Source organism: Phenylobacterium sp. (assembly GCF_024508875.1).
In the GTDB taxonomy this organism is placed as follows: Bacteria; Pseudomonadota; Alphaproteobacteria; order Caulobacterales; family Caulobacteraceae; genus Phenylobacterium.
The window spans coordinates 1-48,333 of sequence record NZ_JANINU010000064.1 but is presented as its reverse complement, the minus strand read 5'-3'; the positions used below and the strand labels follow the sequence as shown (position 1 = coordinate 48,333).

The following is a 48,333-nucleotide window of genomic DNA, read 5'->3' as shown; positions in this document are numbered from 1 at the left end:
CATCACCTCGACGCCGACCTTCTTCATCAACGGCAAGAAGCTGAAGGAAGGTGAGATCACCCTTCAGGAACTGGAGGCCGCGGTCGCCAGCGCGGGCAAGTAGCGTGACCCTGCTGACCCGCCGGCTCGCCATCGTGAGCGCCGCCGCCGCGGCCGCCGCCTGCTCGGCCGAGCCGGCGGTCGGCGCGGCCCCGGCCGCCCCGGCCGCGCCCGGGGACATGGGCGTCGGCAATCCCAAGGCGCCGGTCCACGTCGTGGAATACCTGTCGCTGAGCTGCCCCCACTGCGCGCACTTCCACGCCGAGGTCTGGCCGGCGTTCAAGGCCAAGTACGTCGACACCGGCCGGGTCTATTTCACGATCCGCGAACTGCTGACCGCCCCGGCCCAAGTGGCGGCGGCAGGCTTCCTGATGGCCCGCTGCAAGGGCGACGCCGCCAGCTATTTCAAAATCGTCGACGAGGTCTTCGACAGCCAGTCCCGCTGGCAGCAGGGCAACATCAAGCCGATCTTCCTGGAGATCGCCAAGAAGAATGGCCTGACCGAAGCCCAGTTCGAGGCCTGCATCACGGACGAGAAGGCCCAGGATGCGCTGGGCAGGCGCCTGGAATACGCGACCGGGACCGACAAGGTGACGGGCACGCCCACGTTCTTCGTCAACGGCGTCCAGTTGCCGAACCAGGAGGTGCCGACGCTGGCAGACCTGGACGCAGCCGTCGCCAAGGCGGCCAAAGGCGGGAGGCGCTAGCAGAGGTGCACTTTCAGCGGCTCAGGCTCGCGGGCTTCAAGTCCTTCGTCGATCCGACCGAATTTCGGATCGAACCTGGACTCACGGGCATCGTCGGGCCGAACGGCTGCGGGAAGTCGAACCTGCTGGAAGCCCTGCGCTGGGTTATGGGCGCCAATTCCGCCAAGGCCATGCGCGCCGGCGGGATGGACGACGTGATCTTCGCGGGCGCCGCCAACCGGCCGGGACGCAACCACGCCGAGGTCTCGCTCACCATCGACAATTCCGAGCGCCGCGCGCCGCCGGCCTTCAACGACCATCCGGTGATCGAGGTGGTGCGCCGGATCGATCGCGGCGCGGGCTCGACCTACAAGATCAACGGCCGGGAGGTGCGGGCGCGTGACGTCCAGCTTCTCTTCGCGGATGCCTCCACCGGCGCGAGCTCGCCGGCTCTGGTGCGCCAGGGCCAGATCTCGGAGCTGATCGCCGCCAAGCCGCAGAACCGCCGCCTGATCCTGGAAGAGGCTGCCGGCGTCTCGGGTCTCCACTCCCGGCGGCACGAGGCCGAGCTGCGGCTGAAGGCGGCCGAGACGAACCTCACCCGCCTGGACGACGTCGCCCAGGAGCTGGAGGCGAACCTCAATCGGCTGAAGCGCGAGGCGCGCCAGGCCGAGCGCTACAAGAAGCTGTCGGCCGAGATCCGGGCCCTGCAGGGCGCTGTGCTCTACGCCAAATGGGCGCAAGCCAAGGAGGCCGCCGGCCGGCTGGTGGCCGAGGCCCAGGCCGCGATCCGCGCCGTCGAGGAGACCGCTCGCGCCGCGGCGGCGGCGACGAGCCGGGCTGCGGAAGCCGAGGCGGCGCTGAAGCCGCTACGCGAGGCCGAGACCATCGCCGCCGCCATTCTGCACAAGCTGGCCATCGACAAGGACCGGCTGGAGCGGGAGGAGGAGGCGCACGCCGCCGAGCTGGCGCGCCTGACCGGCGACCTGGAGCGAATCGACGCCGACCGGGCGCGCGAGGCGCACATCACTGAGGACGCCGAGGTCGCGCTGCGGCGGCTGGCCGAGGACCTGCAGGCGCTGCAGGACCAGATCGCCGCCGCGCCCGAGCGCGGGCCTGAGCTGGAGGAGGCTGCTCGCGCCGCCGAGGCCGCCCGCGCGGCCGCGGACGCCGAGGTCGAGCGGCTGGCGGGCGAACTGGCGGCGCAGGAAGCCCAGCGCCGCGCCGCGCGGGCGCGCGTCGAGGAAGCCCAGGGCCGCCTCGCCCGTACGCGCCGCGCGCTGGACCAGGCGAAGCAGGAACGCCAGGCGCTGGGGCCGATCCTCAACCCGCAGGCCGCAGAGGCGAGGGGCGCCCTCGACGCCGCGGAAGCCGCACTGGCCGCCGCGCGTGCCGCCCTGGACGCCGCCGAGGACGAACGCGCCAAGGCCAACGAGGCGGAGGGCGTCGCACGGGACGCGGCGCGCAAGCTGGAGGAACAGCTTGGCCGCTACACCGCCGAAGCGCGCGCCCTGGCCGCGCTGGTGGCCCAGGCCAAGCGCGGCGGGTTCGTCCCGGCGCTGGATTCCGTCGCGCCCGACCCAGGCTACGAGAAGGCGCTGGCGGCGGCGTTCGGCGACGACCTGGACGCTTCGCTCGACAAGGCCGCGCCCGCGCACTGGAGTGGGGGTGAAGCCTCTGCGCCGGCCTGGCCCGAAGGCGCGAGTCCCCTCGCCCCCCTGGTGAAGGTTCCCGCGGCGCTGGCGGCGCGCCTGGCCTACGTCGCGGTGGTGGATCGTGCCGACGGCGACCGCCTGCAGAAGCTGCTCCCGGTCGGAGCCCGGCTGGTGTCGCGTGAGGGCGACCTCTGGCGCTGGGACGGGTTCACCGCGCGGGCCGAGGCGCCGAAGCCAGCGGCTGTGCGCCTGGAGCAGAAGACCCGGCTGGCCGAGGTCGAAGCCGAGATCGAGAAGATCGAGCCGCGCGCCAAGGCCGCGCGCGAGGCCGCGACCGCGGCGATGAACCGGGTGCGCGCGGCCGACGAGGCCCTGCGCCTGGCGCGGCGCGGGCCGTCGGCTCTGGAGCAGCGCGCGGCGCAGGCCCGGACGGCGTTGGAGCGCTTCGAGCGCGAGGCCGCGCTGAAGGAAGCCAAGGCCGGCTCGCTGGACGACCTGATCGGACGCTTCGAGGCCGAGCACGCCGAACACGAGGCGCAACTCGCCGCTGTGACGGCCGAGGCCGGCGGCGACGGAGAGGCCGGCGACGTGGCCGATCGGCTGGCGGCGGCCCGCGCGGCGGCGGGGCCGGCCCGTGAGGCGGCGGCTCAGGCGCGATCCGCCTATGATCTGGAGGTCCGCGAGCGCGATGGGCGTGCGCGGCGGCTGGAAAACCTGAGCCGTGAACACGACGACTGGATCCGGCGCTCGGGCGCGGCGGCGAAGCGGGTGGCGCAACTGGAGGAGGCCCGGGCCAAGGCCCACGCCGCGCTGGTCGCCGCCCAGGACGCGCCCTCGACGCTGGAGAGCCGCAAGACCGCGCTGCTGGACGAACTGGCGGCCGCAGAGGCCCGCCGGGCGAAGACCTCGGACGCCCTGGCCGCCGCCGAGCACGAGCGGGCCGAGGCCGACCGCGGTCTGCGGGCCAGCGAGGCGGCGGCGTCGGAGGCCCGCGAGGTGCGCGCCAGCCTGTCGGCCCACTCCGAAGCGGCTGTCGAGCGCCTCAAGGAAGTGGCCGACAACATCCGCGAGGCGTCGCGGATGGAGCCCGAGGACCTGGGACGGAAGCTGGCCGATGAGGCCGTGGCGATCCCGCAGGACGCCGACGGCATGGAGGCCCACCTCTTCAACCTGGAACGTCAGCGCGAGGGTATCGGCGCGGTGAACCTGCGGGCCGAGGAGGAGGCGCAGGAGCTGGCCGCGCGCCTGGAGACCATGAACGTCGAGCGCGCCGACCTGACCGGCGCGATCGCGCGGTTGCGGCAGGGCATCGACGAACTGAACCACGAGGGTCGCGAACGTCTGACCGCCGCGTTCGGGATCATCAACGACCACTTCAAGACGCTGTTCTCGGCGCTGTTCAACGGCGGCCAGGCCGAACTGCGACTGGTCGAATCGGACGACCCGTTGGAGGCGGGGCTGGAAATCTACGCCTGTCCGCCGGGCAAGCGGCTGGCCAGCATGAGCCTGATGAGCGGGGGCGAGCAGGCCCTGACCGCCTCCGCGCTGATCTTCGCCGTGTTCCTGGCCCAGCCCGCGCCGATCTGCGTGCTGGACGAAGTGGACGCGCCCCTCGACGACGCCAACGTCGACCGCTTCTGCAACATGGTCGACGAGATGTGCCGCCGCACCGAGACGCGCTTCATCGTCATCACCCACAACCCGGTGACCATGGCGCGGACGGACCGGCTGTTCGGTGTGACCATGGCCGAGCGGGGCGTGTCGCAACTGGTGTCGGTTGACCTTAGGCAAGCCGAGGCCATGGCCGCCCAATAAACGCCGATGTTGTGGCGGTGCGACCGTGACGGTTTGCCCTTATGTTGGAATTATCAACAAAAACAATTGGATACACATGGCTGCCCAGCCTTGACGCATGAGCGTCGCGTCTATAGGTTCCGCCGCGATCAAGCGGGGGGGCAGTCGCTTTCCCGAACAACGCATTGCACTTTCATGGCTCCTGGTGACGACGCACGCGAAGAGGCGATCCGCCGCCTCGGCGAACGAGCGGTCGCCCTGGGAGCTCGGACCGAGCGTCCGGGGACGTCGCATGCCGGTGAGCAGGCCGTAAGCCAGGCCTATCGCATCATCGCCGAGCTCATCGGCGGGGTGCTGGTGGGATTGGCCGCGGGGTTCATCGTTGATCGCGTTTTCAACACCACGCCGTGGGGGTTGATTGGGGGAGTCCTGCTCGGATTTGCCCTGTCGATCTGGATGGCGCGGCGCACGGCCAACCGCCTGATGGCGCTGGCGAAAAGGGATGCGGAACCGCCGCCGGCGGTTCCGTTCGACGACGACGAGGAGCCTTAGGGCCGATGGCCGCGAACGACCCGATCCATCAGTTCCAGATCGAAAAGCTCGTCGACTTCGGCGTCGTGAACCTGCCGGTGTTCGGACGCACCGAACTGGCGTTCACCAATTCGCATCTGGCCATGACCCTCGCCTTCGTGGCGGTGGTGGGCTTCCTGACGCTGGCCACCTCGAAGATGCAGGTCGTGCCGGGCCGACTTCAGGCCGTGGGCGAGACCCTCTTCGGGATGATCGACAACCTGGCCGAGTCCATCATCGGGCACGAAGGCCGCAAGTTCTTCCCGTTCGTCTTCACGCTCTTCATGTTCATCTTGGCGATGAACGTCCTCGGCCTGATGCTGACCTTCACGGTGACCTCGCAGCTCGCGATCACCGCGACGCTCGGCCTGATGACCATCCTGCTCGTGATCGTCGTGGGCTTCATCCGCAACGGCCCGGGCTTCTTCAAGCTGTTCGTGCCCTCGGGCGTGCCGATCGTGCTGCTGCCGGTGATCGTGCTAATCGAGTTCGTCTCGTTCCTGCTGCGCCCGATCACCCTGGCCCTTCGTCTCTTCGGCAACATGCTTGGCGGCCACGTGGCGCTGAAGGTGTTCGCCGGCTTCGTCGTCGCCCTGGGCGCCATGGCCGCCAGCGGCGGCCTGGGCCTCTTCGGCATCCCGGGCGCGGCCCTCTCGCTCAGCATGGTCGTCGCGCTGACGGCCCTGGAATGCCTAGTCGCGTTCCTGCAGGCCTTCGTGTTCGCGGTGCTGACCTGCATCTACATCAACGACGTGGTCAACCTGGGCCACGGTCACTGATCCGCCTTACAGACTCACCACTAGGACGAGAACAGACTCATGGAAATCGAAGCGGCTAAGCAAATCGGCGCCGGCCTCGCGACCCTCGGCATGATCGGCGCCGGCATCGGCGTCGGCAACATCTTCGGCAACTTCCTGTCGGGCGCCCTGCGCAACCCGTCGGCCGCCGCCAGCCAGATCGGCAACCTGTTCGTCGGCGCGGCGCTGGCCGAAGCCCTCGGCATTCTGGCCTTCGTGCTGGGCATCCTGCTGAAGTACGGCTGATCCGCCAAGGACGCCGGCGCGGGTCCGCCCGCGCACTCTTCTGACTTCGGAGCCCTTTAATGGCCGTAGAGACCGAGTCCGCGACCAGCCCTTCGGTCGTCCCCACCGCCGACACCGCGTCGGCGGGCGCCGAGGCGCACGGGGCGACCACCGGCGCTGAGCACAGCGCGGGCCTGCCGCAGTTCCAGTTCCAGCATTGGGGCGGCCAGATCGGCTACATGCTGATCCTGTTCGTTGCCCTGTATGTGCTGATGGCGAAGGTGTTCGTCCCGCGCATGCGCCGCGTCCTGGACGAGCGCGCGGCGACGATCGCGGACGCGATCAGCAGCGCCAAGGCCGTGCAGGCCGAGGCCGACAGCCGCGCCGAGGCCGCCAAGCGCGCCCTGGCCGACGCCCGTGCGGTTGCCCAGCGCACCGCCGCCGAGGCGAGCGCCAAGGCCGCCGCCGAGATGGCCGAGCGCAAGGCCGCGTTGGAGACCGAACTGTCGGCCCGCCAGGCGGAAGCGGAAGGCCGCATCCGCGCCGCCCGCGACGCCGCCATGGGCCAGCTTGCCGCCGTGGCGACCGATACCGCGGAGGCCATGCTGGAAAAGCTGACGGGAGCCAAGGCTCCTCGGGCGGCCGTCGCCACCGCCGTGAAGAGCCAGGGATAAGCGATGCCCGCCTTTTTCGAAGCCGAGTTCTGGAGCCTCGCCAACCCCGAACTGTGGGTCGGCGTCGGCCTGATCGTCTTCCTCGGCATCCTCTGGATGGCCGGGGCGTTCAAGACCGCCGCGGGGGCGCTCGACGCCAAGGCTGACAAGATCCGCGCCGACCTCGATGAGGCCGCGCGCATCCGCGCCGAGGCCGAGGCCCTGCTGGCAGACATCCAGCGCCAGAGCGCGGCGGCCGAGGCCCAGGCCAAGGCTGTCCTCGAGAGCGCCCAGGAACATGCCAAGCGCCTCGCCGAGGACACCAAGGTCAAGCTGGAAGAAGAGCTCGCTCTGCGCGCCCGTCTGGCTGAACGCCGGATCGAGGCGGCGGAAGCCGAGGCGGCCGCCCAGGTGCGGGCCGCGGCCATCGACCTGGCCGCCCGCGCGACCGAAGAGGTCCTGGGGCAGCGCCTCGCCGGCGCCAAGTCCGACCCGCTGATCGACAAGGCGATCGGCCAGATGGCGAGCAAGCTGCAGTAGGTCCAGAGATCGGGCCGCGCTCACGCGTGCGGCCCGTCCGGATGCGCGGCGTTGGGGAACGCCACGCGTCTGCGAGCCGCCCACGAATCCCACAATCACACGAACAGCTCCGCGACGCTCCGCCTGGGGAGATGCGTCGCAACCCGAGACGTCCGTCGGCATTGTGGGGTTCGTGGGCGCACCTCCTTCCCGGGGGCCCCGTCCGGCCGGGCAGGCTAGCCGGCTTCCCATACAGCGGCGAGCGAAGGCCGGACCACTCGCCGAAGGCGAGAGCGGGCTGCGAGATTCCGGGTAAACGGAGCCTAGTTCGGGCTGAAGATCAGGCGCTGACGGCCGCGCGGCGGAACCGGCGGCGAAGCGGCTTCACGAAGCGGACGCGGCGCGGCAGCAGGATCCGCTCGACCCGCAGCGTCTGGTGATAGAACAGCGCCACAAACTCCGGATCGCGCCGCAGCAGGCGGCGGATCGGGTACAGCATCTTCGGATGCGCCCGGTGCAGGCGGACGAATTGGCGGCGCGCCTTGAACGAGTTCTTCAGCACCACCATCAGGCCGACCACGATCACGGGGATCCCACCGGGCCCCGGCAGGGGCGCGATCGCGATGCCCGCGATGATGATGGCGAAGCCAACCAGCACCAGCCCGAACCGCTTGATGCGGCCGGCAATCTCGCGCGCGAGATCGTCCGTGGCGCGGTAGACGCGCAAAGAGGGCATGGCGAAAGTCACTTGGGTAGTCCTGGGGGGCGCGCGGCGAAGCGGGGAGGTTCCGCCGTCACAATCCTCATATGCGTACGTACCGGAGAATCGTAAAGACGCCGTGCCGTTAAATTTTGCTAACGGGCCCCTATTGTTCCGGCTATGGCGCTGGCGCCACACTCGGATGCAGGACTGTCACAGATCGGCACAGGATCTCGTGCAAATCCCATGGCTTAGCTTGCCGACGAATCGGCCCGCCACGTCAGCCTTGGCTTCCGCGCGGCGAGGGTCTCGTCCAGACGGCGCAGCGGGGCGAGGTGCGGGGCGCCCTTGAACCGGTCCTTGTCGTTCCCCTTGGCGGCCGCGGCCAAAGCGCGCAGGGCGTCGCAGAAGCGATCCAGTTCGCGTTTGGATTCGGTCTCGGTTGGCTCGATCAGCATCGCGCCATGGACCACCAGCGGGAAATACATGGTCATTGGATGGAAGCCCTCGTCGATCATCGCCTTGGCGAAGTCGAGGGTGGTCACGCCCGTGCCGTCCAGCCACGCGTCGTCGAACAGGGCCTCGTGCATGCAGGGGCCGTCCGGAAAGGCCGGGGTCATGACGTCGGACAGGCGCGCCTTGATGTAGTTGGCGTTCAGCACCGCGTCCTCGGCCACCTGGCGCAGGCCGTCCGAGCCGTGGCTGCGCATGTAGGCGTAGGCGCGTACGAACATGCCCATCTGGCCGTGGAAGGCGCTCATGCGGCCGAAGGCCTGGGCGGCGTCGCCCGCGGCTTCCTCGACGAGTTGCAAGCCGTTCGCCCCACCGACCACCCAGGGGGCCGGCGCGAACGGGGCGAGGGCCGCGGACAGCACGACTGGACCCGCGCCCGGACCACCGCCGCCGTGGGGCGTGGAGAAGGTCTTGTGCAGGTTGATGTGCATCGCGTCGACGCCAAGATCCCCGGGGCGGACGCGGCCGACGATGGCGTTGAAGTTGGCGCCGTCACAGTAGAAATAAGCACCGGCGGCGTGCGTAAGCTTGGATATTTCGATGATGTCGCGTTCGAATAGTCCGCAGGTGTTGGGGTTGGTGACCATGATAGCGGCGACGTCGGGGCCGAGCTTGGCCTCGAGGTCGGCGAGGTCGACGCGGCCGTCTTCGGTCTGGGCGATTTCCTGGACCGAGTAGCCGACAAAGGCGGCGGTGGCCGGGTTGGTGCCGTGGGCCGAGGTGGGGACCAGGACGGTGCGGCGATGGCCCTGGCCGGCGGCCTCGTGGGCGGCCTTGATGCAGAGCAGGCCGCAGAGCTCGCCGTGGGCGCCGGCCTTGGGCGAGAGCGCGACGGCGGGCATGCCGGTCAGGGTCTTCAGCCAGTGGGCCAGACGATCCATCAGGGCCAGGGCGCCCTGGGTGGTCGAGACGGGGGCCAGGGGGTGCAGGTCGGCGAAGCCGGCCAGGCGGGCGGCCTTCTCGTTCAGGCGCGGGTTGTGCTTCATGGTGCACGAGCCCAGCGGATAGAGCGCCAGGTCGATGGCGTGGTTCTTCTGGCTGAGGCGCACGTAGTGGCGCATGGCCTCGGGCTCGGAGAGGCCGGGCAGGTCGACGCCGGCGCGGGTCAGGCCGGCGAGGTCCGAGGCGTCCTCGGCGACCTCGGGTAGGTCGACGCCGGTCTTGGTCCAGCCGCCTAGTTCGAAGATCAGCGGCTCGTCCTGGAGGAGGCCGCGGCCCCCGGTCAGCGACTGGAAGCCGGCGGCCTCGGTGGAGCCCTCGGGGCGGGTGGGGCGGCCAATGGTCTGCATGGTCATGGTCAGGCGGCCTTCAGGGCGGCGGCGAGCGCGGCGATGTCTTCGGAGGTGGTGGTCTCGGTGGCGCAGAGCAGCAGGACGTCGTCCAGGCCGGCGTGCGGGTCGAGGCGTGAGTAGGGGACGCCGGCGAGGATGCCCTGGGCGGCCAGGGCCTCCACCAGGGCGGCGGCCGAACCCTTCACGCGCACGGCGATCTCATTGAAGAACCGGGGCGTCAGCACCTCCAGCCCCGCGCCGTCCACGGCGGCCTTCAGCTCGCGCGCCTTGGCGTGGTTGATCTTGGCGAGCTCAGCCAGGCCCGTCCCGCCCAGCAGGGTCATGTGGATGGTGAAGGCCAGGGCGCAGAGGCCCGAGTTGGTGCAGATGTTGGACGTCGCCTTCTCGCGGCGGATGTGCTGCTCGCGGGTCGACAGGGTCAGCACGTAGCCGCGGCGGCCGTCGGCGTCGACGGTCTCGCCGCAGAGGCGGCCCGGCATCTGGCGCATCAGCTTCTCGCGGCAGGCGAAGAGGCCGACGTAGGGGCCGCCGTAGTTCAGGGCGTTGCCGATCGACTGGCCCTCGGCGACGGCGATGTCGGCGCCCATCTCGCCGGGCGACTTCAAGAGGCCGAACGACACGGCCTCGGTCGTCACCACGATCAGCAGGGCGCCCTTGGCATGGGCCGCCTCGGCGATCTTCGTCACGTCGGTGACGACGCCGAAGACGTTGGGCGTCTGGACCACGACGCAGGCGGTGTGCTCGTCGATGGCGTCGATGACCGCGGCCTCGGCGTCGATCGCCGCGGTCTGGCGCACGATCTCCATGCCCTCGGCGTGGGCGATGGTCTGGGTGGTGGCCGCGTAGTGCGGGTGCAGCCCGCCGGAGAGGATGGCCTTCTCGCGGCGCGTCACCCGCTGGGCCATCATCACGGCTTCGGCGCACGCCGTAGAGCCGTCGTACATCGAGGCGTTGGCCACCTCGAGGCCGGTCAGGGCGGCGACCTGGGTCTGGAACTCGAACAGCACCTGCAGCGTGCCCTGGGCGATCTCGGGCTGGTAGGGCGTGTAGCTGGTGAGGAACTCGGACCGCTGGATGATGTGGTCCACCGTCGCCGGCACGTGGTGGCGATAGGCGCCCGCGCCGCAGAAGAACGGCCCGGCGCCGGCGGCGCGGTTCATGGCCGAGAGGGCGGTCAGCTCACGCTCCACCTCCAGTTCGCCGGCATGGGCCGGCAGGTCCACCGGGCCGGGCAGGCGCGCGGCCCTGGGCACGTCGGCGAACAGCGCGTCCACGTCGGGCGCGCCGATCACGCCCAGCATCTGCGCGCGGTCGTCGGAGGTGAGGGGGAGGTATCGCATGGGCTATCCGGTCACTCGGTGCGCGCCGCAGGCGCTATTTTGTTTGTCCACGAACCACACGAACGACACGAACGGGCCTTGCGAGCGGCGAGGCCGAAGACGGGTGGGAAACGCGTTCGTGTGGTTCGTGTGGTTCGTGGACGAATTCACTGGCGCTGCGCGCCTTACTGCGTCGCCAGGAAGGCTTCGTAGGCGTCGCGGTCCATGAGGGCTTCGTACTGGGCGGGGTCGGCGACCTTGATCTTGGCGAACCAGCCGCCGTTCTCGGGGTCGGCGTTCACGGTCTCGGGCGCGTCGCCCAGGATCGAGTTGCCCTCGACCACCTCGCCCGAGATCGGGGCGTAGACGTCGGAGGCGGCCTTGACGCTCTCGACCACGGCGAAGGCGTCGCCGGCCTTCACCTGCTTGCCGGCCTCGGGCGTCTCGACGAACACCACGTCGCCGAGCTGTTCGGCCGCGTGGGCGGTGATGCCGATGGTGGCCACGTCGCCGTTCAGGACGACCCACTCGTGATCCTTGGTGAAGCGCATTGGAGGTCTCCGCTAGAGTCGATGCGCGCTGCAGGCGCTGTTTAGATCGTCCACGAACCACACGAACCACACGAACGGGTCACGCGACCGGCCGCGGCGCGGCCGCAGGCTTCCTTGTTCGTGTGGTTCGTGTGGTTCGTGGACAAATGGAATCGGCGCTGACGCGCCATGAGCGCCAGCCATGGTCACGCCTTGCGCACGTAGCGGTGGGGGACGAAGGGGGAGGCGACGACTTCGGCGGACTGGGGCTTGCCGCGGACGATGACCTTCAGCTTCGTGCCGACCGCCTTGAAGGCCGGGGGCACGAAGGCCAGGGCGATGCCGGCCTTGAGGCAGGGGGAGTGGCCGCCCGAAGTGACGACGCCGATCACGTTGCCGGCCTCGTCGGCCACCTCGGCGCCCTCGCGGGCCGGGGCGCCTTCCAGCACCCGCAGGCAGACCTTGGCGCGGGGGGCGCCTTCGCCGAGTTCCTTGACGATCCGCGCCGCGCCCGGGAAGTCGCGCTGTTCGCGCCGGTTCTTGTTGATGGCGAAGGTGAGCCCCGCCTCGACCGGCGAGACCGTCTCGTCCAGGTCGTGGCCGTAGAGCGGCAGGCCGGCCTCCAGGCGCAGGGAATCGCGGGCGCCCAGGCCGATGGGGCGGACGCGCTCGTCTTCCAGCAGCAGGTTCCAGACGCGCACCGCCTCGGACGCCGGGACCGAGATCTCGTAGCCGTCCTCGCCGGTGTAGCCCGAGCGGGAGATGATGAGGTCGGTCCCGAAGCCGGGCATGGACCGGATGTCCATGAACACCATGTCGGCGGCGGCGGGGACGTGCGTCTGGACGACGGCCGCGGCCTCCGGCCCCTGGATCGCCATCAGCGCCCGGTCCTCCAGGCGCTCGATGGTGACCTGGCCGGCCAGCTCGTCGTCGATGACCTTGAAGTCGTTGTCCTTGCAGGCCCCGTTGACCACCACGAACAGGCCGTCGTCATCAGGACGGCCGGCCATCAGGTCGTCGATGATGCCGCCCTTGTGGTTCAGCAGGACGGAATACTTCTGCTTGCCGGGCTTCAGGCCGATGAAGTCGCCGGGGACCACCTCCTCGAAGGCCGACAGGGGCGACACGCCGCGCAGGCGGGCCTGGCCCATGTGGGAGACGTCGAACAGGCCGGCGTGCTCGCGGGTCCAGAGGTGCTCCTGCATCACGCCCATCGGGTACTGGACGGGCATGGTGTAGCCGGCGAACGGGACCATGCGGGCGCCCAGCGCGATGTGCGCCTCGGTGAGCGGGGTGGTCTTGAGGGTGTCGGTGGCCTGGTCGGCCATGGGGAGACTCCGGGTGACGATCCGGCGCGCGGCAGGGGTTCGCCCTGACGTCACGCGCCCCCGCTGTCCCTTGAGCCTGAGAGATTTCGGGTGCGCCGGTGGTCGGCGGCCCTCTGCTCCTTCGGCGTCCTGTCGTCGCTCCGTGAGCTAGGACGGGAACTTTCCAGCGTTCATCAGCCCGTCGCGGTCCTTTTGCCTGAGCGTTTCCGGGGCGGTTGCGCCTTCGGCTCCCCTCCGGCGCCGGGTGGCGGTGGAGGAGTCTCTCCCGCGAGAGTTGGGGCGGTTGTGGCGGCGGGGGGGGGGGGGGGGGGGGTGGGGGGGGGGGGGCTGAATCTGAGATGACGTTGGAAGCGCCTGCTCGGGGCCGCCATGTATACGTCGGAAGCGATCTAGATTTCAGCAAATGGTTGAACCAAGCTATTGCTAAAGCGTGGGTCGAGGGTGGGGCTTGCTGAAGCGCGGTTCTGAGTGGCGACGTTGGGACTTGCACGTCCATACGCCCGGCACAGCGATGGCAGATCGCTTCAAAGGCGATTGGGATGGCTACCTGGGCGCGATTGAGGGGCAGACAGACGTCACCGTCATCGGCGTGACCGACTACATGTCGATCTCTAACTATTCGCGAATGCGGCGGGAAAAGGCGAGTGGACGGCTCGCTAACGTTGAGCTCTTGATCCCGAATATCGAGTTCCGCGCGACACCGGAGACCGTCAAGGGCCGCGCCATCAACCTGCACGTCCTAGTGGATCCCACCCAGCCGGATCACGAACGCCAGATCCTCGAAGCACTCCGGCGCCTGACCTTCACCTACAATCGCAAGCCATATGGCTGTGTGCCCGAAGATTTGAGGGAGCTCGGCCGAGCGCATGATCAGTCGATCACAGACGCTGGAGCGGCCGAACGCCATGGCATCGGCCAATTCAAGGTTTCCTTCGAGACACTCCACAAGTGGTACCGCGAGGAACATTGGTTGGCAGGTCACAGCCTCCTCGCAGTCTCTAACAGCGGAACCGATGGCGTCAGTGGACTGCCGCTCGATGATGGATTTGGCGCGCTTCGCGAAGAGATCATCCGCGCCTCGCAGCTGATCTTCTCGGGAAACCCGAAGGACCGAGATTTCTACCTCGGTCTAGACAAGAACTCCGAAGCTGAATTGAAAAGAGTCGGAGGAGTCAAGCCCTGCGTTCATGGGTCGGATGCGCATGAACTGGCTCGGCTATTTAAGCCTGATCAGGATAGATTTTGCTGGATCAAGGCGGACACGACATTTGAGGGGCTCCGGCAAGTCCTCTTCGAGCCAGCTGACCGCGTCTATATCGGCGTCGCGCCGCCCGACATGCATGACCTCAGCAGGGTGATCGACAGTGTCACCATCCGTGATCCGAGCGGATGGTTCGAGTCGATGGTCTTGCCGCTCAATCCCGGTATAGTCGCGGTCATAGGCCAGAAGGGCTCCGGGAAATCAGCCCTCGCCGAACTTATCAGCGCCGCTGCCGGCAGCGCGGCTCCGGCCAAAGATGCCTCCTTCCTCAGTAAGGTTGAGCGCCACCTCGACAATCTCAGCGTCACGCTGACCTGGGCAGACGGACAACAGAAGGCACATCGGATCGGTGATGGGCCTTATAGAGGGGACGCAGTTCGGTATCTCTCGCAACGGTTCGTCGAGCGCTTGTGCGCGGAAGATCATGTCGGCGCTGATCTCGTGAAGGAGGTCGAAGCAGTCGTTTTCGCGGCGCTCGACCCGACCGAAACCCTGAATGCCACTGACTTCAATGAACTTCGCTCGATTAAGACCAGAGCATTGCGTGCGGAGAGGGAACGAATCGTCACTCGTGTGCAGCAGTTGATCCGGGAGGGCGACCGGCTTCGAGCGCGCTTTGGAAAGCTTGGCGAGTTGAAGGCCCGTGTCGCGACCCTTCAAGCCGAGGCCGGAAGCCTCAAGCTGCAAATGCCTGCCGCAATCAATGCGGAGGACGCCAAAATCCAAGAGGCTATGGCGGCGGCGCGGGCCAAGCTCTCCACTCTGCAGGCCGTCGCGGGTGGCAGCAAGCAACGCCTAGTCAAGATCGGTGATGTTCGGGCCGCAGTCGCTGGATTCTCCCGCGACATGCGGCAGTTCTACACCTCGATCACCCCTAAGCTGCAGGAGCTTGGCCTGAACGAAGAAGCCCAACAGCTCTTCGAGCCCAAGTTCACGGGCGACGCAGAGCGGCCCCTGGCTGCTCTCGAACGTAGCATCAATGAAGACATCCGCGCTCGCCAGGGTGATCCTGACGCTCCCGCGCCGGAGACAATCGCCGCCGTCGAAGCCGAGATCAATAGATTGAACGGTCAGCTCACTGCAGATCGTGCGATGAGGGAACGGATCGACGCCATCCAGAAGCGGCTGGCCGCCATAGACGTTGAAGCAGTACGCCTCGTCGAGGAAATCGCTCGCATTGAGGGACCTGAACTGACCCGGCGTCGCGCCCTACCAGATGAGCGCATGGACGCCTACAAGACCTATTTCGAAAGCCTGCGCCAAGAACAGGCGATTTTAGAGGCCTTGTATGGCCCCATCCGACAGCGGCTCCAGACAAGCCGCAAACAGGAACAGAGCCTCGAATTCTACATCCGTTGGGATGTCAATACAGCGGCATGGATCGCCACCGGCGATGCCTTGTTCGACCAGCGCCGCGGCACACCGGCTGGCGATCTGAAGGCCGCTATTGGCGACGAACTTGCTCCTGCTTGGCGCTCCGGCGATCCTGAGAAAATCGCTGACGCGCTAGGCAAGTTCATCGAGCCCTTCAACGCTGCGTTTCTGGACGGTAAGGCGGCGCTCCGCACAGGCGCCACGGTTGTCGATGTCTTAGATTGGCTGTTTTCGACTGGGCACATCGAGTTGACGTATGGTCTTCGCTACAATGCGACGGAACTGGAAAAACTATCGCCGGGGACCAAGGGGATTGTTCTATTAATCTTGTATCTTGGCATGGATACAGACGACAGCCGACCACTTATCATCGATCAACCCGAGGAGAACTTGGATAGCGAGTCGATCTACGATCTCCTCGTGCACTACTTCCGCACCGCGAAGCGGCGGCGGCAGATCATTCTCATTACCCATAACCCGAATCTAGTGGTTAACACTGACGCGGAGCAGGTAATCGTCGCCACATGTGGGCGCCAAGCGAACGGCCTCCCGGCGATCACCTACGATGCGGGTCCTCTTGAGGACGACCGACCGGGTAACGGTATTCGAGCAAAGGTGTGCCGCATCCTCGAAGGCGGAGAATCGGCTTTCCACGATCGCGAACGTCGCTACGCGCTCACGTCCTAGCCGCGCCGCGCGGATGGTCAGCTTCTGGACCCGAACCCAGCGTGCCCTCCTAGCGCCAGCACCGACCATCACCTGCGGCCCCACCGCAGCATGCCAGCCTCTTCCGCTTCCTCAAGGACGGCCCTGGCGGGCCGCCGCTGGGGCGGTTGGGGCGCGGGTCGCGCCCAATCCTTGACCAAGCTCCAGAGGCCGGCAGGGGCTGACCGTGGCCTTCAGGGTGGGGTGCGTCCGGGCGGACGTGCGCCATGGCGCGGTGGCGCATGGCGGGTGCGGTGTTAGCCAGAAAATGGAAGCTGCTGTTAGCGCATCAGGCCGAGGATGCGACCTGTCGGTGGACGCGGAGCCCTGCGTTGCGAGTTATGATGGACATTCCGATCATGGTGGGGGCCGCCGCCTGGGGCTCCGGCAATGGCGCCGTGGAGATAGACGCGCTTCCGACGCCGTGGACGCACCTCTCGCTGCCCTTTTGGGACGCCGAGTTTTCGGAGGTCGGGTTTGAACCGAGCATGTTGGCGTGGGGTCCGGTGGCCTATGAGGACGGCGGCCACGGCGTCCTGATGGACGGCATCGTCGTCGAAACCGAGGACGACGCGCGTCGCGTCGCAAGGCTTCTGGAGGAACGGCTCGGCTTCTTCATTCTGGAGTACTGGGGGAGTTTCAGATGACGCTCAGTGCGAGGACCATTCTCCACGCGCCGATCTCGGACGAGACTGCGCTGGGGGATTTCGTGGAGCGGTGTCTCCGTCACGGGGTTTCGCTCGTTGCGATCGTCGGGCCGGACAGTGAGCGCCTCGAAGAACTCGTCAACGATCTCGTGGTGGGCGATGGGTCCGATCCCGAGGGCTTTCTCTGCACGACATCGCACCCGAATGAACCGTTGGACGAGGTCGTGAACTTTGCGCGGGCCTGGGAGGCTGAACGCGCCGGCGGTGTTGAAGAGGTGCGCCTTTAGCCGGCAGGACGAGGCTGGTCGCTGAGAGCGCCGACCGCAGCATGCCAGCCTCTTCCGCCTAGCCGGCGGCCAGCAGCGGTCGCAGCAGCAGCCATTTGGACAGTTTGGCTTCGAACGGGATCGCGCAGTAGGCCGCGCTGCTCGACGGAAGCGGAACGAGCGTGATGTGGGGGTGGCCTTGGAGCTGGCGACGGCCGATGGCGAGGGCCTTGCCGCCGTTGAAGGCGAGGGCGCGCACGGACGGGAAGCGGTCGAGCGCCGCCGCGAGAGGGTTGGCGCTGTACCCCCGGATATCCGAGTCCAGGCTGCCGGTTCGCGTCGCCGAGCCGACGACGTCCCACAGGCCCACGCCGGCGTTCAGCAGCGCGGCCAGGCGCGTCTCGTAGTCCAAGGCGGCGAGGTCGGCCGCGACGACGGGCGCCATGAGCCGCCAGAACTGGTTGGTCGGGTGGGCGTAGTACTGTCGGCGTTGGAGCGAAATTTCGCCCGGCAGGGAGCCCAGGACGAGCACGCGTGTCCGGTCGTCGGCGAGCGGCGCGAAGCTTGTCTTGCGGGATGCGTGGTCGGGCATGGTCGCGGACGGCTCCTTGTGTGGCGGGCGGGGATGGCGAAGGCCCTACCGCAGCATGCCAGCCTCTTCCGCTTCCTCAAGGACGGCCTTCCGATGCGCTGGCGCGCATCGGCCCCCCTCGCTTCGCTCGCCACCCCCAGCGGGGATGGAATGGGCCGCCGCTGGGGCGGTGGGCGCCCATCCTTGGCTAAGCTCCAACCCTCCCGGCAGGGGCTGACCGTGGCCTTCAGGGTGGGGTGCGTCCTGGCGGACGCGGGACCACCTCTCTCTTTGCTCGTCATGGCCGGGCTTGTCCCGGCCATCCAGATGCGCCGGGCGGGGGTTCGCGCGCGGCGGTGCGGCGGCGGCTGGCTGAGACTTTTCGGCGCTTCTGGATCCCCGGGACGAGCCCGGGGATGACGAGTTGGAAGTGGGAAGGGCCGGCTGGCCGGCGCCCTGGAATGGATGGCCGGCCCGAGCCCGGCCATGATGTTCTTCGTTTGTTCTTGATTTTGCGCGCGGATTGGGCTAGGGTTCGGGCAGCGTCGATGACTGCGCCTGGGGCGCGGCGGCGTGGCTTTCTGGACAGTCGAGAGATGGTGCGATGGCGGAGGACATGGATCCTGCGGCGACGGCGGCTGTGTGCGCGCCTGCGGCCGGCGGGGACGCTGCGCAGAGCGGCAGCGCCCACGGGCGGGGCGGGGGCAAGAGCGGCGGCAAGCGGAAGAAGCCGCGCACCTATGTGCGCTATTCGCCGGAGGTGGCGGTGAAGCTGTGCGCGCGGCTGGCGCGGGGGGAGCTGCTGTATCACATCGCCCGGACGCGGGGGATGCCGACGGCCGAGGCGGTGGCGAAGTGGGCGAAGGCCAAGCCGGACTTCGCGGCGGCGCTGCTGGAGGCGCGGCGGGCCGGGGGGCGGCCGGCGGGGACGTGCGGGCCGGCGTTCACGATCAGCGAGGAGGTGGCGGACGAGGTGTTCGAGCGGCTGTGCGAGGGGCAGAGCCTGACGGCCATCGGGCGCGACCCGACCATGCCCAGCCTGTCGACGCTGTTCTACTGGCGGCGGCGGTTCCCGGAGTTCGAGGAGCGGGTGCAACTGGGCATGCGGATCCGCGCCGAGGTGCTGAGCGACGAGGGCTGGGACATGGCGTTGGCGGCGACGCCGGAGACGGCCTACCTGACCGGCGTGCGGCTGGGGCACCTGCGCTGGCTGGCCGGGGTGATGGCGCCGCGGGTGTTCCGCCTGAAGACCGTGGAGCCCGAGCGGGGGCCGGAGGTGGTGAAGACGCTGTTCCGGCACTTCGGCGTCGAGGTGGACCCACAGACCGGCGAGCGGAAGGTGGTGGCCTGGTGCCCAAACCCCGAGACCGGGCACGTGGAGCGCGAGGACACGCCGGGCTGGCGCCCGCCGGCGGGGTACGGGCGGCTGCCGGGGGGCGGGTGAGGCGGTGGGATGAGTGGGGCGCCGGTCGGGTTCCGGCCTTCCGCGCCACCGGGCGACGGGAAGGCCGGGCGACGGGAGGCCTGGCGGCAGGAAGGCCTGGCGTCCGGGATCAGGCGAGCGCGGCGCGGCGACGGCGGAGCGCCGAGCCGGTGGCCGCGAAGCCGGCGATGAGCAAGGCCCAGGTGGCGGGCTCGGGCACGCCCTGGACCGGGTCGCGGCGGGTGATGGTGACGCTGTAGGTCCCGTCGTCGAACGAGATCGGCCAGACCTGGGCGAAGACGCGGGGGTTTTCCCAGCGGGTCTCGCGGTAGAGCTCGGTCCCCTCCGGCACGCCGTAGATCGTGTAGTAGCTGTCGGACAGGAAGTACTCGCGGGTCATCTCCGGGATGACGAAGGAGTAGGTGAAGGCGCTTCCGACAGCGGCGTTGTAGATGGTGACGTCGCCGTTGCTGCCGTCGATGAACTCGCTGTGCGGCCGGGGCGCCGGCGCGCGGAAGATGTCCCAGTGATAGTCGTAGCCGACGCTGAAAACGTAGTCGGCGTCGCTCGAGCTGGTGAACGCGATGTCGTAGGTCCCGGCGCCGGGCAGGGCGACGAACTGGGCGAACGCGTCGGCCTGGATGGTTCCGGCCTTGCTGAAGACGACGGTGTCGGCCTGGGCGGGCGCCGCAAACGCGGCGATGGCGATGGCCGCGGCGGCGGCAAAGCTGACTGTACGCATGTGAACGAACCCCAATGAACAGGAGAGGGATCATTAACCCTTTCGCCACCGGGGCAAGATCGCTCGCGCATCGCGTGTCTAAAACTGCAACCGGAGCGCGTCCGGGCGCTCGGCGTGAACCTGGGCGCAGCCTGGGTGTTCAGCATCGATGAAGATGCTCGACCTGGTTCCGTCCGCCCTGATCGGCGCTGTTGCGAGCGCGCGGTCGATGACGCCGATGGCGGCGCTGTCGACGGCGCGGCTGGCGGGCGGGCGGCTGCCCGGGCGGCTGGTTCTGCTGGACCATCCGCTGTTCCGCTTCGGGGCGCTGGCGATGGGGGCGGGCGAGCTGCTGGGCGACAAGATGAAGTCGGCCCCGGACCGGACCGTGTTCCTGGGCCTGCTGGCGCGGGTGGCCAGCGCGGGGATCGCCGGGGCGGCGCTGGCGCCGCGCGGCCGCGAGAAGGCGGGCGCGGCGGTGGCGGTGGGGACGGCCGTGCCGCTGGCCTACCTGACCCTGGCGGCGCGCAAGCGGGCGATCGCGGCGGTGGGCCAGACGCGCAGCGGCCTGGTGGAAGACGCCCTGGTGGTGGCCGCCGGCGCGGCGATCGTCGCCCTCTGCGCCCGGCGGCGGTAGGCGGCCGGCGCTCTATCCCGGGGCGTGTACCGGTACGCCGGCGCCGCGAACTGTCCGCGCCATGGCCAAGGTTTCGCCGCAAGCGCCGCCGATCCGTGTTCGACCGGATCGGGGAGAGATCATGCGCAGAGCGATGGCGGGCGGCCTTGTGGCGGCCCTTTGGATGGCGACGGCGAGTGTCGCGGCGGCGCAGCCGCGGACGGCGATCGAGGATCCCGAGGCGAACATCGTCTCGGAGCTGGTGGTGCAGGCGCGCGAGCCGGGGCCGGCGTGGTGGAAGGTCTCGGACGCGGACACCACGGTGTACATCCTGGCCCTGTCGGACGAGCGGCTGCCCAAGGGGCTGGCCTGGGACCAGCGGTGGCTGCAGCGGCGGCTGAAGGGGGCCAACAGCCTGATCGTCGGCACGCGGGTGAGCCTGCGGGCCGGGCTGGGCGACGTGCCGGCGCTGCTGCGGGCGCGGGCGAAGCTGCGGTCGAAGACGCCGCTGGAGGAGAGCCTGCGCGAGCCGCTGCGCAGCCGGTTCGTGGCGGCGCGGGAGCGGGCCGGGCTGCCGGCCAAGCGCTATGCCGGCTGGACCCCGCTGATGGCCGGCGCGCAGCTCACCGAGGACGTGCAGAAGGCGCAGACGGCGCCGTCGACCATGGACCAGATCATCAAGCTGGCGAAGGCCGACAAGGTGAAGGTGGTGGACCCGGCGCGGTACAAGGCCGTGCCGTTCGTGAACACGGCGCTGGCCTCGCTGACGCCCTCGGTGCACGAGCAGTGCCTGGACGGGGCGCTGAAGGACCTGGAGGCGTCGCGGGCCCAGGGCCGGGCGGCGGCCGAGGGCTGGGCGCGGGGCGACGTGGGCCAGGCGCTGACCGCGCCGCGCAGCTTCGAGAAGTGCCTGCTGCTGCTGGGCGGCGGGCCCGAGCTGTGGCGGCGGATGACGGCCGACCAGGCGGCGGCGATCGTCAACGCGCTGGAGACCCCCGGACATTCGGTGGCGGTGGTCAGCCTGCGCCCGCTGCTGGCCGAGGGCGGGGTGATCAGCCAGCTTCGCCTGCGCGGGGTGGACGTGGAGGGCCCGGGCGGCGATTGAGGCCGTGCGGCCGGCGGGCCGCATTGTGGACATGCTTGGCGGGTTGGTTCGGACGATGGAGCGCAGGCGATTTCTCGGTCTGGCGGCGGGCGCGTCGCTCGTCCCCGGCGTGGCGGCGGCCGAGTACGGGCCGGGCGTGCAGGCGGTGCTGGACCGGGCGCGCAAGGCGGCCGGCGGGCCGGCCTGGAGCAAGATCGCCGGGCTGCACGAGACGGGCGTGGAGGATGGGCAGCGCTACGAGCGCTGGGTCGACGTGCTGCGCTTCGGCCTGCGCACCGAGGTCGAGGCGCCGGGCGGCAAGCTGGTGCGCGGGTTCAACGGCTATGGCGCGTGGAGCCTGCTGCCGAACGGCTTCGACCGGGCCAAGGCGCCGGCGCCGACCATGACCCAGGCGCTGTCGGAGGCCTATTTCGCCGGCTACGGCTATTTCTTCCCGAGCCGCTTCGACGTGCGCAGCGCGCACCTGGGCGTGCGGCCGGCGGGCGGGCGCAGCTACGACGTGCTGCGCATCCATCCCAACGGCGGCGAGCCGCGCGAGGTGTGGTTCGACCGCAAGAGCGGCCTGCCGGGCCGGATGGTCGAGGTGCGAGGGACGCAGCCGCTGACGGTGGAGATGGCGGACTGGCGCCACGCCGGGCCGGTGATGGTCCCGTTCCGCTATGTGACCACGGGCGGCGGCCTGCCGAAACCGCTGGAGCGGCGCGTGGACGGCGCGGACGCCCGGCCGGTGGCGCGGGAGATGTTCAGTCTCCCGCGTCCGAAGTAGCGACCGATCAGAGGCGGTGCATGGCGCAGAGCTTGTTGCCGTCCGGGTCGCGCAGGTAGGCGAGGTACATCTTGCCGACGCTGCCCTCGCGAACGCCCGGGGGCTCTTCGCACGAGACGCCGCCCGCCGCGACGCCGGCATCGTGCCAGGCCTTGACCTGGTCGGGCGAACTGCAGGCGAAGCCGATGGTGCCGCCGTTGGCGAAGGTGGCGGCCTTGCCGTCGATGGGCTTCGAGACCGCGAAGACGCCGGCCGGCGAGAGGTAGAAGATGCGGTGGCCGTCGACCATCGCCGGGCCGACGCCCAGCGTCCCCAACAGCTTGTCGTAGAAGGTCTTGGCGCGGTCGAGGTCGTTCGTGCCGACCATGATGTGCGAGAACATGTGGTGCTCCTCCCGATGGGACGCGGACCATAGCCCGGCGCCGCTGGGGAACGGGAGCCCCCGGCGCGGTGACGTTGAACCGGGGGCTCCCGCTGGACGCCGGCCGCCATCGAACAGCCCTTGGCGACTCGGCGTCCAATCCTGAGAGATGCAAGACCAGAGAGGATAAGCGCCCCCGCCGCGGGGGGCGGAACGGGGGCGCCTGCGGCCGGCAATCGCCATCGTCGGGTGGCCAGTGAAAGCCGCAGCTTCACAATGCTGCAGCAACAAGTCGGTTCCAGGATTCGCGATACATGGATGTTTTTCTCGGGCAGGGTGAACGCAACTTTCTTCCGCCGGTTGAAGTTTTCCCTCCGACGGCGAGGTTTCAGCCGCCGTCACAGCCCCAAGAGCCCCCGGTCCGTCAGCCCCGGACCGGGGGTTTCCTTATATCGGCGGGCCAGCGTAGGGATGGGGCATGCTGCGCCTGATCCTCCTCCTGGTCCTGGGGCTGGTCGCCGCTTTCGGCGCGGTCGCCGTCGCCGCCGAGGCGGTCGCCCGGAGCGTGACCCCGCGCGGCGATCTGGTGGACATCGGCGGACGACGGCTGCGCCTCGTCTGCGAGGGCCCGCGCTCGGACCGGCCGGTGGTTTGGATGGAAGCCGGGGCGTTCAGCGGTGCGGCCGACTTCGCGGCGATCCAGCAGAAGCTGTCGGCCAAGGGTCTGCGCTCCTGCGCCTACGATCGCGCGGGGATGGGCTGGTCGGATCCGGGGCCGGCGCCGCGCGACGGCGACGCCATCGTGGGCGACCTGGAGAAGCTGATCGCCGCCTCGGGCGAGACGGGGCCGTTCGTGCTGATGGGCCACTCGATGGCCGGGCTCTACGTGCGCCAGTATGCGCTGCGTCATCCGGACAAGGTGGTGGGGGTGGTGCTGCTGGACGCGGTGACGCCGCAGATGATCGAGCTGCCGGGCGCCGAGCGGTTCGTGGCGCGGATGACCGACCTGGCGCGGCTGGGCGCGACGGCGGGGCCGCTGAAGGCGCCGCTGTACTGGTGGGGCGACCGGATCGGCCTTCCGCCGGCCGGCAAGGCCGAGAAGCGGCGGGGCTTCATCTCGGCCCGGCAGAGCCGCGCGGCCTATGCCGAGGTGCTGCAATGGCGCGCCGCGGCGACCCAGGCCAAGGCCGCGGGCGACTATCCGCCGGAATGGCCGGTGGCGGTGATCACCGCCGGCCCGCCGTCGCCGCAGATGGACGTCTGGAACGCCGTGCGCCAGGCGCCGGCCAAGGCCGCGCGCGCGGGGATGGTGGAGAACATCGACGCCGCCAGCCACACGACGATGCTGGGCCTGACCCACGGCGACCGGGCAGTGGCTGGGGTGGAGTTCGTGCTGAAGGAGGCGGGGATACCGGAATGATGCGCCTCAAGTTGGCGGGCGGCGCGCTCGCCCTGACGCTTTGCCTCGGGTCGGCCGTGCCGGCGATGGCGCAGGAGCGGACGATGCCGGCCGTCAGCTACACAGTGCTGCAGGCTGGCCCGAAGACGAAGCCGCCGCCGGTGCGCGCCAGCGCGGTGCAGGTCCGCTATGTGGGGCGGCTGGAGGACGGGTCGGTCTTCGACACGTCGGACGGGAAGGGCGGCGCCGGAGGGACGGCCGTCTTCCCGCTACGCGGGCTGATCGGCGGCTTCCAGGCGGCGCTGATGCAGATGCAGCCGGGGGACAAGTGGCGGGTGCGCATCCCGCCCGAGTTCGCCTACGGACAGGCCGGTTCGCGGCTGTCGGGCAAGACCCTGATCTTCGATATCGAACTGGTGGACTGGGCCGAGCTGCCCGCCGCCCCTCCGCCTGCGATGACCGAGTTGCCGAAGCCGAAATAGGTCAGGACGGCGAGCGGCCGGCAGGCTCCTCGAAATCGTGCGCTAGATCTTCTCGCTGATCTTGATCGCGGCCCGGCAGCCGGCGCCGATGACGGCCGATAGCAGGGCGTAGCCGGGGGCTTCGCGCGCGCCTTCATCCACCGCCTGGTCGCGGTGGGCGATCTCCTCGTCGCGGAACTTCGTGAGCTCGGCCGCCAGCTCGGGGTCGCGCCCCTCGAGTTCGGCGATCTGGCCGGCATAGTGCTGCTCGATCACACTCTCGACCGCCTCGGTGCAGGCGTGGGCCGCCTTCTCGCCCAGCAGGGCCGTACCTGCGCCGAGGGCGAAGCCCGCCAGCCGCCAGACCGGCGCCATCACCGTGGGGCGGACGCGCCTCTCGTTCAGCAGCTTGTCGAAACGGGCGAGATGCTCGGCTTCCTGGCCTTCCAGCTCGTGGAAATGGGCCGCGAGCTGCGCCTTGCCGGACGCCGCGCCCATCACCGCTCGCTGGCCGCGATAGATCTGCACGGCGGCGAGTTCGCCGGCGTGGTCGACGCGCAGGATTTCGGCCAGCCGGGCGGCCTGGGCCCCGCGGCCCGGCCGGGGCGGGATCGCGCGTTCGGTCATCGCTTGCCGCGCTCCCTGATGGCCGCCAGCCCGCTGACGATCGCCAGGACCAGCGAGACGACCGCGTTCCAGCCGGCCATGGACAGGCCCGCGAACACCCACGGCGCCTCGTCGCAGGCGGGCGGCTTGACCTTCGCGCCCTCCAGGAACGCGGACAGGTCGGCCGCATTGACCGTCCCCCCGCCGGAGGAGCAGGCCTGTGGACCCGGCCAGAACTTCCACTCGGCCCCGGCGTGGTAGACGGCGAGGCCGCAGCCGGCGAGGAACATCAGGCCGAGGACCCAGCAGGTGGCCTCGCGCCAGCGCGGTCCGCCGGGCATGCGGACCACCACCATGAAGGCGGCGCCGACGCCGAGGATGGCCCAATAGACCTCGCGCTGGCGCAGGCAGAGCGTGCAGGGCGCGTAGCCGCCGAAGGTCTCGAAGGCGTGGGCCGTCGCCAGCATCGCGGCGGCCACCAGGACGGCGCAGAGCCGCCAGCGGTCGAGGAAGGGTCGAAGCAAGTTCGTCATCCGGCGGCCCTTATGGCGCGAAAACCGACGCTAGCCAAAGAACTTGAGCGCCGCGAATCCGCCGACGAGCAGCACCAGCAGCAGGACGCCGTAGAGGTTCATGCGCCGCTCGAACTCGGCCAGAAGGGCGGGGCCGTAGAACTTGAGCACCGTCGCCACGGCGAAGAAGCGGATGCCCCGGGTCAGGATCGACGCCCAGACGAAGGTGAAGAGGTCGAAGCGGGCGAACCCGGCGGTGATGGTCACCAGCTTGTAGGGGATGGGGGTGGCGCCCTTGATGAGGATGACCCACAGGCCCCACTGGTCGAACCAGTGCTGGAACTCGGCCCGCCCGTCCGCATGGCCGAAGATCCGCAGGATCGCCTCGCCCAGGGGCTCCAGGAAGACGCCGATCGCGTAGCCCAGCAGGCCGCCGATCACCGAGGCGGCGGTGCAGATGCCCGCATAGACGAAGGCCTTGTTGGGTCGCGCCGCCACCATGGGCGCGAGCATCACGTCGGGCGGGATCGGGAAGAACGAGCTCTCGGCGAAAGAGACCACCGCCAGGGCCGCCGGCGCGTGCCGCGAGGCGGCCAGCCGCATCACCCAGTCATAGAGCTTTCGGAACATGCGCGATCCAGGAGGAGATTCGAGCGTTTCAGCTAGCAGGGGCGATTGCGGTTGTCTTGGCACTTCCGCAAACTGGTTTCAGATGATACCAACTGCCGCCGAACAGGAGGCCCACCGATGAACGTCCAGACCCCCGCCGCGACCCGCGACCTCTTCGACAACCCGCTGGGCACGGACGGGTTCGAGTTCGTCGAGTTCACCTCGCCCGAGCCGGAGCGTCTGAAGGACCTGTTCGAGAAGATGGGCTTCACGGCGGTGAGCAAGCACCGCTCCAAGAACGTGCTGCGGTTCCGCCAGGGCGACATCAACTTCATCCTCAACATGGAGCCGGCCGGCCAGGCCGCCGCCTTCCGCGCCGAGCACGGGCCATCGGCCAACGCCATGGCCTTCCGGGTGCGCGACGCCGCCAAGGCCTTCAAGCTGGCGGTCGAACGCGGCGCCAAGCCGGTGCTGGGGCCGGTGGGGCCGATGGAACTGAACATCCCCGCGATCGAGGGGATCGGCGGCTCGAACCTCTACCTCGTCGACCGCTATGGCGCGCAGGAGATCTACGACGTCGACTTCGTCCCGATCCCGGGCGCCGAAGAGCAAATGGCGAAGAACGCCAAGGGCCTGACCTATCTCGACCACCTGACCCACAACGTGCACCGCGGCAACATGGTGAAGTGGGCGGACTTCTACGAAAAGATCTTCAATTTCCGCGAGATCCGCTACTTCGACATCGAGGGCAAGCAGACCGCCCTGCTGTCGAAGGCGATGACCAGCCCGGACGGCAAGATCCGCATCCCGCTGAACGAGAGCCAGGACGAGCACTCGCAGATCGAGGAGTTCCTGAAGGACTACAAGGGCGAGGGCATCCAGCACATCGCGCTGGGCACCGACGACATCTATGCCTCGGTCGAGACGATGCGCGACCAGGGCGTGAAGTTCCAGGACACCATCGACACCTACTTCGACGGCATCGACGCGCGCCTGCCGGGCCACGGCGAGAACGTGAACCGGCTGCGGGCCGACCGCATCCTGATCGACGGCGCGCCCAGCGAGGGCCAGGGCCTGCTGCTGCAGATCTTCACCGAGAACATGATCGGCCCGATCTTCTTCGAGCTGATCCAGCGCAAGGGCAACGAGGGCTTCGGCGAGGGCAACTTCAAGGCCCTGTTCGAGTCGATCGAGCTGGACCAGATTCGCCGGGGCGTGCTGCCCGCGAAGGACTGAGGTTTTCACATGCGCGAGCCAGTTCCTCCCCCCTTGGGGGAGGTGGCGCGGAGCGCCGGAGGGGGGTTCCGCTCAAACCGGGGGGAGGCCCGCCGTTCGTACCGCCGGGGAGGAAGCCCCCTCCGTCGGCCATGCCGACACCTCCCCCTGAGGGGGAGGAACTGGCCATGACGTGGGCCCTGGTGGCGCACGGCGGCGCGGGCGCCATCGCCCGCGGCCAGCTCAGCCCCGAGCAGGAGGCCGCCTATCGCGACGCCATGGGCGTGGCGGCCGAGGCTGGCGCGGCGGTGCTGCGCGCCGGCGGCTCGGCCATGGACGCCGTGGAGGCCGCGGTCCACGTCCTGGAGGACGACCCGCTGTTCAACGCCGGACGTGGGGCCGCCTTCACCGCCGAGGGCCGCAACGAACTGGACGCCTCGATCATGGACGGCCGCACGCTCGGCGCCGGCGCCGTGGCGGGCGTGACGACCACCCGCCACCCGATCTCGGCCGCCCGCGCGGTGATCGAGGGGTCGGCGCACGTGATGCTGGGCGGGGAGGGCGCCGACGCCTTCGCCCGCAGCCAGGGGCTGGAGCAGGTGGACCCGATCTACTTCTTCACCGAGCGCCGCTGGCGCGCGCTGGAGAAGGGGCTGGCGAAGCTGGGTCTGCCGATCCCGCCGCGTCCCGTCGGCGCGCCCGAGGACGCGTCGGGCAAGGCGGCGCTGGTCCACGAGGAAGGCAAGCACGGCACGGTGGGCGTCGTCGCGCTCGATAGCGAGGGGAACGTCGCGGCCGGCACCTCGACCGGCGGCAGTTCGGCCAAGCGCTGGGGCCGCGTGGGGGACAGCCCGATCATCGGCGCCGGGACCTATGCGTCCAACAAGGGATGCGCGGTGTCGTGCACGGGCGCGGGCGAGTACTTCATCCGCTTGGGCGTGGCGCACGAGATCAACGCCCTGGTCCAGCACAAGGGCCTTTCGCTGCAGGCGGCGGCCAACCATGTGGTCCAGGACGACCTGACGGCCCTGGGCGGGGAGGGCGGCGTGATCGCCGTCGCGCCCGACGGCCAGATGGCCTGGAGCTTCAATACCTCGGGCATGTACCGGGCCCGCATCGCCGACGGCCAGCCGCTGGTCGTCGGCGTCTACAAGGACGATCCGTGATGGCGAAGGGTGACTGGCTTCCGATCCGGGCGGCGCAGGGGACGCATTCGCGCCAGGCGCACGCCGACCTGCCGGAGGGGACCTATGAGCGGGAGATGTCGAAGGAGGGGTTCTTCGGACCCGCCGCCTTCCTGCACCACAAGCGCCCGCCCACCGGGTGGACCAGCTTCGAAGGCCCCCTGCGGCCCCGCGCCTTCGACCTTGCGCGACTGAACGCGGCGGAACCGTCGCCGTGGGCCGCCGGAACGGTGCTGCACAATGCCGCCATCGACGTGCGCTTCTGGAAGCTGGCGCAGCCGATGCCGGCCCTGGCCCGGAACGCCGACGGCGACCAACTCCTGTTCGTCCACCAGGGCGAGGGCGACGTGTTCTGCGACTATGGCCGGCTGCCGTACCGCGCCGGGGACTACCTCTACCTGCCGCGCGGGACCATGTGGCGGCTCGCGCCGTCGCAGCCCACCGCGATCCTGATGATCGAGGCCACCAACACCCACTACAAGCTGCCCGACAAGGGGCTGATGGGCGGCCACGCGCTGTTCGACCCGGCGCTGCTGGACACCCCCGTGATGGACGAGGCCTTCCGCGCCCACCAGGACGAGCCCGGCGAGTATCGCGTCGAGGTGAAGAAGCGCGGGCAGGTCTCGGTCGTGACCTATCCCTACAACCCGCTGGACGCCGTCGGCTGGCACGGCGACCTGGCGGCGGCGCGCCTGAACGTCGCGGATATCCGCCCGGTGGTGAGCCATCGCTACCACCTGCCGCCGTCGGTCCATTCGACCTTCGTCAGCGACCGCTTCGTGGTCTGCACCTTCGCGCCGCGCCCGTTCGAGACGGACCCGGGGGCGCTGAAGATCCCATTCTTCCACAACAACGACGACTACGACGAGGTGCTGTTCTACCACGCCGGCGATTTCTTCAGCCGCGACCACATCGAAGCGGGCATGATGACCTTCCATCCGAGCGGGTTCACGCACGGGCCGCATCCGAAGGCGCTGAAGAACATGCTTGCGCAGCCCAAGCCGGCGACCGACGAATATGCGGTGATGATCGACACGCGCGACCCGCTGGACGTCGGCGATGCGGCGGCCTCGGTGGAGAACCCGGCCTACGTCGATAGCTGGAAGGGCGCGTGAGCACGCCCTCGGCCATCGACCTCGCCGCGAAGTTCGCCGGCTTCTCCGAGCATTGGCGGCCGAAGACCGCCGCTCGGCTCAACGGCCAGGACGTGCGGCTGGTCAAGACGCACGGCCTGTTTCCCTGGCACACGCACGCGGACGCCGACGAGATGTTCCTCGTCTTCAAGGGCCGGTTCCGGGTGGAGTTCCTGGACCGGGTGGTGGAGCTGGAGCCGGGCCAGATGATCGTGGTCCCGCGCGGCGTGGAGCACCGGACCGGTTCGGACGAGGAGGCCGAGGTGATGATCTTCGAGCCGTCCGAGGTGGTGAACACCGGCGATGCGCCGGTCTCGGAATTCACGGCGCCGCGCGGCGTGGAGATCTGAGCGTGAGCCTGCAGGACGACCTGACGGCGGCCGCGCAGGACGAACTGGACCGCGCCATGACGCTGGGCTGGGCACAGCTTTCGAAGCACACGCCGTGGGGCGACACCTTCGAGGGCTTCACACCCGAAGGCCGCGACGTCTGCTTCGAGCGGGCCTACATGTGGGAACATGAGACGGGGGGCGACATCCGGGTGGAGGTCGTCGTCTACGAGCCGCGGTCCTACGAGGACGGCGTGCGGCTGACGCGAACGATAACGAGGGAAGGGGCTGAAGGATGAAGCTGGCGTCGTTGAAGGGGGGCCGGGACGGCCGCCTCGTCGTGGTCTCGAACGACCTCGCCTGGTACTCGCCGGCCGACCGCATCGCCCTGACGCTGCAGGCGGCGCTGGACGACTGGGAGCGCTGCGAGCCGGAGCTGCGCGGCCTGGCCGAGAGCCTTGAGCACGGCTCGGTGCCGAAGGCGCGATTCCACGAGCACGACGCCATGAGCCCGCTGCCGCGCGCCTACCAGTGGGCCGACGGCTCGGCCTATGTGAACCACGTGGCCCTCGTGCGGCAGGCCCGCGCCGCCGACATGCCCGAAAGCTTCTGGACCGACCCCTTGATGTACCAGGGCGGCTCGGACGGCTTCCTGGGGCCGCGCGACCCGATCCCGCTGAAGGACGAAGCGTGGGGCTGCGACATGGAGGGCGAGATCGCGGTGGTCACCGGCGACGTACCGCTGGGCGCCACGCGGGAGGAGGGGCTGGCGGCGATCCGGCTCGTGATGCTGTGCAACGACGTCAGCCTGCGGAACCTGATCCCCGCCGAGCTGGCCAAGAACTTCGGCTTCTTCCAGTCGAAGCCGGCCTCGGCCTTCTCGCCGGTGGCGGTGACGCCCGACGCCCTGCCGAACTTCAAGGACGGCAAGCTGCACGGAAAGCTCGAGGTGGAGCTCAACGGCAAGCCGCTCGGCGAGGCCGACGCCGGGGTGGACATGACCTTCGACTTCGGGACGCTGATCGCCCACGCGGCGAAGACCCGGGCGTTGTCGGCGGGCACGATCATCGGCTCGGGCACGGTCTCGAACCGCGACGCCGACGGCGGCCCCGGCAAGCCGATCGACCAGGGCGGCCTTGGCTATTCGTGCCTGGCGGAGGTCCGCACGGTCGAGACCATCCTGAACGGCAAGCCGTCGACGCCCTTCCTGAAGACGGGCGACGTGGTGCGGATCCAGATGACGGACGAGAAGCGCCACTCGATCTTCGGCGCCATCGAGCAGGAGGTCGCCGGCGCATGAGCGCCAAGCCCGACGCCGATGACGAGGACGGGCTAAGGCTCGACGGCTATCTGCCGTACCGCCTGTCGGTGGCGTCGAACGCCGTGTCGGGGCTGATCGCCCGCGCCTACGAAGACCGGTTCGGGCTCACGGTGCCGCAATGGCGGCTGCTGTGCGTGCTGGCCGAGGACGGCCAGCTCAGCCAGGTGCAGATCGTCGCGCGTACCGTGATGGACAAGGTCACCGTCAGCCGGGCCGCGCAGGGGCTGGTGAAGCGCCGGCTGGTGGGCCGTTCACAGAACGCCGCCGACGGGCGCAGCCAGTTGCTGGCGCTGACCGCAGAGGGGCGCAACCTGTTCGCCGAGATCGCGCCGCTGGCGCTGGCCTACGAGGCGGCGCTTATCGCGGGGCTGGCGCCCGAGGAGGTCACCCTGCTCAAGCGCCTGCTCATGCGGCTGCAATCGGCGGCGGGCCAACTGGCCGGCGAGACGCCGTCGGCGCCCCGTCTCGACTAAGCCGTCAGGCCGCGACCATCGGGTCCGACAGCACGCCCCAGCGGTGCGAGCCCTCGCCGAACGGCAGGTGGAAGCCGTAGGCCGCTCGCTTGCGCTCGTCGCGCCAGGTCTGCTCGAACGAGACAATGACCTGGAGCTGGAGCTCTTCGGGGATTTGACGGACGTCGTGACCCAGGTTGCGGGCCACGTGTTCGATCACCATCGATCGGTGCGCTTCGCCGCCGAGCGATAGGAGGGCCTTGCGGACGTGCTTGCACAGGGTCTGCTTGACCCGGATGGGCTTTTTCCCGGCGGGAACGTCCAAGGCGATTTCCTGCTTGTTCTGCATGGCAAGAACAAGGTTTGCGCGTCCTCGTTTATCGAGCGGTTAAGGCGCACGGAAAAAGCGAAATTAACGCAACCCGGGGACGAAATGTCCCACTTGAGGCTCAACCGGCCCCGAGCGCCACCGCCACGTGATAGACCGTGAACGAGGCCAGATAGGCCAGGGTGACCATGTAGGCGAACATCACGCCGGTCCACATCCAGGAGTTCGTTTCGCGGCGCACGACGCCCAGCGTGGCGGCGCACTGCGGGGCGAAGATGTACCAGGCCAGGAAGGACAGGCCGGTGGCCAGGCTCCAGGCGTCGGCCAGCCGCGCGCCCAGCGCGCCCACGTTGTTCTCCGCGTCGCCGACGGCGTAGACGGTGCCCAAGGCCGCCACCGCCACCTCGCGGGCCGCGAAGCCGGGGATCAGGGCGACCACCATCTGCCAGTTGAAGCCGATGGGCGCGAACAGCGGCTGGATCGCGTGGCCGATGATGCCGGCGAAGCTGTAGTCGATCGCCGGGCCGGTCGCGCCCGCCGGCGGCGTCGGGAACGTCGAGAGCACCCAGACCACCACCATCAGCGGCAGGATGATCCGGCCGGCGCGGCTGAGGAAGATCTGCGCCCGCAGCAGCAGGTTGCGCAGGACACTCTCGAAGCTGGGGATCTTGTAGGTGGGCAGCTCCATCAGGAACGGCTCGACCGCGCCGCGCCAGAAGATCTTGCGGATCACGAACGAGACGGCCAGCGCGCTGAGGATGCCGCTGGCGTAGAGCCCGAACATCACCAGCCCCTGCAGGTTCAGCCCCGGCCCGACGCTGCGGTCGGGGATGAAGGCGCCGATGATCAGGGTGTAGACGGGAATCCGCGCCGAACAGGTCATCAGCGGCGCCACCAGGATCGTGGTCATCCGGTCGCGCTTCTGGTCGATCACCCGCGCCGACATAATGCCGGGGATCGCGCAGGCGAACGAGGACAGCAGCGGGATGAAGGCGCGCCCGTGCAGGCCCGCGCCGCCCATGATCTTGTCCATCAGGAAGGCCGCCCGGGCCATGTACCCGAAGTCTTCCAGCAGGATGATGAAGAGGAACAGCACCAGGATCTGCGGCAGGAAGACCAGCACCGAGCCGACGCCTGCGAACAGGCCGTCGACGATCAGGCTCTTCAGGAACCCGTCGGGCAGGCCGGCTCCCACCTGGGCGCCCAGCCACGCCACGCCCGCCTCGATGGCGTCGGCGGGCGGTCCGGCCCAGGTGAACACCGCCTGGAACATCAGGAAGAGCAGGCCGAGCAGGATGACGAGGCCCGCCACCGGATGCAGCAGGACGGCGTCGATCTTGCCGGTCAGGGTGTCGGGATGCTCGGGCGGGCGGACATGGGCCTTGAGGATCCGCTGGGCCTCGCGGTGCGCGCCGCGGATCTCGGCCGCCGACGGCTCGCGCCAGACGTTCTCGCCGGAATGGGCGCCGGAGGCGATCACCTCGTCCACCTTCGCCACCAGGTCCGCGATGCCGCGCTTGCGGGTGGCGACGGTGGTGACGATGGGACAGCCCAGCTCGCGCGAGAGCCCGTCCAGGTCGATGCGCAAACCCTGGCGCTGAGCGATGTCGTACATGTTGAGCGCCAGCACCATCGGACGGCCGACGGCCTTCAGCTCCAGGATCAGGCGCAGGACCAGGCGCAGGTTGGTCGCGTCGGCCACGGCCACCACAACGTCGGGCTCGGCCTCGCCGGCCAGGCGGCCCAGCACCGCGTCGCGGGTGACCGCCTCGTCGGGGCTGCGCGCGCGCAGGGAATAGGTGCCGGGCAGATCCAGCACCGACAGCGTGCGGCCGGCCGGGGTGGCGACGAAGCCTTCCTTTCGCTCGACGGTCACGCCGGCGTAGTTGGCCACCTTCTGTCGGCTGCCGGTCAGGGCGTTGAACAGGGCGGTCTTGCCGGTGTTGGGGTTGCCCACCAGGGCCACGCGCGCCGGCCGGACGCCCGCCTCGGGCTTGTGTCGCGCGCCGCCGGGGGCCAGCTCAGCGGTCTCGCTCATTTCGACTCCAGGCGCACCCAGACGTCCTCGGCGTCGCGGCGGCGCAGGGCCACACGCATGTCGTCCACGCGCACGGCGATGGGGTCGCCGCCGAAGAGGCCCTGGTGCAGCACCTCGAACGCGGCGCCCTCGACGAAGCCGGACTCCAGCAGGCGGCGCTCAAGCTCGTGGACGTCGATGCCGTGGCCGTTCGCATGGTCGGCGCGCACGTCGATGATCACGCCCCGGTCGCCCGGCCGCGCCCGGCTCAGCGGCGTCGCGCCGGCCTCGATGGCCACCGCCTGATCGGCGAGCATCTCGTGCATGTCCTGGATCGTCCTGCGTCCGCCGATTTTGCGAACGATTATCAAGTACGACCTCGGCCGCCCCGGCGCAAGGCTCGTATCGCCGCAGCCCGCGAGTTGCGCCCGCAGGCCGAGCCTCTATAACCCCACCTCGATGCGGGCGTGGTGAAACTGGTAGACGCGCCGGACTCAAAATCCGGTTCCGCAAGGAGTGTCGGTTCGAGCCCGACCGCCCGCACCATCGAGGCCTGAGCCGTCGGGCCGAAGCCGCAACGGCCCGAGAGACTCAAGGGCGAAGCGCCCGGACGAGGGTATCGGCCTTCCGGGGATCGAACGGGCCGCTGGCGCGCGCGAGCACCCGGCCCTCGCGATCCACCACCACCGCCGCGGGGGCGGCCGGATCGACGCCGAGCTGGGCGGCGACGGCGGCAGGGTTGGTGAAGGCGGGCGCGAGATGGGCCCGTTCGGCCGGGTCCTTCACGTCCCCCTGCATGCCATGCACGATCATGCCGCGGATCATCGGGGCGCTCACGCCGATGACCGGGGTCTCGAACCAGTCGCGATCCTCGGCCCGCAGACCCAGGCCGCGGCGCCAGGCGTCGAGGCTGGCGCGGTCGTCGTGGCGAAAACCCAGCAGCAGCAGGGCGCGGGCCTGGGGCAGGCCCGCAGGCACCTGCGTCGTCACCCCGTTGAGGTCCGTCACCTGGAAGTGCAGCGGCGGCGTCGCGGCTTGCGCCGAGCATAGCGGCAGGACGACCGCCGCGAGGGCGGCGACCGCCCCGGAGAGACGACGCCTCAACGGATCACCCCGCACGCGACACGCGCGCCGGCCCCGCCGATGGGCTGGGAGACGAAGTCGTCCGGGTTGGCGTGGATGACCAGGGCGGCGCCGTCCGCATCGAGCAGGCCCGGCTGGTCCGGACCGCCGGCGAACGACACCGTCGTGGAGAAGAATTCCGCCGCACCCGTCCCATCCTGCGCGACGAACAGGTTCGGCAGGTCGCCGGCGTCCTGGCCGGCAGGGTTCAGGAGGCCGTGCGCCGACGCCGCGGACCCGTGGACATGACCGCCCGCGCTCTTGAAGTCCGGCGCCGAGCAGGTCCCGGTGTCGTGGAAATGCACCGCGTGCCAGCCGGGCGTGAGCCCCTTGGCGACGATCCGCACCAGCACGCCCCTGGGGGCCTGGGTCAAGGTGGCGACGCCATGGTCCTCGCCGCCGGCGCCGACCAGGGGGGCCGTTGCGGTGGGCGCGGCCTCGGCGGCAGGGGCGCCGGCGCAGAGGGCGAGGGCGAGGATGCCGGACAGGATGTGGGTCTTCACGCGCTTCAATCTCCAGAGGGGAGTGCTGCCCCAAGGACGACGCCGGGCGCCGGGCCCCTCAAGCTCTGCGCGCAGGTCGGGTCGGGAGGGGGAATTGGACGGCGGATTGAGGGGGTCGGCGCCTGGCGGCGTCTAGGCTTCCGGGTGGCGAAATCGCAAAGGCATACGATGCACGCTCGAACCAAGACACGACTGGCTTCCACGCTCTTCCTCGCGACGCTCGCGTTCGGCGCGCCGGCGTTCGCGTCCGACAATCCCGCGATGGACGCCTCCGTCGCCCGGGTGCAGCGCGAGTGGGAGCGGATCAAGTACCAGACCAAGGATCCCGCGGCTCAGCACGAGCAGATCCGGGTCCTCGCCCACGACGCCGCCGCGTCGGCCGCCAAGTTTCCGGGACGCGCCGAGCCGCTGATCTGGGAAGGCATCGCGCAGAGCGAGCAGGCCGCCATGTCGTCGGGCCTGAGCGCGCTGAACGACGCCAAGGCGGCGCGGAAGTCCTTCGAGCAGGCCTACCAGATCGACCGCAAGGCCCTGGAGGGCGGCGCGGCCACCAGCCTGGGCACGCTGTACTACCGCGTGCCGGGGTTCCCGATCGGCTTCGGCGACAAGGACAAGGCGCGCCGCTATCTGGCCGAGGGCGTGGCGCTGTCGCCCGACGGCATGGATTCGAACTATTTCTACGGCGACTTCCTGATCACGCAGGGCGAGTACGCGGCCGCCGCCAAGGTGCTGCAGCGCGCGCTCGCCTCGCCGCCGCATCCCGACCGGCCGCTGTGGGACGCCGGTCGTCGCGCCGAGATCAAGGCCCTGCTGGCCAAGGCCAACGCCAAGCTGCGGCGCTCCTGAGCCATGGCGTCGATCTCCGACGCCTTCGCCGGCCACCTGCGGCATCCGCGGGGTGGCTGGGGTCGGCTGGTGGGCCAACTGATGCGGGTCGTCAACGCCGAGCCGAACGCGCAGGCGATCCGGGCCCTGGACGTGCGCACCCACCACGACGTCCTCGAGCTCGGCTTCGGGCCGGGCGAGGGCGTCCGGGGGCTGGCGAGGCTCGCGTCCGGGGGGACGGTCTTCGGCGTCGACCAGTCGTCGGCCATGCTGGCCCAGGCCGAGGCGAGAAACCGCGCCGCGATCGCGGCCGGCCGGGTCCGGCTTTCACTGGGCAGCTTCGAGGCGACCGGGCTTGCGGACCGCAGCGTCGACCGGATCCTCGCGGTGAACGTCGCCTACTTCTGGTCCGATCCGCACGCGGTGCTGGCCGAACTCGACCGGGTCCTGCGTCCCGGCGGACGGATCAGCGTCTATGCGACCGACGCGTCGGCCATGGCCCGGTGGGGCTTCATCGGGGCCGGCCACCACAGGACGTTCGACGCGCAAGGCCTGGCGGCCGCGCTGGCGGCGGGCCCCTTTCCGGCGGATGCGGTCCGGGTGTCGTCCGTGCGTCTGCGCGGCGGCGTGCCGGGCCTGGTCGGCGTCGTCGAGAAGGCGGCGTGACCGAAGCGTCCGGCGTTCCATCTGCTTGATCTCGAGCGCGATCTCTTCGCCGAGCCGGCTTCCGGTTCGGCGTATCGCGCCTAGCGGACGGCGACCTCGGAGGCCGGTGCGTCGCCCGTGGCGGCCGGCTCCGCCTCGCAGTTGCGGAGCCGATAGACCGCGCGAAGGAAGCCGCGGCGGGCATAGCCGAGGTCGACCGCCGCCTGGAAGCGACGCTGAGCCGGCGCCGCGCCCGTCAGTTCGCGAACCACGACCCGGAAGGGGATGAGCGAGTTCACTGCCGCCCGGCCGCCGGCTTCGGCCAGCCGCGCGGCGCGCCCTTCCCGAGGGCCGAAGTCGCCGGCCAGGTCCGACCCAAGCACGCCATTGAGATCGCCGATCTCGGACTGGATCTCCGTACAGCTCGCCGGATCGGGCAGGGCGTAGGGATCGATGGTCGCCCGCACCAGGGGGTCGGGAATCTCGGCCGTGAGCAGCCCGGCGTCGCGGATGGGCTGGGCCAGGATGTCCCCGGCCGCGCGCCCGGCGGCGCGCCAACTCGTCTCGCCGGGCGGCGCCGTCGGTCCAGCTTCCAGCGGCTGGGCGGCCGCTGGCCCTGGCCAGGCCGACACGGTCACGGCAAGGGTGGCCAAGGCGGTTGAGAGCCCTCTGATCGACGTCATGCGGCTGTCTCCGGTGTCCTGCATCTTCGACGCCGCCGCCGCCCGGACACCTCAATCCCGCGTCGGATAGCTGGTCGGCAGGGGCGCCTCAGTCGGCCTCCAGCCCCGCCTTCAGCCAATCCAGGAACAGCCGGGTCTCCGGCGCGAGCGCCTTCGTGCGGTGGGGGATCGCGGCGAAGCCGTCCTCGAACGGGATGAAGGCGCCGACCGCAACGAGGCGGCCCGCGGCGATGTCGGCCGCCGCAAGGCGCCGCTCGACGATCGCCACGCCCATGCCGCCTACCGCCGCGCCCAGGCACAGGTGCGTGTGCGGAAACGACACGGACGTTTCGGTCGCGAGACGGACACCGGTGGCGCTGGACCACTCTTCCCAGGCGCGCGAGGTGTGGTCGTGGAGGATGCGGCGCGGCGCCGTCAGCGTGTGGCCCGCCAGCCGGGCGGGATAGTCGGGCGCCGCCACGACGCCGAAGGCGCTGTCGGCGAGGCGGATGGCCCGCGCCTGGTCGGCGGGCGAATAGGCCGAGCGGTCCCAGAGGATGGTGAGGTCGGCGTCGCGTTCCTCGCGCATCTCGCGCGCGGAGGTCATCGAGAGGCGGAGGCGCACGTCCGGGTGGGCGGCGGAAAAGGCGGGCAGGCGCGGCGCCAGCCAGCCCATGGCGAAGCTGACGCTGCAGGCGACGTGGACGGCCGGTGACCGGGCCTCGCGCACGACGTCGGCGTAGTGCTCGGCCAAGGTGTCCAGCGCCTCGCCGACCGCCGCGGCGAGCCGGCGTCCGGCGGCGTTCGCCCGCAGGCCCGTCCCCACCTTGTCGAACAGCGGCAGGCCTGCGTGATCGTGGAGCGTGCGGAGCTGCTTGCTGACCGCGCCGTGCGTCCGCCCCAGCTCGGCCGCGGCCCGGCTGACCGAACCCAGGCGCGCCACGGCCTCGAAGGCGCGCAGGGTGGAGAGCGGGGGCAGTTGGGGGCGCACGTGACCGCCTATTCGTGAAGTCTGCTCACAGAGTGCGCGATCCGAACTCGATTTTCCAGAGGGACACGCCGCTCTAAGTCGATGCGCATTGGATCAAATGTGAAGGAAGCGATCGGATGCGTGCGGGCGGGGACGTGGATTACGACAGCACCGGCCAGGGCTACGCGACGCAACGGCGCCCGGATCCGCGCATCGCAGCGGCGATCGAGGCGGCGCTGGGGGATGCGCAGACCGTCGTCAACGTCGGGGCCGGCGCGGGCTCGTACGAGCCGGCGGGACGGCGGTTGCTGGCGGTCGAGCCCTCGGCGGTCATGCGCGCGCAGCGGCCGCCCGGCGCGGCCATCGCCATCCACGCCTACGCGGAGGCCCTGCCGCTGGACGACGGCGCCGTGGACGCCGCGATGGCGGTGGCGACCGTCCACCAGTGGGCCGATCGCACGAAGGGGCTCGCCGAGCTTCGGCGCGTGGCGCGGGGGCCGGTCGTGGTGCTGGCGTTCGACGGGCCGGCGCTGGGCGACTGGTGGCTGAACGACTATGCGCCCGAACTGATCGCCGCCGAACAGCGTCGCTATCCCGACATCTCCCAGACGGCGGCGGCGCTTGGGTCGAAGGTCGAGGTGCGCGTCGTCCCCATCCCCATCGACTGCACGGACGGATTCACCGAGGCCTTCTATGGCCGGCCCGAGCGCCTGCTGGACCCCGCCGTGCGGCGCGCCCAGTCGTCCTGGGGCTTCGTCGGGCCTGAGGTCGAGCCCCGGTTCGTCGCACGGCTTTCGGACGACCTGGACTCAGGACGCTGGGACGAACGCTACGGCGCCTGGCGGCGCCTGCCGGCGTATGAGGGCTCGGTCCGCCTCCTGGTCGGCTGGCCCTAGGCGTCGCGCCGTTAGGCGAACGCCACCAGGTATCCAGCGGTCGGCCGCTCGGCGTCCAGCACCAACGGCGCGTCGGCCATCTCCAGCAGCAGCGCGTCATACCGCTCCAGCCGAAGCTCCCCGCGCGCATCGGCCCCCCGGCGATCAGCAGCCGGCGGCCGGACGCGGCGGGCAGGGCCTGGGGCCCCGCGACCACGAGCCGTTGCAGTCGGGCGGCGGCCCCGCCGCGGCGCGTCATGACGTTGAGGTCCAGGACCGGCCCTTCGATCACCCGGCCGATGGTCGGCGCGTCGCCCGGGAAGGCGGCGGCGCTCGAACCCGCCGCCAGGTCGAAGTCGCCCAGGCCCTGGACCGACAGCGCCAGCCGTCCCTCCAGTACGACCAGCACACGGTCGACGCCGGGGAACACCGAGAACGGCCCATCCGTCCGGACCTCGGCCATGCTCACCCGCCAGTGGAAATCGTCGAAGCCGGCGCCCGGCGGCGAGGCGGCGACCTCCCGGGTGATCCCGCCGCCGTTCTTCCACGGCGTGGCGACCCGATCGGCGGCGCGCAGGATCTGCATCAGCCGAGGATCCCGGGCAGGTCGAGCTGCTTCTCGCGGGCGACCTGCAAGGCGATCTCATAGCCCGCGTCGGCGTGGCGCATGACGCCCGTGGCCGGGTCGTTCCAGAGCACCCGCTCGATGCGCTTCGCCGCCGCCTCGGTGCCGTCGCAGACGATGACCATGCCGGCGTGCTGGGAGAAGCCCATGCCGACCCCGCCGCCGTGGTGGAGCGAGACCCAGGTGGCGCCCGAGGCGGTGTTGAGCAGGGCGTTCAGCAGCGGCCAGTCGGACACGGCGTCGGAGCCGTCGCGCATGGCCTCGGTCTCGCGGTTGGGCGAGGCGACCGAGCCGGAGTCCAGGTGGTCGCGGCCGATGACGACGGGGGCCTTGAGCTCGCCCCTGGCCACCATCTCGTTGAACGCCAGCCCCAGCCGGTGGCGGTCGCCAAGGCCCACCCAGCAGATGCGCGCCGGCAGCCCCTGGAACCTGATCTTCCGGCCCGCCATGTCGAGCCAGTTGTGCAGGTGCGGGTTGTCCGGGATGAGCTCCTTCACCTTCGCGTCCGTCTTCGCGATGTCCTCGGGGTCGCCCGACAGCGCTGCCCAGCGGAACGGGCCGATGCCCCGGCAGAACAGCGGGCGGATGTAGGCCGGCACGAAGCCCGGGAAGTCGAAGGCGCCCTCGACCCCCGCCTCCTTGGCCATCTGGCGGATGTTGTTGCCGTAGTCGACGGTCGGCACGCCGGCGGCCTGGAAGTCCAGCATGGCCCGCACGTGCTCGGCCATCGACGACTTGGCGGCTTCCTCCACCTGCTTCGGATCCTGGGCGCGCATGGCGGCCCAGCGCTCCAGGCTCCAGCCCTTGGGGAGGTAGCCGTTGACCGGGTCGTGGGCGCTGGTCTGGTCGGTGAGCAGGTCGGGGCGGACGCCGCGGGCGAACAACTCGGGCAGCACCTCGGCGGCGTTGCCCAGCAGAGCCACCGAGATCGGGGCCTTGTCGCGGCAGGACTGCCGGATCAGGGCCAGCGCCTCGTCGACGTCCTTCGCCTGGCGGTCCACGTAGCCGGTGCGCAGCCGCATATCGATGCTGGACTGCTGGCACTCGACGGCGAGGCAGGAGGCGCCGGCCATCACCGCCGCCAGCGGCTGGGCGCCGCCCATGCCGCCGAGGCCGGCGGTCAGCAGCCAGCGGCCCGACAGGTCGCCGCCATAGTGCTGGCGGCCCATCTCGACGAAGGTCTCGTAGGTGCCCTGCACGATCCCCTGCGCGCCGATGTAGATCCACGAGCCGGCGGTCATCTGGCCGTACATGGCGAGGCCCGCCCGATCGAGTTCGTTGAAGTGGTCCCAGGTGGCCCAGCGGGGCACGAGGTTGGAGTTGGCGATCAGCACCCGGGGCGCATCGGCGTGGGTGCGGAACACGCCCACCGGCTTGCCCGACTGGACCAGCAGGGTCTCGTCGTCCTCCAGCCGTCGCAGGGTCTCGACGATCGCATCGAAGCTCTCCCAGTCACGGGCGGCGCGGCCGATGCCGCCATAGACCACCAGTTCCTCCGGCCGCTCGGCGACGTCGGGGTGCAGGTTGTTCATCAGCATCCGCAACGGCGCCTCGGTGAGCCAGCTCTTGGCCGTGCGCTCGGGGCCGGTGGCAGGGCGGATGACGCGGGTCTTGTCGAGGCGGGTCATGACTTGGCGAAGTCCAGGCAGGCGTTGAGGACGTTGACGAGGGCGGCCCGCATCGGGGCGGCGCGCTCGGGCGTGTAGGGCGTGGGCCAGATGAGCGAGGTGAGCAGTCCCGGCGGCTCGTCCATGTAGCCGCGGCAGGCCAGCTCCATCTGGATGGCGTGGACGCCGCCCGCGGGTTGGCCGTAGTGGCGGGTTGTCCAGCCGCCCTTGAAGCGGCCGTTGGTGACGCGGCTGAACTCGCTGGCGTCGCAGGCCGCCTCCACCGCCGCGGTCAGCGCGGGGTCGCAGCTCGCGCCGGAATTCGTGCCGATGTTGAAGTTCGGCAGCAGGTCGTCGAACAGCCGTGGGATCGCCGAGCGGATCGAATGGGCCTCGTACAGCACCACCTTGCCGTGGATCGCGCGCAGCCGGTCCAGCTCGGCCCGCAGGGCGGCGTGGTACGGGTCGAAATACTCGGCGCGCCGGCGCTCGATCTCGGCCTTATCGGGTTCACCCGTTCTGTACAGCGGCTCCCCATCGAAGGTCGTGGTGGGGCAGAGCGCCGTCGTCGCCTGGCCGGGATAGAGCGAGGCGCCGGACGGGTCGCGGTTCACGTCGATGACCGTGCGGCTCATGGCCGTGCGGATCGTCGTGGCGCCCAGCGCGGGCGCGAAGTCGTAGAGCTGTTCGATCCACCAGTCGGCGTCCTTGCGCGCCAGCCAGGGCGAGATCAGCCGCGCGGCGATCCCCGTCGGCAGCTCCGTCCCGGTGTGCGGGAAGCTGACGACCAGCGGCGCGTCGCCGCGGTGGACCTGCAGCCACTCGCTCATGCGACACCGGGCAAGGGCAAGGCGACGGCGGTCACCACGCCGCCCGAGCGGACCAGCGCGTTGGCGGCCTCCATGTCCGGGTGGAAGTGGCGGTCATCGTCCAGGTGCGGGACCTGGCCGCGCAGCAGCGTGCGCACCGCCTCCAGCGCCGGGCTCGACGCCAGCGGGCGATGGAAGTCGCAGCCCTGCGCCGCCGCCAGCAATTCGATCCCCGCGACCGCCGTGGCGTTCCTCGCCATGGACAGCAGCCGCGCGGCGCCGTGGGCGGCCATGGAGACGTGGTCCTCCTGGTTGGCGGATGTCGGGATGGAGTCGACGCTGGCCGGATAGGCGCGCTGCTTGTTCTCGGAGACCAGCGCCGCGGCCGTCACCTGCGGGATCATGAAGCCCGAGTTCAGGCCGGGCTTGGGGGTGAGGAACGCCGGCAGCCCGCTGAGCGCCGGGTCCACGAGCATGGCGATCCGCCGCTCGGCCAGCGAGCCGATCTCGCAGATCGCCAGCGCGATCATGTCGGCCGCGAAGGCCACCGGCTCGGCGTGGAAGTTGCCCCCCGACAGCGCCTCGTCGGTGTCCGCGAAGATCAGCGGATTGTCCGAGACGCCGTTGGCCTCGTAGCCCAGCGTGGCCGCTGCCTGGCGCAGCACGTCCAGCGCCGCGCCCATCACCTGCGGCTGACAGCGCAGGCAGTACGGATCCTGCACCCGCTCGTCGTCCTTCAGGTGTGAAGCGCGGATCGCCGAGCCGGCCATCAGCACGCGCAGCGCATCGCCCGTCTCGATCTGCCCTGGCTGGCGGCGCAGGGCATGGATGCGGTGGTCGAAGGGCGTGTCCGAACCCTTCGCCGCCTCGGTCGACAGAGCGCCAGTGACCAGCGCCGACTGGAACAGCCGCTCGGCCTCGAACAGCCCGGCCAGCGCATTGGCGGTCGAGAACTGGGTGCCGTTCAGCAGGGCGAGGCCTTCCTTCGGCCCGAGCGCCAGCGGCTCAAGTCCGGAAGACCGCAGAGCGATGTCGGCGGGCTTGCGCACGCCGCCCACCTCGATCTCGCCGACGCCGATCATGGCGGCGGCCATGTGCGACAGTGGGGCCAGGTCGCCCGAGGCTCCGACCGAGCCTTGGCTCGGCACGACGGGGGTCAGGCCGGCGACGATCATCCTCTCCAGCAGCGCGACGGTGGCTGGCCGCACGCCCGAGGCGCCCTGGGCCAGGCTGGCCAGCTTCAGCGCCATCATCAGGCGCACGATGGCGGTGGGCGACGGCTCGCCTGTCCCGGCGGCGTGGGACAGCACGATGTTGCGCTGGAGCGTGGCGAGGTCCGCATCGTCGATGCGCACGCTGGCCAGCTTCCCGAAGCCGGTGTTGATGCCGTAGACCGGCTCGCCCTTGGCCAGGATGCGCTCGATGGCGGCGGCGCTCGCGGCTATGGGGCCGGCGGCGGCGGCGGCGGGCAGCCGCACGGACGCGCCGCGGTAGACCTCCCGCCAGGCGGAGAGCGGCGTGTCGCCGGGGACCAGCAGGACGTCGTTCAAAGGCCTCTCCAGACGCGGGCGTGCAGGGGGTTGAAGCCCATCCGGTAGACGAGCTCGGCGGGACGCTCGATGTCCCAGATGGCGAGGTCGCAGGCCTTGCCGGCTTCCAGCGTGCCGACGTCGCCGAGGCGGCCCAGCGCGCGCGCGGCCTCGCGCGTCACGCCGGCCAGGCACTCCTCGACCGTCAGCCGGAACAGCGTCGCGGCCATGTTCATCGCCAGCAGCAGCGAGGTGAGCGGCGAGGTGCCGGGGTTGCAGTCGGTGGCCAGCGCGACCGGCACGCCCGCGGCCCGCAGGCCTTCGACTGGCGGCCGCTTGGTCTCGCGGACGAAGTAGTAGGCGCCCGGCAGCAGCGTCGCGACCGTCCCGGCACGCGCCATGGCGTCGATGCCGCCGACGTCGAGGTGCTCCAGATGGTCGGCCGACAGGGCGCCGAAGGCTGCCGCCAGGGACGCGCCGTGCAGGTTGGAGAGCTGTTCGGCGTGCAGCTTGACGGGGAGGCCGTGGATCTTGGCGGCTTCGAACACCCGACGGGTCTGTTCGGAGGTGAAGCCGATGCCCTCGCAGAAGGCGTCGACCGCGTCCGCCAGCCCCTCGGCCGCCACGGCCGGGATCATCTCGCGGCAGACGAGGTCGATGTAGCCGTCGGGGTCGCCCTTGAACTCCGGCGGCAGGGCGTGGGCGCCGAGGAAGGTGGTGGTGATCGCGACCGGCCGCAGCTCGCCCAGCCGGCGCGCCGCGCGCAGGCACTTGCGCTCGTGCTCCAGCGACAGGCCGTAGCCCGATTTCACCTCGACCGTGGTGACGCCCTCGGCGATCAGCGCGTCCAGGCGCGGCAGGGCCTGGACGACCAACTCATCCTCGGTGGCGGCGCGGGTGGCGGTCATGGTCGAGACGATCCCGCCGCCGGCGCCGGCGATCTCCTCGTAACTGGCGCCGGCCAGCCGCAGTTCGAATTCCCGGGCGCGGTCGCCGCCGTGGACCAGATGGGTGTGCGGGTCGATCAGGCCCGGGGTGATCCAGCGGCCTTCGCAGTCGAAGGTCTCGTCGGCCACGAACGCCGGCGCGTCGGCCTCGGCGCCGATCCACGCGATCCGGCCTTCGCGGGCCGCGACCACGCCGCCCTCGACCTCGCCCGGCCCCGACGGGCCCGGCGCGAGGGTCGCGAGGCGCGCATTCCGCCAGACCCGGTCGCAGCGCACGACGTCCTCCATCCAATCGCTCGCGGACCCTAGGACTACGACTTCTTTTTGTATAGACATATGTGACGCTTGCCGCCCCCCGCGACGCGCTTGAGGAAAGGCCATGGCCGACCCGACGCTCTGGTTCGAACACGCGCTATTGGCGGACGGCTGGGCCACGCGCGTGCGGGTCGAAACGTCAGCCGGCTTCGTCGCCGCGATCCAGGTGGACGCCGAGCCGAAGGCCGGCGACGAGCGTGGCGGGATCGCCGTCCCCGGCTTGCCGAACCTGCACAGCCATGCCTTCCAGCGCGCCATGGCCGGCCTCACCGAGGTGGGCGGGCCGCAGGGCGACAGCTTCTGGACCTGGCGCGAGGTGATGTACCGCTTCGTGGCCCAGCTCTCGCCCGACGACGTGCAGGCGATCGCCGCCCAGGCCTTCCTGGAGATGCTGGAGAGCGGCTTCACCCGCGTGGGCGAATTCCACTACCTGCACCACGATTCCGACGGGCGGCCCTACGCGGATCCGGCCGAGATGGCAGGGCGGATCGCGGCTGCCGCGGAGGAGACCGGGATCGGCCTGACCCTGCTGCCGGTCTTCTACGCTCACTCGGCCTTCGGCGGCGCCGCGCCGACCGAGGGCCAGCGGCGGTTCGTCAGCGACCTCGGCGGCTACGTCCGCCTGCACGAGGCGACGCGCGCCGCGCTCGCCGGCCTGCCCGACGCGGTGGTCGGCGTCGCGCCGCACAGCCTGCGCGCGGTCACCGAGGACGAGCTGCGCCTCGTCGCCGACCTCGCCCAGCCGATCCACATCCATATCGCCGAGCAGGTGAGGGAGGTCGACGACTGCCTGGCCTGGAGCGGCGCGCGTCCCGTGGAATGGCTGCAGGACCGCTTCGCCGTCGACGACCGTTGGTGCCTGGTCCACGCGACCCATGTCACCGAACGCGAACGCCGCAGGATCGCCACGCGCGGCGCGGTGGCCGGCCTTTGCCCCGTCACTGAGGCGAACCTGGGCGACGGCGTCTTCCCGGCGGCGCGCTACCTGGCCGAGGGCGGCGCCTTCGGGGTCGGCTCGGACTCCAACGTCCGCATCGACGCGGCGGAGGAACTGCGCCTGCTGGAGTACGGCCAACGTCTCACGCGCCGTGCGCGCAATGTCCTGGCGGGCGAACAGGGCGCGGCCACGGGCGCGACGCTCTATCGGAAAGCGCTGGCCGGCGGCGGTCAGGCCCTGGGCGTCCCCCAGGCGGCCGGGCTCGCGGTCGGTGCGGCCGCCGACCTCGTCAGCCTTCCTGTGGATCACGAGGCCTATGCGGCCCGATCCGGCGACGCCTGGCTGGACAGCCGCGTCTTCGCGGGCGGACCGCTGGAACACGTCTGGCGGCGCGGCCGGCGGGTGGTCGCGGACGGCCGGCACGTCGCCCGCGGGCCGGTCTCCGCGCGCTACGGCCAGACCCTGGCGCGGCTGCTGCGCCGATGAGTGAGGCGACCCTTCACCGGCGCATCCGGGCGGAGATTGCCGAACGCATCCGCTCGGGCGCCTGGCCGCCCGGTCACCGCGTGCCGTCCGAGCACGAACTGATGGCCGCGTACGGCTGTTCGCGCATGACCGTGAACAAGGCCCTGGCGCCGCTGGCCGAGCAGGGGCTGATCGTGCGTCGGCGAAAGGCCGGCACCTTCGTCTCGCGTCCGCGCATCCACTCGGTGGTGCTGGACATCCCCGACATCGCCGCCGAGGTGACCGCCCGCGGCGAGGCGTACGGCTACGAGCTTCTGGGCCGGGCCGCGCGGGTCGCTACCTCCGACGAGGCCGAGGCCCTGGGCCTCGTCCGGCCGGGCCGCATCCTGTCGCTCCGCTGCCTGCACCGCGCCGCCGGGCGCCCCTTCGGCCTGGAGGAGCGGCTCATCAACCTGGCCGCAGTTCCCGAGGCCGCGGAGGTCGATTTCGCCGCGGAGCCGCCGGGCGGCTGGCTGCTGGGCCACGTGCCCTGGACCGAGGCCGAGCACCGCATCAGCGCGGCCCATCCGTCGAAGTCCGCCGCGACGGCCCTGGGACTGCCGACGACGGCCGCCTGCCTGGTCCTGGACCGGCGCACCTGGCGCGGGGACGAGCGCATCACCCACGTGCGGCTGACCTTCCCAGGCGACGCCTACGACCTCGTCGCCCGCTTCTCGCCCCAGCCCGGCTAGGCGGCCGGCCCGGTGCTTTCCCGCACCACCAGCCGGTGCGGCAGGGTCACCTGCTGCAAGGTCTCGGCCTTGCCCGCGAAGATGTCGAGCAGCACCCGGACGGCCTCCGCCCCGATGGCGTCCATCGGCTGAGCCACGGTGGTCAGGGCCGGGCTCACGTGCTTGGCGAAGCGGATGTCGTCGAAGCCCACGACCGAGACGTCCTGCGGACAGCGCAGGCCGCGCCGGCGCAGCGCATCCAGCGCGCCCATGGCCATCTCGTCGCTGAAGCAGAAGATCGCCGTCGGCGGCTGCGGGCGCTCGAGCAGCTTCAGCGTCTGGTCCAGGCCCGCCTCAACCGAGAAGTCGCCGGTGACCACCGTCAGGTCGTCGTCGCGCCCATGCGCCTTGGCCGCAGCATGGACACCGTCCAGGCGGTCACGGCTGATCGGACTGGCCAGCGGCCCCGTGATCACTCCGATCCGCGCGTGCCCCAGGCCGTAGAGGTGCTCCATGGCCTCGACGGCCGCGCGCTCGTTGTCGATGTGGGCGCTGGAGACGCCGAGCTCGGGGCTGAACTCGCAGCCGTTCACGATGGGCGCCCGCGGGCCCAGGGTGCGGACCATGTCGGCGAGGACCGCGGGCAGGCGGTGGCCCAGGAAGATCAGGCCGTCGGCCTCCTTGCGCCGGAGCATCTCGCCGTAACGCTCCTCGCGCTCGGGCTCGTGGCGGGTGTCGCCCAGCAGCACGGAATAGCCGGCCGCCTGCGCCGCCTGCTCCACGCC

The 48,333-nt window shown here is 70.4% G+C and carries 51 protein-coding genes, 1 tRNA gene, 1 pseudogene and 1 riboswitch; of the genes and pseudogenes, 29 read left to right on the top strand and 24 right to left on the bottom strand.

Annotated elements, in window-relative coordinates:
- Positions 1-104 precede the first annotated feature (104 nt).
- The 7 genes from Q0L11_RS06200 to Q0L11_RS06170 all read left to right on the top strand — a co-directional run bounded on the left by Q0L11_RS06200 (position 105) and on the right by Q0L11_RS06170 (position 6,959).
- The gene (locus Q0L11_RS06200; RefSeq protein ID WP_296596094.1) at positions 105-746 is read left to right on the top strand and encodes a DsbA family protein; all 642 of its coding nucleotides are present in this window, start codon (positions 105-107) and stop codon (positions 744-746) included.
- A gap of 5 nt (positions 747-751) precedes the next feature.
- A complete protein-coding gene (gene smc / locus Q0L11_RS06195) occupies positions 752-4,195 on the top strand; it encodes a chromosome segregation protein SMC (protein WP_296596093.1) in 3,444 nt (1,147 codons plus the stop codon).
- A gap of 174 nt (positions 4,196-4,369) precedes the next feature.
- Entirely contained in the window at positions 4,370-4,726 is a 357-nt protein-coding gene (locus Q0L11_RS06190; protein WP_296596092.1) for an AtpZ/AtpI family protein, read from the top strand.
- 5 nt (positions 4,727-4,731) lie between these two features.
- Positions 4,732-5,523 (top strand): F0F1 ATP synthase subunit A, encoded by a 792-nt coding sequence (locus Q0L11_RS06185; protein WP_296596091.1) that lies wholly within the window; start codon positions 4,732-4,734, stop codon positions 5,521-5,523.
- 39 nt (positions 5,524-5,562) lie between these two features.
- Positions 5,563-5,787 carry a F0F1 ATP synthase subunit C gene (locus Q0L11_RS06180; protein ID WP_296596090.1) on the top strand — a complete coding sequence of 75 codons (225 nt, stop codon included), beginning with the start codon at positions 5,563-5,565 and terminating at the stop codon, positions 5,785-5,787.
- Between the two features lie 59 nt (positions 5,788-5,846).
- A complete protein-coding gene (locus tag Q0L11_RS06175) occupies positions 5,847-6,440 on the top strand; it encodes a hypothetical protein (RefSeq protein ID WP_296596089.1) in 594 nt (197 codons plus the stop codon).
- Between the two features lie 3 nt (positions 6,441-6,443).
- Positions 6,444-6,959 carry an ATP F0F1 synthase subunit B gene (locus Q0L11_RS06170; protein ID WP_296596088.1) on the top strand — a complete coding sequence of 172 codons (516 nt, stop codon included), beginning with the start codon at positions 6,444-6,446 and terminating at the stop codon, positions 6,957-6,959.
- Between the two features lie 319 nt (positions 6,960-7,278).
- Here Q0L11_RS06170 and Q0L11_RS06165 read toward each other — a convergent pair whose 3' ends face one another.
- The 5 genes from Q0L11_RS06165 to gcvT form a co-directional block, all read right to left on the bottom strand.
- Positions 7,279-7,674, bottom strand: coding sequence for a PGPGW domain-containing protein (locus tag Q0L11_RS06165; RefSeq protein WP_296596087.1), 396 nt, complete (start codon positions 7,672-7,674; stop codon positions 7,279-7,281).
- A gap of 215 nt (positions 7,675-7,889) precedes the next feature.
- On the bottom strand, positions 7,890-9,446 hold the full coding sequence (gene gcvPB, locus Q0L11_RS06160; RefSeq protein WP_296596086.1) for an aminomethyl-transferring glycine dehydrogenase subunit GcvPB: 1,557 nt from the start codon (positions 9,444-9,446) through the stop codon (positions 7,890-7,892).
- Between the two features lie 2 nt (positions 9,447-9,448).
- The gene (gene gcvPA, locus Q0L11_RS06155) at positions 9,449-10,783 is read right to left on the bottom strand and encodes an aminomethyl-transferring glycine dehydrogenase subunit GcvPA (RefSeq protein WP_296596085.1); all 1,335 of its coding nucleotides are present in this window, start codon (positions 10,781-10,783) and stop codon (positions 9,449-9,451) included.
- Positions 10,784-10,947: 164 nt separating this feature from the next.
- Positions 10,948-11,313 carry a glycine cleavage system protein GcvH gene (gene gcvH / locus Q0L11_RS06150; protein WP_296596083.1) on the bottom strand — a complete coding sequence of 122 codons (366 nt, stop codon included), beginning with the start codon at positions 11,311-11,313 and terminating at the stop codon, positions 10,948-10,950.
- A gap of 185 nt (positions 11,314-11,498) precedes the next feature.
- Complete coding sequence (gcvT, locus tag Q0L11_RS06145) at positions 11,499-12,620, bottom strand: glycine cleavage system aminomethyltransferase GcvT (protein ID WP_296596082.1); 1,122 nt, start codon at positions 12,618-12,620, stop codon at positions 11,499-11,501.
- A 174-nt stretch (positions 12,621-12,794) separates the two neighbouring features.
- Positions 12,795-12,898, bottom strand: a riboswitch (glycine riboswitch).
- A gap of 170 nt (positions 12,899-13,068) precedes the next feature.
- On the opposite strand from gcvT, the gene Q0L11_RS06140 reads away from it, so the two are divergent.
- The 3 genes from Q0L11_RS06140 (at position 13,069) to Q0L11_RS06130 (ending at position 16,894) form a co-directional block, all read left to right on the top strand.
- Positions 13,069-15,942, top strand: a complete 2,874-nt coding sequence (locus Q0L11_RS06140; RefSeq protein ID WP_296596081.1) for a TrlF family AAA-like ATPase — start codon at positions 13,069-13,071, stop codon at positions 15,940-15,942.
- 362 nt (positions 15,943-16,304) lie between these two features.
- Positions 16,305-16,607: a hypothetical protein gene (locus Q0L11_RS06135; protein WP_296596080.1), complete on the top strand. Its 303-nt coding sequence runs from the start codon at positions 16,305-16,307 to the stop codon at positions 16,605-16,607.
- Complete coding sequence (locus tag Q0L11_RS06130; protein WP_296596079.1) at positions 16,604-16,894, top strand: hypothetical protein; 291 nt, start codon at positions 16,604-16,606, stop codon at positions 16,892-16,894. The genes Q0L11_RS06135 and Q0L11_RS06130 overlap by 4 nt, the downstream gene beginning before the upstream one ends.
- Before the next feature lie 58 nt (positions 16,895-16,952).
- Here the strand turns inward: Q0L11_RS06130 and Q0L11_RS06125 are convergent, their stop codons facing one another.
- A complete protein-coding gene (locus Q0L11_RS06125; RefSeq protein ID WP_296596078.1) occupies positions 16,953-17,465 on the bottom strand; it encodes a DNA-deoxyinosine glycosylase in 513 nt (170 codons plus the stop codon).
- A 583-nt stretch (positions 17,466-18,048) separates the two neighbouring features.
- On the opposite strand from Q0L11_RS06125, the gene Q0L11_RS06120 reads away from it, so the two are divergent.
- Positions 18,049-18,888, top strand: a complete 840-nt coding sequence (locus Q0L11_RS06120) for a hypothetical protein (RefSeq protein ID WP_296596077.1) — start codon at positions 18,049-18,051, stop codon at positions 18,886-18,888.
- A gap of 109 nt (positions 18,889-18,997) precedes the next feature.
- Here the strand turns inward: Q0L11_RS06120 and Q0L11_RS06115 are convergent, their stop codons facing one another.
- Positions 18,998-19,609 (bottom strand): PEPxxWA-CTERM sorting domain-containing protein, encoded by a 612-nt coding sequence (locus Q0L11_RS06115; protein ID WP_296596076.1) that lies wholly within the window; start codon positions 19,607-19,609, stop codon positions 18,998-19,000.
- A gap of 148 nt (positions 19,610-19,757) precedes the next feature.
- Between Q0L11_RS06115 and Q0L11_RS06110 the strand changes: the two genes are divergently transcribed.
- The 3 genes from Q0L11_RS06110 (at position 19,758) to Q0L11_RS06100 (ending at position 22,075) form a co-directional block, all read left to right on the top strand.
- Positions 19,758-20,225, top strand: coding sequence for a hypothetical protein (locus Q0L11_RS06110; RefSeq protein WP_296596075.1), 468 nt, complete (start codon positions 19,758-19,760; stop codon positions 20,223-20,225).
- 121 nt (positions 20,226-20,346) lie between these two features.
- On the top strand, positions 20,347-21,309 hold the full coding sequence (locus tag Q0L11_RS06105) for a TraB/GumN family protein (RefSeq protein WP_296596074.1): 963 nt from the start codon (positions 20,347-20,349) through the stop codon (positions 21,307-21,309).
- A 55-nt stretch (positions 21,310-21,364) separates the two neighbouring features.
- Positions 21,365-22,075, top strand: coding sequence for a hypothetical protein (locus Q0L11_RS06100; RefSeq protein ID WP_296596072.1), 711 nt, complete (start codon positions 21,365-21,367; stop codon positions 22,073-22,075).
- 7 nt (positions 22,076-22,082) lie between these two features.
- Here the strand turns inward: Q0L11_RS06100 and Q0L11_RS06095 are convergent, their stop codons facing one another.
- Positions 22,083-22,457: a VOC family protein gene (locus Q0L11_RS06095; RefSeq protein ID WP_296596071.1), complete on the bottom strand. Its 375-nt coding sequence runs from the start codon at positions 22,455-22,457 to the stop codon at positions 22,083-22,085.
- Between the two features lie 457 nt (positions 22,458-22,914).
- Here Q0L11_RS06095 and Q0L11_RS06090 point away from each other — a divergent pair, with 457 nt between their 5' ends.
- Both Q0L11_RS06090 and Q0L11_RS06085 read left to right on the top strand, forming a co-directional pair.
- The gene (locus Q0L11_RS06090; protein ID WP_296596070.1) at positions 22,915-23,856 is read left to right on the top strand and encodes an alpha/beta fold hydrolase; all 942 of its coding nucleotides are present in this window, start codon (positions 22,915-22,917) and stop codon (positions 23,854-23,856) included.
- Positions 23,856-24,317 carry an FKBP-type peptidyl-prolyl cis-trans isomerase gene (locus Q0L11_RS06085; protein ID WP_296596069.1) on the top strand — a complete coding sequence of 154 codons (462 nt, stop codon included), beginning with the start codon at positions 23,856-23,858 and terminating at the stop codon, positions 24,315-24,317. The genes Q0L11_RS06090 and Q0L11_RS06085 overlap by 1 nt, the downstream gene beginning before the upstream one ends.
- A gap of 42 nt (positions 24,318-24,359) precedes the next feature.
- Here Q0L11_RS06085 and Q0L11_RS06080 read toward each other — a convergent pair whose 3' ends face one another.
- Genes Q0L11_RS06080 through Q0L11_RS06070 form a run of 3 tightly spaced genes read right to left on the bottom strand, consistent with a single transcriptional unit; the run spans position 24,360 to position 26,044 of the window.
- Positions 24,360-24,923, bottom strand: coding sequence for a demethoxyubiquinone hydroxylase family protein (locus Q0L11_RS06080; RefSeq protein WP_296596068.1), 564 nt, complete (start codon positions 24,921-24,923; stop codon positions 24,360-24,362).
- Complete coding sequence (locus tag Q0L11_RS06075; RefSeq protein ID WP_296596067.1) at positions 24,920-25,435, bottom strand: disulfide bond formation protein B; 516 nt, start codon at positions 25,433-25,435, stop codon at positions 24,920-24,922. The genes Q0L11_RS06080 and Q0L11_RS06075 overlap by 4 nt, the downstream gene beginning before the upstream one ends.
- Before the next feature lie 30 nt (positions 25,436-25,465).
- Positions 25,466-26,044 carry a YqaA family protein gene (locus tag Q0L11_RS06070; protein ID WP_296596066.1) on the bottom strand — a complete coding sequence of 193 codons (579 nt, stop codon included), beginning with the start codon at positions 26,042-26,044 and terminating at the stop codon, positions 25,466-25,468.
- A gap of 117 nt (positions 26,045-26,161) precedes the next feature.
- On the opposite strand from Q0L11_RS06070, the gene hppD reads away from it, so the two are divergent.
- The 7 genes from hppD (at position 26,162) to Q0L11_RS06035 (ending at position 31,678) form a co-directional block, all read left to right on the top strand.
- Positions 26,162-27,259 (top strand): 4-hydroxyphenylpyruvate dioxygenase, encoded by a 1,098-nt coding sequence (gene hppD, locus Q0L11_RS06065; RefSeq protein WP_296596065.1) that lies wholly within the window; start codon positions 26,162-26,164, stop codon positions 27,257-27,259.
- Between the two features lie 167 nt (positions 27,260-27,426).
- Positions 27,427-28,404 (top strand): isoaspartyl peptidase/L-asparaginase family protein, encoded by a 978-nt coding sequence (locus Q0L11_RS06060; protein ID WP_296596064.1) that lies wholly within the window; start codon positions 27,427-27,429, stop codon positions 28,402-28,404.
- Positions 28,404-29,537, top strand: a complete 1,134-nt coding sequence (locus tag Q0L11_RS06055) for a homogentisate 1,2-dioxygenase (RefSeq protein WP_296596063.1) — start codon at positions 28,404-28,406, stop codon at positions 29,535-29,537. Before Q0L11_RS06060 ends, Q0L11_RS06055 begins: the two co-directional genes overlap by 1 nt.
- Positions 29,534-29,905, top strand: coding sequence for a cupin domain-containing protein (locus tag Q0L11_RS06050; RefSeq protein WP_296596062.1), 372 nt, complete (start codon positions 29,534-29,536; stop codon positions 29,903-29,905). Before Q0L11_RS06055 ends, Q0L11_RS06050 begins: the two co-directional genes overlap by 4 nt.
- 2 nt (positions 29,906-29,907) lie before the next feature.
- Complete coding sequence (locus tag Q0L11_RS06045) at positions 29,908-30,183, top strand: hypothetical protein (RefSeq protein WP_296596061.1); 276 nt, start codon at positions 29,908-29,910, stop codon at positions 30,181-30,183.
- Positions 30,180-31,184 carry a fumarylacetoacetate hydrolase family protein gene (locus tag Q0L11_RS06040; RefSeq protein ID WP_296596060.1) on the top strand — a complete coding sequence of 335 codons (1,005 nt, stop codon included), beginning with the start codon at positions 30,180-30,182 and terminating at the stop codon, positions 31,182-31,184. The genes Q0L11_RS06045 and Q0L11_RS06040 overlap by 4 nt, the downstream gene beginning before the upstream one ends.
- Entirely contained in the window at positions 31,181-31,678 is a 498-nt protein-coding gene (locus tag Q0L11_RS06035; RefSeq protein ID WP_296596059.1) for a MarR family winged helix-turn-helix transcriptional regulator, read from the top strand. Before Q0L11_RS06040 ends, Q0L11_RS06035 begins: the two co-directional genes overlap by 4 nt.
- A 4-nt stretch (positions 31,679-31,682) precedes the next feature.
- On the opposite strand, the gene Q0L11_RS06030 is transcribed toward Q0L11_RS06035, so the two are convergent.
- From Q0L11_RS06030 to Q0L11_RS06020, 3 genes are all read right to left on the bottom strand, one after another.
- Positions 31,683-31,982, bottom strand: coding sequence for a hypothetical protein (locus tag Q0L11_RS06030; protein ID WP_296596056.1), 300 nt, complete (start codon positions 31,980-31,982; stop codon positions 31,683-31,685).
- Positions 31,983-32,106: 124 nt separating this feature from the next.
- Positions 32,107-34,023, bottom strand: coding sequence for a ferrous iron transporter B (locus tag Q0L11_RS06025; protein ID WP_296596055.1), 1,917 nt, complete (start codon positions 34,021-34,023; stop codon positions 32,107-32,109).
- Positions 34,020-34,328, bottom strand: coding sequence for a FeoA family protein (locus tag Q0L11_RS06020; RefSeq protein WP_296596054.1), 309 nt, complete (start codon positions 34,326-34,328; stop codon positions 34,020-34,022). The genes Q0L11_RS06025 and Q0L11_RS06020 overlap by 4 nt, the downstream gene beginning before the upstream one ends.
- 135 nt (positions 34,329-34,463) lie before the next feature.
- Here Q0L11_RS06020 and Q0L11_RS06015 point away from each other — a divergent pair.
- Positions 34,464-34,548, top strand: a tRNA-Leu gene (locus Q0L11_RS06015).
- Positions 34,549-34,593: 45 nt separating this feature from the next.
- Here Q0L11_RS06015 and Q0L11_RS06010 read toward each other — a convergent pair.
- Entirely contained in the window at positions 34,594-35,106 is a 513-nt protein-coding gene (locus Q0L11_RS06010; RefSeq protein ID WP_296596053.1) for a hypothetical protein, read from the bottom strand.
- Positions 35,103-35,615: a superoxide dismutase family protein gene (locus Q0L11_RS06005; protein WP_296596097.1), complete on the bottom strand. Its 513-nt coding sequence runs from the start codon at positions 35,613-35,615 to the stop codon at positions 35,103-35,105. The genes Q0L11_RS06010 and Q0L11_RS06005 overlap by 4 nt, the downstream gene beginning before the upstream one ends.
- A gap of 180 nt (positions 35,616-35,795) precedes the next feature.
- Here Q0L11_RS06005 and Q0L11_RS06000 point away from each other — a divergent pair, with 180 nt between their 5' ends.
- Positions 35,796-36,473 (top strand): tetratricopeptide repeat protein, encoded by a 678-nt coding sequence (locus Q0L11_RS06000; RefSeq protein ID WP_296596052.1) that lies wholly within the window; start codon positions 35,796-35,798, stop codon positions 36,471-36,473.
- A gap of 3 nt (positions 36,474-36,476) precedes the next feature.
- Positions 36,477-37,118 (top strand): class I SAM-dependent methyltransferase, encoded by a 642-nt coding sequence (locus Q0L11_RS05995; protein ID WP_296596051.1) that lies wholly within the window; start codon positions 36,477-36,479, stop codon positions 37,116-37,118.
- 80 nt (positions 37,119-37,198) lie between these two features.
- On the opposite strand, the gene Q0L11_RS05990 is transcribed toward Q0L11_RS05995, so the two are convergent.
- Both Q0L11_RS05990 and Q0L11_RS05985 read right to left on the bottom strand, forming a co-directional pair.
- Positions 37,199-37,780, bottom strand: a complete 582-nt coding sequence (locus Q0L11_RS05990) for a hypothetical protein (RefSeq protein ID WP_296596049.1) — start codon at positions 37,778-37,780, stop codon at positions 37,199-37,201.
- Positions 37,781-37,868: 88 nt separating this feature from the next.
- Positions 37,869-38,750 carry a LysR substrate-binding domain-containing protein gene (locus tag Q0L11_RS05985; protein WP_296596048.1) on the bottom strand — a complete coding sequence of 294 codons (882 nt, stop codon included), beginning with the start codon at positions 38,748-38,750 and terminating at the stop codon, positions 37,869-37,871.
- A gap of 116 nt (positions 38,751-38,866) precedes the next feature.
- On the opposite strand from Q0L11_RS05985, the gene Q0L11_RS05980 reads away from it, so the two are divergent.
- Entirely contained in the window at positions 38,867-39,625 is a 759-nt protein-coding gene (locus tag Q0L11_RS05980; RefSeq protein WP_296596047.1) for a methyltransferase domain-containing protein, read from the top strand.
- A gap of 202 nt (positions 39,626-39,827) precedes the next feature.
- Here the strand turns inward: Q0L11_RS05980 and Q0L11_RS24650 are convergent.
- The 5 genes and pseudogenes from Q0L11_RS24650 to hutI form a co-directional block, all read right to left on the bottom strand.
- Positions 39,828-40,190: pseudogene (locus tag Q0L11_RS24650) on the bottom strand (HutD family protein); the annotation flags it as partial.
- Entirely contained in the window at positions 40,190-41,857 is a 1,668-nt protein-coding gene (gene hutU, locus Q0L11_RS05975) for a urocanate hydratase (protein WP_296596046.1), read from the bottom strand. The gene hutU and the pseudogene Q0L11_RS24650, both read right to left, overlap by 1 nt.
- Complete coding sequence (gene hutG / locus Q0L11_RS05970; RefSeq protein WP_296596045.1) at positions 41,854-42,666, bottom strand: N-formylglutamate deformylase; 813 nt, start codon at positions 42,664-42,666, stop codon at positions 41,854-41,856. The genes hutU and hutG overlap by 4 nt, the downstream gene beginning before the upstream one ends.
- Positions 42,663-44,207 (bottom strand): histidine ammonia-lyase, encoded by a 1,545-nt coding sequence (hutH, locus tag Q0L11_RS05965; protein ID WP_296596096.1) that lies wholly within the window; start codon positions 44,205-44,207, stop codon positions 42,663-42,665. The genes hutG and hutH overlap by 4 nt, the downstream gene beginning before the upstream one ends.
- The gene (gene hutI, locus Q0L11_RS05960; protein WP_296596095.1) at positions 44,192-45,397 is read right to left on the bottom strand and encodes an imidazolonepropionase; all 1,206 of its coding nucleotides are present in this window, start codon (positions 45,395-45,397) and stop codon (positions 44,192-44,194) included. Before hutI ends, hutH begins: the two co-directional genes overlap by 16 nt.
- Before the next feature lie 103 nt (positions 45,398-45,500).
- Here hutI and Q0L11_RS05955 point away from each other — a divergent pair, with 103 nt between their 5' ends.
- A complete protein-coding gene (locus tag Q0L11_RS05955) occupies positions 45,501-46,859 on the top strand; it encodes a formimidoylglutamate deiminase (RefSeq protein WP_296596044.1) in 1,359 nt (452 codons plus the stop codon).
- On the top strand, positions 46,856-47,569 hold the full coding sequence (hutC, locus tag Q0L11_RS05950; protein ID WP_296596043.1) for a histidine utilization repressor: 714 nt from the start codon (positions 46,856-46,858) through the stop codon (positions 47,567-47,569). The genes Q0L11_RS05955 and hutC overlap by 4 nt, the downstream gene beginning before the upstream one ends.
- Here hutC and Q0L11_RS05945 read toward each other — a convergent pair.
- Positions 47,566-48,333: substrate-binding domain-containing protein (locus tag Q0L11_RS05945; RefSeq protein ID WP_296596042.1), on the bottom strand; the 768-nt coding region annotated here is incomplete at its 5' end. The genes hutC and Q0L11_RS05945 overlap by 4 nt on opposite strands.

What these genes read in the sequence shown, in the direction of transcription:
- Q0L11_RS06190 (WP_296596092.1), top strand. Translation starts at nt 4,370, where the DNA reads ATGGCTCCTGGTGACGACGCACGCGAAGAGGCGATCCGCCGCCTCGGC.
- Q0L11_RS06185 (WP_296596091.1), top strand. Translation starts at nt 4,732, where the DNA reads ATGGCCGCGAACGACCCGATCCATCAGTTCCAGATCGAAAAGCTCGTC.
- Q0L11_RS06180 (WP_296596090.1), top strand. Translation starts at nt 5,563, where the DNA reads ATGGAAATCGAAGCGGCTAAGCAAATCGGCGCCGGCCTCGCGACCCTC.
- Q0L11_RS06175 (WP_296596089.1), top strand. Translation starts at nt 5,847, where the DNA reads ATGGCCGTAGAGACCGAGTCCGCGACCAGCCCTTCGGTCGTCCCCACC.
- Q0L11_RS06170 (WP_296596088.1), top strand. Translation starts at nt 6,444, where the DNA reads ATGCCCGCCTTTTTCGAAGCCGAGTTCTGGAGCCTCGCCAACCCCGAA.
- Q0L11_RS06165 (WP_296596087.1), bottom strand. Translation starts at nt 7,674, where the DNA reads ATGCCCTCTTTGCGCGTCTACCGCGCCACGGACGATCTCGCGCGCGAG.
- gcvPB (WP_296596086.1), bottom strand. Translation starts at nt 9,446, where the DNA reads ATGACCATGCAGACCATTGGCCGCCCCACCCGCCCCGAGGGCTCCACC.
- gcvPA (WP_296596085.1), bottom strand. Translation starts at nt 10,783, where the DNA reads ATGCGATACCTCCCCCTCACCTCCGACGACCGCGCGCAGATGCTGGGC.
- gcvH (WP_296596083.1), bottom strand. Translation starts at nt 11,313, where the DNA reads ATGCGCTTCACCAAGGATCACGAGTGGGTCGTCCTGAACGGCGACGTG.
- gcvT (WP_296596082.1), bottom strand. Translation starts at nt 12,620, where the DNA reads ATGGCCGACCAGGCCACCGACACCCTCAAGACCACCCCGCTCACCGAG.
- Q0L11_RS06135 (WP_296596080.1), top strand. Translation starts at nt 16,305, where the DNA reads ATGGACATTCCGATCATGGTGGGGGCCGCCGCCTGGGGCTCCGGCAAT.
- Q0L11_RS06130 (WP_296596079.1), top strand. Translation starts at nt 16,604, where the DNA reads ATGACGCTCAGTGCGAGGACCATTCTCCACGCGCCGATCTCGGACGAG.
- Q0L11_RS06125 (WP_296596078.1), bottom strand. Translation starts at nt 17,465, where the DNA reads ATGCCCGACCACGCATCCCGCAAGACAAGCTTCGCGCCGCTCGCCGAC.
- Q0L11_RS06120 (WP_296596077.1), top strand. Translation starts at nt 18,049, where the DNA reads ATGGCGGAGGACATGGATCCTGCGGCGACGGCGGCTGTGTGCGCGCCT.
- Q0L11_RS06115 (WP_296596076.1), bottom strand. Translation starts at nt 19,609, where the DNA reads ATGCGTACAGTCAGCTTTGCCGCCGCCGCGGCCATCGCCATCGCCGCG.
- Q0L11_RS06110 (WP_296596075.1), top strand. Translation starts at nt 19,758, where the DNA reads ATGAAGATGCTCGACCTGGTTCCGTCCGCCCTGATCGGCGCTGTTGCG.
- Q0L11_RS06105 (WP_296596074.1), top strand. Translation starts at nt 20,347, where the DNA reads ATGCGCAGAGCGATGGCGGGCGGCCTTGTGGCGGCCCTTTGGATGGCG.
- Q0L11_RS06100 (WP_296596072.1), top strand. Translation starts at nt 21,365, where the DNA reads ATGGAGCGCAGGCGATTTCTCGGTCTGGCGGCGGGCGCGTCGCTCGTC.
- Q0L11_RS06095 (WP_296596071.1), bottom strand. Translation starts at nt 22,457, where the DNA reads ATGTTCTCGCACATCATGGTCGGCACGAACGACCTCGACCGCGCCAAG.
- Q0L11_RS06090 (WP_296596070.1), top strand. Translation starts at nt 22,915, where the DNA reads ATGCTGCGCCTGATCCTCCTCCTGGTCCTGGGGCTGGTCGCCGCTTTC.
- Q0L11_RS06085 (WP_296596069.1), top strand. Translation starts at nt 23,856, where the DNA reads ATGCGCCTCAAGTTGGCGGGCGGCGCGCTCGCCCTGACGCTTTGCCTC.
- Q0L11_RS06080 (WP_296596068.1), bottom strand. Translation starts at nt 24,923, where the DNA reads ATGACCGAACGCGCGATCCCGCCCCGGCCGGGCCGCGGGGCCCAGGCC.
- Q0L11_RS06075 (WP_296596067.1), bottom strand. Translation starts at nt 25,435, where the DNA reads ATGACGAACTTGCTTCGACCCTTCCTCGACCGCTGGCGGCTCTGCGCC.
- Q0L11_RS06070 (WP_296596066.1), bottom strand. Translation starts at nt 26,044, where the DNA reads ATGTTCCGAAAGCTCTATGACTGGGTGATGCGGCTGGCCGCCTCGCGG.
- hppD (WP_296596065.1), top strand. Translation starts at nt 26,162, where the DNA reads ATGAACGTCCAGACCCCCGCCGCGACCCGCGACCTCTTCGACAACCCG.
- Q0L11_RS06060 (WP_296596064.1), top strand. Translation starts at nt 27,427, where the DNA reads ATGACGTGGGCCCTGGTGGCGCACGGCGGCGCGGGCGCCATCGCCCGC.
- Q0L11_RS06055 (WP_296596063.1), top strand. Translation starts at nt 28,404, where the DNA reads ATGGCGAAGGGTGACTGGCTTCCGATCCGGGCGGCGCAGGGGACGCAT.
- Q0L11_RS06040 (WP_296596060.1), top strand. Translation starts at nt 30,180, where the DNA reads ATGAAGCTGGCGTCGTTGAAGGGGGGCCGGGACGGCCGCCTCGTCGTG.
- Q0L11_RS06035 (WP_296596059.1), top strand. Translation starts at nt 31,181, where the DNA reads ATGAGCGCCAAGCCCGACGCCGATGACGAGGACGGGCTAAGGCTCGAC.
- Q0L11_RS06025 (WP_296596055.1), bottom strand. Translation starts at nt 34,023, where the DNA reads ATGAGCGAGACCGCTGAGCTGGCCCCCGGCGGCGCGCGACACAAGCCC.
- Q0L11_RS06020 (WP_296596054.1), bottom strand. Translation starts at nt 34,328, where the DNA reads ATGCACGAGATGCTCGCCGATCAGGCGGTGGCCATCGAGGCCGGCGCG.
- Q0L11_RS06000 (WP_296596052.1), top strand. Translation starts at nt 35,796, where the DNA reads ATGCACGCTCGAACCAAGACACGACTGGCTTCCACGCTCTTCCTCGCG.
- Q0L11_RS05995 (WP_296596051.1), top strand. Translation starts at nt 36,477, where the DNA reads ATGGCGTCGATCTCCGACGCCTTCGCCGGCCACCTGCGGCATCCGCGG.
- Q0L11_RS05990 (WP_296596049.1), bottom strand. Translation starts at nt 37,780, where the DNA reads ATGACGTCGATCAGAGGGCTCTCAACCGCCTTGGCCACCCTTGCCGTG.
- Q0L11_RS05980 (WP_296596047.1), top strand. Translation starts at nt 38,867, where the DNA reads ATGCGTGCGGGCGGGGACGTGGATTACGACAGCACCGGCCAGGGCTAC.
- hutU (WP_296596046.1), bottom strand. Translation starts at nt 41,857, where the DNA reads ATGACCCGCCTCGACAAGACCCGCGTCATCCGCCCTGCCACCGGCCCC.
- hutG (WP_296596045.1), bottom strand. Translation starts at nt 42,666, where the DNA reads ATGAGCGAGTGGCTGCAGGTCCACCGCGGCGACGCGCCGCTGGTCGTC.
- Q0L11_RS05955 (WP_296596044.1), top strand. Translation starts at nt 45,501, where the DNA reads ATGGCCGACCCGACGCTCTGGTTCGAACACGCGCTATTGGCGGACGGC.
- hutC (WP_296596043.1), top strand. Translation starts at nt 46,856, where the DNA reads ATGAGTGAGGCGACCCTTCACCGGCGCATCCGGGCGGAGATTGCCGAA.